The organism is Mycobacterium kyorinense (assembly GCF_001672775.1).
GTDB lineage: Bacteria > Actinomycetota > Actinomycetes > Mycobacteriales > Mycobacteriaceae > Mycobacterium > Mycobacterium kyorinense_A.
This window is the reverse complement of record NZ_LZKJ01000036.1, coordinates 1-54,247: the sequence shown is the minus strand read 5'-3', so window position 1 is coordinate 54,247 and position 54,247 is coordinate 1. Positions and strand designations below refer to the sequence as shown.

Sequence of the window (54,247 nt, the reverse complement as noted above, 5' to 3'; positions counted from 1 at the left end):
AGGACATCCTGCAAGACATCGGCGCGATCTCCGCGATGCAGTCGGACGCCCAGGCCATGGGACGGCTCGGCGAGACGGTGCTGCGTACCTGGCAGACGGCGCACGCGATGAAACAGCTGCGCGGCCAGCTGTCGCCAAATGAACTGGCCGACAATGAGCGAGCACGCCGCTACGTCGCCAAGACCACCATCTGTCCGGCGCTGATCCACGGCCTCGACGACGAGATCGGCTCGATCGCGCCGGGCAAACTGGCGGACTTCGTGTTGTGGACACCGGCGCTGTTCGGCGTCAAGCCGACTGTGGTGTTCAAGGGCGGAATGGCAGCGATGGCACTGCTCGGCGACCCGAGCGCATCGGTGCCCACACCCCAGCCGGTATTGCCGCGGCTGGGGTACAACGCCCATACCCGCGCCGCGGCGGCCACCAGTGTCGCGTTCGTCGCGCCGGCCGCCCTGGAGGACGGGCTGGCCGATCGGCTGAATATCGACCGAAAGCTGGTGCCGGTCAAGAACATGCGCGGCCTGTCCAAAGCGGACCTACCGCTCAACGATGCGCTGCCGACCATCGAGGTCAACCCCAACACATTCGAGGTCCGCATCGACGGTCAACCCGCCAACCACCCGCCGCTCACCGAACTTCCGATGACCCAGCGCTACTTCCTCTATTGATCATGCCGACGAGTCCCGCGGCGCTGTTGCTACTGGCCGACGGCCGGTTCCCATCCGGGGGATACGCGCATTCCGGTGGTGTAGAACCAAGCATCATGGCCGGACGCGTCCACGACATTTCGAGCCTGGAAGCGTTTCTACGCGGCCGCGCCGCGACGTCAGGTGTCGTGGCTGCCGCCTTCGCCGCCGCGGCTTGTGGGACCGCCGACCCCGGCCGCCTGCACGCCCTGGGTCTCGAACTGGATGCCCGCCTACCCTCGCCGGCAGTGCGCGCCGTTTCTCGTGCCCTCGGCCGGCAACTGGCCCGAGCTGCGGCTCGAGTCCGACCGCATTCCCGGCTGGCCGAACTCGACGACGATGCGCATCAGCCGATCGTGCTCGGCGTCGCCGCATCGGTTTTCGATCTGTCACCGCGCGACGCCGCGTTATGGGCGTTGCACGAGAACGTGGTGGGCCCGGCTACCGCCGCAGTACGGCTGCTGAGCCTCGACCCGTTCCACGTGCACGCGATATTGGCGAACCTCACCGGGCTGCTCGACGAATTGGCCGATCATGCAACCCGATACGTCGATGCTCCGGTGGCGGAGTTGCCGGCCGCCAACGCGCCGCTGCTCGATATCGCCGCCGAGCATCATGCCCGGGAGGCGGTGCGGCTGTTTGCTTCTTGACCGGCGTCACCGTAGTGGCATGGTTGCTCAGGCTTGTCTGGCTACCGCACGCAATGCGAACGGTAGCTTCGTCTCCCAATTGTGTTGCGAGGCGCCGTTGAATCTGCGGCTTACCATGCCGAAGGCTCGGGAGCAGTGTGCGAGCGAAAACCCCGATGCGGTTTACGTCTGTATCGCCGCCGGTGCTGCCGGGCCCGTCGGCGGCGATCAACTTACCTTCAGCGTTGACGTGGGCGCAGACAGTGCTCTGGTCCTGGCAGATATCTCGTCGACGGTGCTGCTGCCCGGACCGCACAACGAACAATCAACGATGGCCATCGATATCCGTGTCGCCGATGGCGCGACGCTGATCTGGCTGCCCGAGCCGATCATCGCCGCCGATGGGTGTTATCACCGCCACGACGTGCGCGTCGAACTCGACGCGGACGCTCGGCTGCTGATGCGCGAGGAGTTGCTGCTCGGCCGGCACGGTGAACGAACAGGCAATGTCCGCCAAAGCATTCGCGTGCGACGCAACGGTGCGCCGCTCTACCACCAGCAATTGGGCGTCGGCCCGCGCTCGGACGGCTGGGATACGCCCGCGGTGGTCGGTGCGTATCGAACTCTCGGCTCGATGCTCGTCGTGGATCCCGCGTGGCGCGACGAACGTCCGCAGGGCGGTCCCCTCGGGGATACCCTCGCTGTCCTGCCGCTCGCGGGGCCGGCCGTGGTGGTCACGGCGCTGGCAGCCGACACCCTGGAACTGCGGCGAGGACTCAACCAGGCGCTATCCCGGCTGATCTCTTGGGCTCAGCCGGGCTGACCGATGTCATGACAGAAGGAGGCCATTGTGGTTGATACAGAACACAAGACGCGGTCGTTGCGGCTCGGCGTAGCGGGACCGGTGGGGACCGGCAAGAGCTCCATCATTGCCACGTTGTGCCGCAACATGGCCACGGAGTTCAACACCGGGGTCATCACCAACGACATCTACACCGATGAGGATGCGCGGTTCCTGCGCGCTGCTGGAGTGCTGCCCGCCGAGCGGATTCGCGCCGTGGAGACCGGAGCCTGCCCACATACCGCGATCCGCGACGACATCACGATGAACCTCATCGCGATCGAGGACCTGGAAAAAGATTATGCGCCATTGGATCTCGTGTTGATCGAGAGCGGCGGCGACAATCTCACCGCCACCTTCTCGCCGGGACTTGTCGATGCACAGATCTTTGTCCTCGACGTCGCCGGAGGTGGAGACGTCGCGCGCAAAGGCGGCCCGGGCATTGCCCGCGCCGATCTGCTGGTGATCAACAAGACCGATCTGGCGCCGCACGTCGACGTCGACGTCGATCGGATGGTCGCTGACGCCATGGCCGCCCGTGCCGGGTCACCGGTGCTCGCGCTCTCCAAAACACGCCAGGACACCATCGACGAGCTGTGCGCGTGGGTGCGCACAATTCACGCTGCCCACAGCAGCGGCAGCCACACCCCTATCGATCCCGGTGCGATGGCGCGCCATGTTCATACCGCCGGTGAGTAGCTCACGGCGGCGATGATGGCACTATGCCCGACGACGAACTGGACGAGCTTTACGCGGCCGAACCGAACCGCTTCACTGCACTGCGCAGCACGCTGAGCGCAGCAGCCAAGCGCCGCGGCGACACGGCGGTGGCCAAGCAGATCTCCGCTGCGCGCAAACCCACCACAGCGGCGTGGGTGGTCAACCGACTTACCTTGCAGCACAAGGAATCCAAGCAGCGCCTCGCTGAGCTCGGCGACCGTTTGCGTGCCGCGCATTCGACTATGGATGGTGATCTCATCCGCCGTCTGTCGATGGAGCAGCATCGACTCGTCAACGAACTGACCCGGGCCGCCTTCGCCGGGGCTGGGTTGACGAATCCGTCGGCCACCGTGCGTGACGACGTCTCGAGCACACTGCAGGCCGCCGTCGCCGACCCCGATGTCACAGCGCGACTCGGCCGGCTGGCCAAGGCGGAGCGCTGGTCGGGTTTCGGCGTCCTCGGTGAGGCCGCGCCGGAGCCCGCCCGGAAAACCTCCGGAACTGCACACCGTCAACTCGAGAAGCTGCAACAGGCTTGGGCAGCTGCCAAGCAAGCTAAAACGGACGCCGACCGCGAGTTGACTGCACGAGAAGAAGAGCTGTCAGCGGCCCGCCGGCGCCTGCGTGAAAGCGAACGCGACGTCAAGTCCGCCGAAAAAGCGTACGACACAGCCAAACAAGCCAGCCACGACGCCGCGGAATTGGTGAAGAAAGCCAGATCCCGTCTCAGCAGACAGGCCTAGGTGGCACGCTGCCCGACGCCGGTGGCCAGTTCTTTTTCGCGTAGTCTGCCGCCGGCGGAGGGGTGCAGTGGCGGCGTCGCCATCCCGCCGCCTTCCCGCAGCCCGCCGAGGAATTCGCGAATCGCGTCGCAGGATGTGCGGGACGGATTCCAGCCGAGTTCGCTGTGCGCGCGCGTGATATCCATGATCGGCACGCGCAGCGCGAGATCGAGCAGCGTCGGGCTGGCCGGCACCAGGTGCAGTTTCCAGGCGGCGGCGACTGCCGCCCGGATCGGCCACACGGGCAGTTTGATTGGTCGCGCCCCGAGCAGCTCACCCAGCGTGCGGGCATCCAGCACCGGGTCGGCCGCGATGTTGAACGCACCGCGCACCGGCCGAACGATGGCAAGGCGCAACGCCTCTGCGGCGTCGAGCGAGTGTAGAGCCTGCAAGCGCAAGCCCGGCAGATCCGGGACAACCGGCAGCAGCGACGGCCGGGTCAGCGTGGTGGGCAGCAACGGACCGGCGAACAACCGGCGCTGCTCAGACGCCGCCTCGCGCTTGAAGATGAAACCCGGCCGAAGCCGGACCACCCGGATGGCGGAATGTTGACGCTCGAAGGTGTCGAGCACGCGTTCCAGATATGCCTTCTCCCGTCCATAGGCCGCGGTCGGGAGCCCATGCGTGGGCCAGGATTCGTCGACAGCGTGGTTCTGCGGTCCGGGGGAGTAGGCCCCGACCGAGGACGCGTAGATCAGTGCTCCGACACCGGCGCGGGCAGCGGCGTCGAAAACCCGCATGCTGCCGAGGACGTTGTTGCGCCAGGTGGCGAGCTCATCGTGGGTGGGTTGGAAGATCCAGGCCAACTGCACCACGGCATCGGCGCCCTGGAAGTGCGTCTCGAGCTCATCGGACGAAGCGTCGGCTTGAACCCATGTCGTCTTGGCCGGCTGCCATTCCGGCCGGCGACGCGCAATTCCCACAACCGCATCGATCTGCTCGTCGGCAGTGAGGACTTCGACCAGGCTGGTGCCGATATTGCCGGTCGCGCCGACGATTACCACTCGCATGATCGGTGGGGTACCCCGCCGGATCGACCGAAAACCCGCCGCCGGCCGGCCGAAGTCAGCGGATGGTCAACCCGGTCAGCGCCCGGCCGATGACGAGCCGTTGAATCTCGCTGGTGCCTTCAAAGATGGTGAAGATCTTGGCATCCCGGTGCATGCGCTCGACGGGATAGTCACGCGTATAGCCGTTACCGCCGAGAATCTGGATTGCCTCGTCGGTGACATACACCGCGGTTTCGCTGGCGAACAGTTTGGCCATCGAGCCTTCGGCCGAGGTGAACTGCTGATCGTTCCGTTGCATCCAGCCGGCCCGCCAGACCAGCAGCCGGGAGGCATCGATGCGGCTCTTCATGTCCGCCAGCTTGAACGCGATGGCCTGGAATTCGGCGATCTTGCGCCCGAACTGCTCGCGTTGACACGAGTAATCCAGCGCGTATTCGTAAGCAGCGCGGGCAATGCCCAGCGCCATCGCCCCGACCACCGGACGGGTACGTTCGAACGTCATCATCGCCGCCTGGCTGGATGTCCGTTCGCCCGCCCGGATTCTGGCGAGCCGACGCTCGAAACGCTCTCTGCCACCCAGGATCAGTTCGCCGGGGAGGCGAACGTCGTCGAGCACCACTTCGGCGGTGTGCGAGGCGCGGATACCGTGCTTTTTGAACTTCTGTCCCTGCGTCAGGCCTTTGGTTCCAGGCGGCACGATGAACGTCGCCTGCCCGCGAGTGCCCAGGTCCGGATCCACCGACGCCACCACCACATGCACGTTGGCGATGCCGCCGTTGGTGGCCCACGTCTTGGTCCCGTTCAGCACCCATTCGTCGGCGGCCTCGTCGTATTTGGCTCGGGTGCGCACCGCTCCGACGTCCGAACCGGCGCCGGGTTCAGATGAGCAGAAGGCTGCGAGTTTCGGGTCGTCCGGGGTGCCGAACATCTGCGGAAGCCACTCGCCGAGTTGCGCCGGGGTGCCGTTGGCCGCCAACGCGGCCGCAGCAAGTCCCGTGGCCAGGATGGACAGCGCTATCCCGGCGTCGCCCCAAAACATTTCTTCGAAGACGACCGGCAGGCCCAGCCCGCTGGGTTCGCCTGCCATCTGGGCGAACAGGTCGGGCGTGTACAGCCCGACCTTGGCCGCCTCTTGAATGATCGGCCAGGGCGTTGCTTCACGCTCATCCCATTCGGCTGCCGCGGGCCGGATGACGGACTCGGCGAACTCATGCACCCAGTCGCGGACGTGGGCGACTTCCTCGGGCAACGTCAATGAGAACGCGTCCATCAATGCTCCTGTCAGCCGTGCCTGTGCGGCGCCGTCATGAGCACAGTAAACACTTGTATACTGATCTTCAAATCCGCAGGTGGCCGCCGGCCGCGATGCGGGCTGCGACGTCAGCTGCGATGTCCAAGGTGGCGCGGTCGTCGGCTGCCGAGTAGCGGTCGGCGACCGGGTCGTACGTTGCGCCGGCGATCGAGCCGTGATCGGCGCGGAGCTCAACCAACTCCACCGGCCACCCGTTCTGTTCGAGCGCCGAGGCGAAATCCCGGCTCCAATCGACCGGAACGGCATCGTCGGCTACGCCGTGGAGCAGCGTGAACGGCGTGCGATGTTCGGCATCGTGCAGCCCGGCGGTCGGGAGCTTCCCCGATATCGGATCCGGGGCCAGGAACGCTCCGGCCAGGCACACGGTGTGAGCGAAGCCAAAACCGTACCGGCGTGCCTGCGTCGTCAGCCCCGCCGCTGCCGCGCCGCCCAACGACCAGCCCACAAGCACCAGCTCGTCGGGGTTCTCGGCGTGCTCACGCGCGAAATCCACCGACCGCAGCAGATCGGCGCGGCCGCCGTCGTCAGCGTGGGAATTCCAGTCGGGCGCGACCACCGCCATGCCGTGGCCGGCCACCAGTTCTGCGAGCGGCCGCACGGCGGTGCGGGCGTCGCTCTGCTGACCGTGCCACAGCAGCACGGTTCGGGATGACGGCGCGCCGACAAGGTCAACCAGCCGACCGGGGGCGTATTCGACGGTTTGCATACCGCAAGTGTGCCCGCGTGGCCCGGTGATCAGGGCGTGGGCGACTGCTCGTTTCGATGCTGCTCGACGATCCCGTTGAGGATGCCCAACTGCAACTTGGCTTCCACCGGCGACTTGCCCGGATCCACCGTTGCCGAGTCGTTCTTCTGCCACGGCTGACAGCCGTCGGTCTTGAAGGATTTGTCGGTCGGCTGAATCTCCACGACCTGCGGTTTCTTGGTCATCGCGTTGTCGAGGATTTCTTTGCCCTCGACGCCGCCGACCCGCTTCCAGTAGCAGGTGGTCTTTTCGGTCGGGCCGGCCGACGTATAAATGCCCGGCACGATGTCGGTTCCGACCGCATAAGTGCCGTCGCGGTCGATGATCGTCTTGGGCTGTCCAGACGCTTGCGGTGCAGGTGCGGTCTGCTTCGGACCGGGCGCGGTCTGCCCGGGACCCGGCGCCGGCCCTGGCGTGTGCGGGGCCGGGGGATCGGCGCTGGCAACTCCGGAGGAAACGCCCAAGCCGGCAAGAAGCAGCGTCGCCGCTGCGATTGCGAGTGGCTTCGACCTCATGAGAAGCAGCATACGGGTAACCCGCGTACCGGGTAGTTAGGCCGACTTAGTCAATAGCGGCATCAGCATCCGGCGGCGCGCCGAGATCGCGTCGGCGAAGTAGTGCAGCGCCTCAGGCACCGAACCGACGATGGGGAACATGTCCTCGTCGCCGGTGACCGCCAGCAGTCGGCTGACTGCGGGGCTGGCGACCAGCGCCCACTCCACTCCCGCGGCGCGGCAGTCGTCGTCGATGCGGTACAGGAGGCGAATACCCTGCGCGGCCAGGCAGTCGACGCCACTCATGTCCAACACGATGGGCTGGTCAGGCAGGACGAAGTGCCTGCTGTACTCGCTGACCCGGTCGATGTTCAGCGCATCGATTGCCCCGCTGATCGTGACCACGGTCGCCAGGTGGCGCCACTGTGCCCTGATGTGGGCACCGTCGCAGTCGAAGGTGGGGGTGGTGGGTCGCGCAGTGGAATACGACGCTGTGGTGTCGATCGATTCGGTCACGTCGGCCTCATTTCTCGATCACGTTGCTGACATTGCGGGTCGGGATTTACCTCAACCTGCTCACGACGCTAATTCGCTACTCTAAGGTCACCGGGAGCGGCGTTTAATACTTTGCTAAGAAACAACTTTGGGGCGGATATCCAGCGCATCAGCGACGACCGAAGACAGCTGGCGCAGCCGCAGCCTTCGCGAGGACGATGTCTGGTTCGTCAATGCACCCGCCGGCCAGCCGTCGCCGGCGAGCTGAGCGTTACACCTTCCGCAATTCGAAAATGGGGATGACGCGCTCGGTCTTGGATTGGTAGCCGCCGAAGCCTGGTGCGGTCGTCACCACATGCCGAAACGCGGCTTCGCGTTCGTCGCGGGGCATCTCGCGGGCCTCGACGTCATAGGACTCGGTGCCGATCTCGATATGCGCCCGCGGGTGAGCGCGCAGGTTGTGCACCCACGCGGGGTCGACGTCGGCTCCGGCATAGGAACCGACAACGCTGAGCTTGCCGTCGATGCGGAAGTACATCACCGGATTGATCCGGGTCTTGCCCGACTTTGCGCCCGTCGTGTGCAGCAGGAGCAGCGTCGCACCCTCGAACGGTCCACCGACCTTGCCGTCGTTGGCGCGAAATTCGTCGATGATCGCCGGGTTCATCGAAACATCAGGACGGTCAGCCATGAATGCCGCTCTCCTCCAGTCGCTTTCGGGTAAAGCAACGCACGACACCCCGCGACCCTGTTGGGCCGCGGGGTGTCGATGCGCCGTTGTGGATGTTGATCAAACGAGGTCGAACCGATCCTGGTTCATCACCTTGACCCACGCCGCGACGAAGTCCTCCACGAACTTGCCTTGGTTGTCGTCCTGGGCATAAACCTCGGCCAGCCCGCGCAGCACCGAATTGGAGCCGAACACCAAGTCGTTGGCGGTAGCCGTCCACTTGAGCTGCCCCGTCGACCGGTCGACGACCTCGTAGACGTTTTCCGCCGATTCCGAGGCCTTCCACTGGTTACCCATGTCGACCAAGTTGACGAAGAAGTCGTTGGTCAACGTGCCGGGTCGATCGGTGAACACGCCGTGCTTGCTGCCGCCATGGTTGGCACCCAGCGCACGTAGCCCACCGACGAGCACCGTCATCTCCGGAGCGGTCACGCCCAGCAGGTAGGCCCGCTCGACCAGCAACTGCTCCAACGGTGCCTTCTCGCCGGGACGGACGTAGTTGCGGAACCCGTCGGCGCGCGGTTCGAGCACCGCGAAGGATTCCACGTCGGTGCTCTCCTGCGACGCGTCGGTTCGCCCCGGCGCGAAATGCACCGAGATCTCATAGCCGGCGTCCTTGGCGGCCTTCTCCACTGCCGCAGAACCGGCCAACACGATCAGGTCGGCAAGCGAGATTTTCTTGCCGCCCGACGCCGAGGCGTTGAAGTCCTGCTGGATCTGCTCGAGAGCCGGCAGCACCTTCTCCAACTCCGAGGGTTCGTTGACCTCCCAGTTCTTCTGCGGTTCCAGGCGCAGCCGGGCTCCGTTGGCGCCACCCCGCTTGTCGGTTCTGCGGAAACTGCTCGCCGCAGACCAGGCCGTCTTGACCAGCTGGGGAACGGACAGCCCGGACTCCAGCACCTTGCTCTTCAGCGCGGCGACGTCCTTGTCATCGACCAGCTTGTGGTCCACCTCCGGAACCGGGTCCTGCCACAGCTGCGGCTCGGCAATCCAGGGCCCGAGGTAACGCGTGATCGGACCCATGTCGCGGTGCAGCAGCTTATACCACGCTTTGGCGAATGCCTCGGCCAACTCCTCGGGGTGGTCGAGCCAGCGTCGGGTGATGTCGGCGTAGATCGGCGACTCCCGCATCGAGAGGTCGGTGACCAGCATCGTCGGGGCGCGTCCCTTACCGCCGAACGGATCGGGGATCGTGCCCGCACCGGCGCCGTCCTTGGCCGTGAACTGCCACGCGCCGGCGGGGCTCTTGGTCAGCTCCCACTCGTAGCCGTACAAGGTCTCCAGATAACTGTTGTCCCACTTGGTCGGGGTCGGCGTCCAGACGACCTCGAGGCCGCTGGTGATGGCGTCCTTGCCCGACCCGCTGGCATACGAGCTCTTCCACCCCAATCCCTGTTGTTCGATCGGGGCGCCTTCCGGTTCGGGACCGACCAGATCGGCGTCGCCGGCGCCGTGGGTCTTACCGAAGGTATGGCCGCCGACGATCAGCGCGGCGGTTTCCTCGTCGTTCATCGCCATCCGGCCGAACGTCTCGCGGATGTCGATCGCCGCGGCAACCGGATCCGGCTTGCCCTCCGGGCCTTCGGGGTTGACGTAGATGAGACCCATGGTCGTCGCGCCGTAAGGCTCGGCGAGATCGCGCTTACCGGAGTAGCGCTTGTCGGTGCCCATCCACTCGTCTTCTTCGCCCCAGAGCATTTCCTCGGGCTCCCAGACGTCCTCGCGGCCGAAACCGAAGCCGAAGGTCTTGAACCCCATCGATTCCATGGCCACGTTTCCGGCGAAGACGATCAGGTCCGCCCAGGAGATCTTGTTGCCGTACTTCTTCTTGATCGGCCACAGCAACCGGCGGGCCTTGTCCAGGCTCGCGTTGTCCGGCCAGCTGTTGAGCGGGGCGAAGCGCTGCATACCCTGGCCGCCGCCGCCGCGGCCGTCGTGAATGCGGTAGGTGCCCGCGGAGTGCCAGCTCATCCGGATGAACAGTCCGCCGTAGTGGCCGTAGTCAGCCGGCCACCAGTCCTGCGACGTGGTCATCATCGAGATCATGTCGGCTTTGAGCGCCTCGACGTCGAGCTTGGCGAACTCCTCGGCGTAGTTGAAGTCCTCGCCGAGCGGGTTGGCCTGGGGTGAGTGCGGATGCAGCCGCGAGACGTCGACCTGGTCGGGCCACCAGTCCCGGTTCGTCAGTGGGGCATGCGCCTTCGGTTTGGGCGAAGGAATTGCCGGGTTTTCGCTCTCGCTGGTGCTGGCCGTCTTGGTGTCGGCGTGCGGCGGGCGGCTTTCAGATGTATCGGATGACACAATTTTCCTTCCAGGTGGTGGTGAATCGGGCTGCGATCACGGCTGTGATCCTTCAATCTGCAGTCGAGCAGTTCGGGCATTGACCCCAATAGATGACTTCGGCCTCGTCGAGCACGAATCCGTTGTCGTCGGACGGGGCCAAACAGGGTGCCTCGCCGACTGCGCAGTCGACGTCGGCGATGGCCCCACATGACCGGCAGACCACGTGGTGGTGGTTGTCAGCGACCCGAGACTCGTAGCGGGCGACGAAACCCGACGGCTGGATGCGCCGCACCAGACCGACAGTGGTCAGCGCGTGCAACACGTCGTAGACGGCTTGCCGGGAAACGGTGGGCAGCCCGGAGCGCACGGCCGAGAAAATTGTGTCGGTGTCGGCGTGCGGGTGTGCGTGCACCGCCTCCAGCACCGCGACGCGAGGACGTGTCACGCGCAGATCGGCGTTCCGCAGTTGCTCCGCGAACTCGGCCGTCGAGGACACGCAAGCACTATGACCCCTTTTTCTGGAATGAGTCAATAGTTTGGTTGGCTGTGTCGCGCGGCAGTTTTCCGCGGCCACACGGCCTTGCCGACAGGCCAATGGGGTGCTTGCACTGGTACCCTCCGAACGCTGCCGCGTGAAGGCGGCCCGCACGGCCAATCGACGCAGTGGCGCGAACGAAACAGCAGAGGCTTCCCGGAAAGAGTGTTGTGCGCAGCGGAGACATCAAGGCCCTCACCGGTCTTCGCATCATCGCCGCCGTCTGGGTAGTGCTGTTCCATTTCCGGCCGCTGTTGCGCGATGCGGCACCTGGCTTCAGCGATGCCATGGCGCCGGTCCTGAACTGCGGCGCTCAGGGCGTCGACCTGTTCTTCATCCTGAGCGGCTTCGTGTTGACCTGGAACTATCTCGACCGGATGGGCTGGTCGTGGTCCACCCGCGCCACCCTCAACTTCCTGTGGCTGCGACTGGCCCGGGTGTGGCCGGTCTACCTGGTCACCTTGCATCTGGCCGCGGCGTGGCTGATCTTCACGCTGCACGTCGGCCATGTGCCGTCGGAGGCAGTGAGCCAACTCACCGCGGTCAGCTATGTGCGTCAAGTCCTGCTGGTGCAGCTGTGGTTCCAGCCGTTCTTCGACGGCTCGAGCTGGGACGGCCCGGCATGGTCGATCAGCGCTGAGTGGCTGGCCTATCTAATGTTCGGCGCGTTGATACTGGTGATCTTCCGGATGGCGCATGCGACCAGAGCGCGGAACCTGATCTGGTTGGCGTTCGGCGCGTCGCTGCCGCCGGTGCTGCTGTTGTTGGCCAGCGGCCAGTTCTATACGCCGTGGAGCTGGCTGCCCCGGATCGTCATGCAATTCACGGCGGGCGCGCTGGTTGCCGCCGCGGTGATCAGGTTGCGTCCGACCGATCGTGCGCGACGCGGAGCCGGCTACGTTTCCGGATTGCTGATCGCAGCCATCGTCGGCCTGTTGTACCTGCTCGACGCCCATCCGGTGCCCGGGGTCATCGACAGCGGCGGGCTGGTCGACATTCTGTTCGTGCCGCTGGTGATGACGCTGGCGATGGGCGCCGGCAGCCTGCCGCGGCTGCTGTCCGTCCGGGCGATGGTCTACGGCGGCCAAATCTCGTTTTGCCTGTACATGGTGCACGAACTGGTGCACACGGCCTGGATATGGGCCACCCAGCAGTTTGAGCTCACCCTCTACGGCTTTGGCGGAAAACTGACCGTGATCGGTCTGCTCGTGCTGGCCACCGGCATCGCCGTGGTGCTGTTCCACTTCGTGGAGGAGCCGGCCCGGCAGTGGATGCGCCGAATGATCGACGTGGGGGAGCCCAGCGCCGGAACGCGAGTCGACCTACGGGCCGACCCGGCGAAGGCGCGACTCCAACCGGTCGGCGGCCCGGTGGAAGAGCACAACGCCCCGCTTTCGGTACGCGCGGGCTAGGAGTCATTGCTGCTGGATCCCCAACGGTTGCGCGGCCACCCGGGCCGCAATTCTTTGCGTTTGCTCGTACGATGCCGCTTAGACGGCATTTGTGAACAGTGGAGGTGGCAGTGGGTCGTCTGACCTCGATGGTCGTCGCACTCGCATTCGCGTTCGGCATTCTCAGTGCACAGGGCGCGCCGCCGCGCTACCAGACAAGCAGCATCGGTTCGCCGGTGAATCACGTTGCGGTGATCGGCGACTCCTACACCAACGGAACCGACGAGGGCGGCCTCGGCTCCAAGGCGTGGACGGCTCGCACCTGGCTGACGCTCGGCCGCCAGGGTCTGCAGGTGGCTCCCGACGTGGCATCCGAAGGCCGGGCCGGCTACGGCGTGCCGGGCGACCATGGCAGCCTTTTTCGGGATCTCACTGCCCGGGCCGTCCACCCCAACGATGTGCTGGTGGTGTTCTTCGGTTCCCGCAATGACCAGGGGGTCAACTCCGAGTTGTTGGCCCAATTGACCCGCGACGCTTTCGATATGGCCCGCCATATCGCACCGGCGGCGAAACTTCTGGTGATCGGGCCGCCGTGGCCGACGACGGACCCGCCCGACGGGGTTCTGGAAGTGCGCGATGTGGTGGCCGGCCAGGCGCGAGCCGTCGGGGCGACGTTCGTGGACCCGATCAACGACCGTTGGTTCGTCGACCGACCCGATCTGATCGGCGCCGACGGCGTACACCCCACCGACGCCGGGCACGCCTACATGGCGGAGAAGATTGCGCCGTTGATCCGCGCCCAGTTGCCCAAGCGGAATTGATCTGCGGTCACCCGCGGGATGCGGTGCGAAATCTGTCTCGGTAGGCCTTCGGTGACACGCCGAGGTGGGTAACGAAAGCTCGCCGCAGCGTTTCAGTGCTGCCAAAGCCCGCCAGGTGCGCGGCGTCGGTGATGCTGCGGCCGGCGTCGAGTGCGCCGCGGGCGGCATCGATGCGAACCATTTCGACGTAGCGGGCCGGCGTCGTGCCCAGTTCGGCCTGAAACAGTCTGGTCAATTGCCTAGTGCTCAAGGATGCCCGCGCTGCAAGGGCTTTCATGCTGTGGTCGGCGGCCGGGTTGGCTGCGATCGCATCGGTGACGGGCCGCAACGCCGACTGCGGCGGTGGGTCTGCTTCGACCAACACCGAGAATTGCGATTGGCCGCCCGCACGTTTGAGGTAGACGACCAACCACCGCGCCACGTCACGGACCAGCTCGGTGCCGTAATCCAATTCGACTAAGGCCAGCGCAAGGTCGATACCCGAGGAGATGCCGGCCGAGGTGAAGACGTCACCGTCGCGGACGAAAATCGCGTCTGGCTCAACGGTGACATCAGGAAAGGCCCGGGCCAGCAACCGGGTGTCTCGCCAGTGCGTGGTGGCGCGCCGCCCACTGAGCAGGCCGGCCTGGGCCAAGATGAAAGACCCGGTGCAGATGGACGCCAGTCGCCGGGTCCGGCTCGACATTGCTCTGACGGCGTCGACGAGCGCGGGATCGACGGCCCGCCTGGGCAAGTCGTCACTGCCAGCGACCATGACGGTGTCAGCGGAATCGATCGACAACACGCTGTCCGTGACCCCCAACCGGGTCCCGATTGAGGTCGTCACGTCGCGCCCATCCACCGACGCGATCTTGAGGCGGTAGTTACCGCCGAACCGGTTGGCTTCGGCAAAGACCTCAGCCGCTCCCGCGACATCCAACAACGTCACCTCGTCGAAAACGACGATCACCACAAGTCGTTGTCTGGTAGCGGTGTCGCTCACAAAGCGATTCTGTCGCATTTTGAGTGAAAGATGGCTCGCGTGGTCTTCTTGACCCCTTTGCCGACAGTTGCTCTGGTATAGCGTCAGGCTGTACGGATACCGACAGACGTTGCGAAGCAGGCGGCACGGTGGAGCTAATCGGCCGACGGGCCGAGTGTGCGGTTCTCGACGAGCTCATCGAGGCAGTTTGTGCGGGCGAAAGCCGGACCCTGGTCATTTGCGGTGAACCGGGAATCGGAAAATCCGCACTGCTGGAGTACGTGGCAAATCACGCATCGAAATGCCGCGTGATGCGCGCGGCCGGCGCGCAGTCCGAGATGGAACTGCCCTTCGCTGCACTGCACCAGTTGTGCGCGCCGCTGCTGGAACACTCGGAGCAACTTCCTCCGCCACAACGCGAGGCGCTGCGGACCGCCTTCGGCATGACCGCAGGGCCCCCGCCGGATGCTTTCCTGATCGGGTTGGCCGTTTTGAGTCTGTTATCTGAGGTCGCAGACCAGCAGCCGCTGGTCTGCGTGATCGATGATGAGCAATGGCTCGATCACGCCTCGGCGCAGGTGCTTACCTTCGTCGCGCGGCGCCTGTTAGCGGAGTCCGTCGGAGTGGTTTTCGCGGCGCGCATGCCCGGCCGCGATCTCGCCAATTTGCCGCAGCTGGCGATCCAGGGCCTGCCTGACGCCGAGGCGTGCGCGCTGCTGGACACAGTGCTCACCGGACCACTGGACGCGCGGGTGCGGGATCAGATCGTCGCAGAGACACGCGGCAATCCATTGGCATTGGTTGAGCTTCCGCGAGGACTCACTACGCAACAGCTAGCTGGCGGCTTCGGGCTGCCCAGCGCGGTACGGCTGTCCAGCAGCATCGAAGAAAGTTTCCGACAGCGCATCAGCGCCATGCCCGACCAGACGCGCATTCTCCTGCTGCTGGCAGCATCCCAGCCGACCGGTGATGCAGTGGTGATTTGGTCGGCAGCGACTCGGCTTGGGATCGGTGCAGACGCCGCGGCGCCCGCGATTGACGCGGGCCTGGCGGAATTCGGCTCCCGAGTACGGTTCCGCCATCCCCTCGCACGCTCGGCCGCCTACCATTCAGCGTCACTAGAGCAACGCCAACAGACCCACCGAGCCATCGCGGAAGTCCTAGATCCGCTGTCGGATCCCGACCGGCGCGCCTGGCATCGGGCCCATGCCGCCGCCGGGCCCGACGAGGACGTCGCCGCCGAGCTTGTGCACTCCGCCGGTCGAGCGCAAGCGCGCGGCGGAATTGCTGCCGCAGCGGCTTTTCTCGAGCGCGCCACCGCATTAACGGTCGATCCCGTGCGACGAGCCCAACGCGCCCTCGACGCTGCGGCGGCCAAGGCACAAGCCGGCGTGTTCGACGCGGCGCTAGATCTCATCGCCATAGCCGAAGCTGGACCGTTAACTGATTTTCAGCATGCTCGCGTCGATTTGGTGCGCGCGCATCTGGCCTTCGTGACCAACCGCGGCAGTGATGCTCCACCGCTGCTGCTGAAGGCGGCCCAACGGCTCGAACCAGTCGATACCGCGCTGTCGCGGGCAACCTACCTAGAGGCGCTCTCGGCGGCGATGTTCGCCGCCCGGTTGGCCGTCGCTGGCGGAGTCCACGAAATAGCACGCCGCGCAGGGGATTCGCCACGGTCTGCTGACCCGCGCCTGCCCGACCTACTCCTTGATGGCCTTGCGGCGCACTTCACCGACGGATACGCGGCGGGTCTGGCGATTCTGCGCCGTGCTGTCAGCATCGCAGAGAGCGGAACGGCTACGGGTCACGACCTGCGCTGTTTGTGGTTGGCCGGAATCGCCGCCTTGCACATATGGAATGACGAAAGCTGGGATGCGCTCTCGGCAAGTCATGTCGAGGGTGCCCGCGCTACTGGTGCGCTAACCGAGCTGCCGCTTGCTCTTGGTTCTCGAGCAGTCATGCTGCTATGTGCCGGGAAACTGAGTGCCGCCGAATCGCTGATTCAGGAGGCCGAGACGGTGACAGAGGCGACCGGCGACAGCGTGGCGCCCCATGGCGCACTGGGTCTCGCGGCATTTCGTGGCCGACCCGCTGAGGCGTCGGCCTTGATCGAAGCCACCACCAGAGACGTCATGCGCCGTGGTGAAGGCGTTGGGCTGACTATTGGTGAGTGGGCGACCGCAGTGCTCAACAACGGCATTGGCAACTACGCGGCCGCCATGGCCGCGGCCAAGAACGCCGCCGCGCATCCGGCGGATATCGGGGTATCGGCATGGGCGGCCGTTGAACTCATTGAAGCCGCCGTGCGCAGCGACATGACGGACACTGCGGTCGACGCCTTTCGCTGGCTCACTGAGATGACTAGTGCCAGCGGCACAGACTGGGCGCTTGGCGTCGAAGCGCGTTCACACGCATTGCTCAGCGACGGCCGAAACGCCGAGCACCTGTACCGCAAGGCAATTGAGCGGCTCGGGCGCACCCGGATGCGCGCCGAACTCGCCCGTGCCCATCTGCTTTACGGCGAATGGCTGCGTCGGGAGCGCCGTCGTACCGACGCGCGGGCACAGCTGCGCATCGCCCACGAAATGCTGGCCGCTATGGGGATGGAGGCCTTCGCCGAACGGGCCAGGCGCGAGCTTCAGGCAACCGGGGAGACCGCCCGCAAACGCGCCGCCGACATGATTAGCGAACAACTGACCGCGCAGGAAAGCCAGGTGGCGCGGTTGGCTCGCGACGGGCTTTCGAACCCGGAGATCGGTGCGCGGCTTTTCATCAGCCCACGAACGGTCCAGTACCACCTTCGAAAGGTGTTCGTGAAGCTCGACATCAGCTCCCGCAGCCAGCTTGATCGAGCCCTTCCAACAGACCGCTCCCCACAGCCTGACTAGCCACTGGCGGATGCGACCACGGATCACATCGCGGCAAGCTTGTGATGAAGGGCAACGAGACAGGGAGATCCATTCGTGCGCGCCAAGGTCGTCCTGGTCACCGGAGCATCGACCGGGTTCGGTCGACTCAGCGCCGAAGCGCTCGCTATCGCCGGCCACACCGTCTACGCATCGATGCGGGATACCACTGGGCGCAATGCATCTCACGTCGAGGCGGTGAGCTACTTCGCCATGGACAACGGCGTCGACCTACGAGTCGTGGAAATGGACGTACAGTCACAGTCTTCAGTGGACGCGGCAGTCGGGAAGGTCTTCGATGCCAACGGCCGTATCGACGTCGTGGTGCACAATGCTGGGCGCATGGTTTTCGGGCCGGCTGAAGCCTTTCTGCCCGAGCAACTGGCCGAACTCTACGACGTGAATGTGGTGGGCACGCAGCGGGTCAACCGTGCGGTGCTTCCCCACATGCGACTTCAGAAACAAGGGCTGATGGTGTGGATCTCGAGTAGTAGCTGCGGCGGCGGTACGCCGCCGTATCTCGCACCGTACTTTGCATCCAAGGCGGCGATGGATGCGCTGGCAGTCACATACGCGTGGGAACTAGTCCGCTGGGGCATCGAGACCTCTATCGTCGTTCCGGGCGCCTTCACCGCCGGTACAAACCACTTTGCGCATGCCGGCACGCCGGCCGACCAAGCGGTGGCCGACCAATACGAGGAAGGGCCGTATGCCGGGCTGGGTTCGCAGGTCCGGGAGGCCTACAACGCCATCGTGCCACCGGATGCTGACGCTTCCACGGTTGCCGACGCTGTCGTCACCGTCGTCGACGCCGCGTTCGGCTGCCGCCCTCTACGGGTTCACGTGGACCCAAGCGGCGATGGCGCTGACGTCGGCTTTGCAGTGCTCGATCGACTGAAGGCTGAGATGCTGTATCGGGTCGGCTTGCACGACCTGTTGAAACCGTCGCGGTTTGTCTAACCGGCCCGGTGACCCTTCGATCAAGAACTTCACCGATGGGTGCCGTCGGCTATGCGCACAACTATGTGCCAGGCAAAAGGACATCGGCAGGAACTGCGGACCGGTCAGCCGTTGCAGGCCGCTGCGATCCGACGCCACTGTTCACGAGGGAAGGCCAATGGGTCGGCCGTAAGCACCTGAACGCTGACGTGATCGGCGCCCGCCGACTGATGTTCGGCGACCCTGCGCATAACGGCCTCCTCGTCTCCCCACACAATGATGCCGTCAAAAAGCCGATCGCTCACCCGAACCAAGTCATCCACCGAGAACCCACTGCGGCGCAGCAGATTATTAGCGTAAGTTGGCAACGCCGCCAAATACGCCCGTAGCCAATGTGTTCCAATGGCACGAGCCTCGTCGGCGTCGTCACACAGGATCACGGTCTGCACCGGTAACAACAACGGAGCCTCACCTAATGCAGCGCGGGCAATGGCGGTGTGATCCGGTGTCACCAGGTAGGGCTGCGCACCGCGGGCGCGGTTCGCGGCCAGCGCCAGCATTTTCGGGCTCTGCGCGGCCAGCAGCCGCCGGTCGGCGGGCACCGGCTTGTCGGCCGCATCCAAACTATCTAGGAACGCCACGGTCGCTGGCAGTGGCTTGCCGTATAGGCCCGGCCGGTTGGCGTCGATTAGCCGGGCGTGGCCGCCGCCGATACCGAGCAGGAAGCGGTCGCCATGGGCGGCGGTGAGCTCGGCGTAGGACGCAGCGACCTCGCTCGGTGAGTGCATCCAGAGGATCCGGATGCCCGCCGCGATCACCGTCCGCCTGGTTGCGCCAAGCAGGCCGTGCGCCGCATCAAACACCGGTCCGCCGGCGTCGGGGATCCACAGCGCCGCAAATCCAAGCTCCTCCAATTCCGCTGCCGCCTCGGCGGCTTCCGCCGGGTCGCCGTAGCGCAGCTGCGCACTCGATACTCCGATACCGGCAAGTTCCAACTGAAGTATTCCTTTCTTGCTGTGCATGATGATCGATGCTGTCGCAGACGTACTAGCTGCAGTTCCTGCCTCTGGCACGCTGAATCATGTTTGACTGCCCGCTTTTTGCCAAGACCACAACCTGTTTGGTGCGGACACGATCGGCAACAGGCAAACGTGGGAGAGGCAAAACAGCAGGGACTAAACCAAACCAGTAGGCACCGGCCAGGCAAGCTCTGCCAGCAGGTCAGAGCTGAGTCCCGGCGGAAGATCTGCAGTTGCATCCGACGAAGTCGTACCGACATATGCCAGCGGCGTGCTGGAATCCATGACGCTGGATTTGCAGCCCGGCTGCGCGGTCTGCAGTGAATCAAGACCCACATTCCGGTTGAGGGTGACCAGCACATCCTGCAGCACCGACTGCAGCAGAACCACGTTCACAGCCAGCTTCACCAGCTGGTGCAGCAGTGCGGCCTGCACCTCGCGAAAGGCACCTGCAGTGCCGCCCGAGGAGAGATCTCCGAACGCCGGTTGAAGGGCCAAACGAACGTTCGCCAAGCCAGCAGCGCGGCTAGAAACGGAGCTTCGGAACGTCATGCTGATCACGAGCACATAACCGAGAGGGTTAGCGATGATCTGTGCATCGATAGGCAGAGGGTCAGGTAGCACACCTTGACCACGGTTCTTCCGATTGCCGAATGTGTTGGTAGCTGAGGCCGGGTAAACGAACCGGTCACCGAGGCCAACCAGACTTCCGACCAGTGAATTATCTCGCCCATCGACGCCGCGTGAGCCAGTGCCCGACACGAGGTCGCCGCTGCCCTCGCCCACCTCGTTTTCGAGTCCGGCGGATGTGTCGATCACGGTGTCGGATGCAGCACCCAGGTGCGCTGCGCGCCCCTGGAACTTCGACACGTCAGACGCTACCGGCATGGCGACGACGGCGGCTACGACGAGCAACGCGATGCCAGAAGTCATGCATCCGCGTAGGCGGGTAGCGATTCTCAGTCCACCGCATTCCGGAATACCGACGGTTCTAGAACCATGGGCTAACTGCACAGCACCTCCTCGTTTATCGATGGGGCCTGATGGCGTCCGCAAGGAGCCAAAATGGCACCGGTCGACGTGTACCGCGATGTGGCGGCACGCACGTGTCTGTGACAGGTGTGGCGTACACCCCGGGCGCACCGATTGCTGCGGCAACGGCAACCCGTGTCAGGCCAAGGCCGCCCGTGGCGCAATTTGTGGGAAAGCCGGCTCAATTCACCGGGACCAATAGCTCTCCGCTCCGCACACTGGCTAAAGGCAGCCCACCGAGGAGATGAGATTATGGCTACTCAGTCGATCGAAACTATTGCCGGCATCGCCATACCCGACAGCCTGCTGGTACGCGAGGCCACCGACTTCATTCGTGATGCCGAAGACGACTTGCTATTCGACCATTCCCGGCGGGTATTTCTGTTCGGCGCACTACAGGGCAGCCGCCGCGGACTGCAACCGGACCTGGAGTTGCTCTATGTCGCAGCGATGTTCCACGACCTGGGCCTCACCCAGCGCTACCACGCCTCCAACCTGCGCTTCGAGGTTGATGGTGCCAATGCGGCACGAGACTTTCTGCTCCGCCACGGCGTCGATGACGCAGACGCTCGCAAGGTATGGCTGAGCATCGCCTTGCATACCACCCCAGGAGTGCCGCAATTCTTAGAACCCGAAATCGCTTTGGTCCATGCCGGCGTCGAGACCGACGTGGTCGGCATCGGCCGCGACGATCTCTCCTCAGAAGCTCTCGCAGCCGTCACAGCTGCTCATCCACGTCCGGATTTCAAGCACCGTATCCTGGCGGCCTTCGCCGACGGGATGAAGCACCGCCCGCGCACCACTTTCGGCACCATGAACGCTGACGTACTCCAACACTACGATCCCACATTTGTCCGCGACGACCTCGTACAAGCCGTCCTCAACAGCAGCTGGCCCGAATAACGTGCAGCGTCAACTTACTCACTGGTCGGATGACGCGGATATACGATTCAGAGTCCTCAGTGCTGTTGTCGCAGAACATTTCGGCTACCGGAGCAAGCCGATTTCAACAGCGGTCACAGCCAGCAGTGTTGTGATTACGGCGTGAATGAGCAACAGCCGTAGCGGCGAAGCTTCCCTTAGAGCTTGAATTTCGTCCACCTGCGCGCGATCACCGGTGACGTAGCGGGGTGCCGCACATGACTTCTCGGGGGCCGGTACAGGGATCGTGCCGGTACAGGACCTTGCGATGTCGCAACGTGTAGGTGTTAGGTGATTCACGATCCTTACCTGTCGTCATCTTGCTAGTGAGGCATTGGGCTAGTACCACAGGACGTTTGTGCCTGCGTCTTGTGGCACAGAGTGGCCCTCAACCGTGTCTATCGTGACCAAGTGGGCAAAGACGTGTCTCTGGCCCAAATTTCGTGCACGAGGGTTGCATCAGATGTTGACGACGCCTTTCGCACGCACCCGGCCTTTATGGCCGACAAGCGAAATGAAAACAAGACTGGCGAACCATGCCCCTCGCGAGAGACACAATGCTGGTGTGAATGACATCGTTGCGAGACCGCGGGTGGTGGTGATGGTCGTCTTCGAGGGGGTGACGCTTCTGGATGCCGCCGGCCCGGCCGAGGTCTTCGCCGCGGCGAACCGGTTCGGCGCGGATTATCGACTCAAGGTCGCAGCTGTGGGCGGGCGAGATGTCACAACCTCAATCGGAACCAAGTTGGGTGTCACCGACGATATTTCAGCCATTGAATCAGCCGACACCATTATTGTCGCCGGCGGCGACAAACTGGTCGGACGGCAACTCGATGCGACGCTTGTGGAGGCGCTTGGATCGTTGTCGGCGCGGTCGCGGCGTTTGGCTTCCGTCTGCACAGGTTCGTTCGCCTTGGCACAGGCCGGCTTGTTGAGCGGTCGGCGCGCTACCACGCACTGGCGATATACACGGCTACTTGCTCGGGAATTCCCGGATACATGCGTCGAACCGGATGCGATCTTTGTTCGTGATGGCGAGATCTTCACCTCGGCCGGGGTCTCGGCCGGCATTGACCTAGCGTTGGCCTTGGTGGAAATGGATCATGGCGCGGAGTTGGTTCGCGAGGTGGCACGGTCGTTGGTTGTCTATCTCAAACGCGCGGGGGGACAGTCCCAGTTTTCTGTCTTGGTGGAGGCTGATCCGCCGGCCCAATCGGTGCTGCGTTCGGTTACGGCGGCGATCGCGGCGAACCCAAACGCCGACCACAGCGTGAAAAGCCTTGCGGCAAAGGCGTCCTTGAGTACGCGGCAACTGGCCCGGCTGTTTCAATCTGAACTTGCCACAACCCCGGCCCGATATGTTGAGATGGTCCGTATCGATATCGCAAGAGCCCAACTCGAGTCGGGATGTACAGTGGCTCGCACGGCGCAGTTGGCCGGCTTCGGCAGTGCCGAAACGCTCAGGCGAGTCTTTGTCAACCGCCTCGGCGTCTCTCCCAAGGCCTATCAAGGCAGATTCCGCACTACTGCCCGCAATGGAGAAGACACTTTACCCGCGCGTTGCGCCGGCACGACCGCCGATCACGACGGGCAGAACTGATATTGGTTGCGCTCCCGATGTCGCTAATTGTGGGAAAAACGTCCCTACATCAGTGGTCCCATTCCGCGGGGGCGCGGACACTGGTTCCGTGACTTCGCGACGCGACGACGGATCATGCGGCACAGCCGCGCTCATTCAGTGCCGGGCCAATACAACTTCGTCATCGGCCAGGCGGATAGGATGTTGATGAACGCGGGCGCTATCCTCACACCCGATAACATCGAGCGCCGCCTGGGTTTCGCGCCACAACAGCGGATCACGTCTCCTGACAAAGCTATGTCGGCGGCCATTTGGCGTTTTCAACACAAGTCCTCGTACGAATTGTCTGGCTGCATGAACGAGAGCACTAACGTGATCTCGATGCCGGTCAGCGGGCATCACCATCACACCTACTTCGCCAACGGACGGCGGAAGTGGAGCGGGCGACATCCGGCGTTTCACATGAACATCGTGGTCGCCGGGGAGCAGCCGCGAGGGGTATTCACCTCAGAGCAGCCCTTCACGTACTTGCACATGTACTTGCCGCACACCATGATTGAGCGACTCGCCGTGGAGAGCGGTGCGGCCGAGAAAGGTTGCACGGTCGCTCTGGTTGATCCGATGTGTTCGCGGGATCCGTTCGTCGAGGCCACCTGCCGGCAGATCCTTCGCGAGATGACACAACGCGACGGGTGTTCTACCATGATGTTCGAATCACTCTGCCAGCAACTTGCTGTTCGCCTAATACGGCGGCATTCATCCTTGTCGGGCTCCACAGCTTTCGCTGAGAAATCCGGCCCAGGCTATCGCGATTGGCGCCTGCGGCGCGCGATCGAGTACCTCGAGGCACACCTATCGGGCGACGTCGGCTTGACCGAGCTGGCCCAGGTAGTGGGTTTATCGACAGCTCGGCTCACAGTTCTTTTTCGCGAAGGCACGGGCGAGCCGCCGCATCGCTGGCTGATGAACCGCCGCTTGGCACGCGCGCTCGAACTGTTGAGGAACCCGTCTCTGAGCATTACCGAAATCGCGCATCAATGTGGCTTCGCAAGTTCTCAACACCTGGCCACCGTCACCCGCCGACAGCTCGCCACTACGCCGACGGCCTATCGTCAACAGCTACTCGACCACCATTGATTGGTGCAATCCTGCGCTAGGCGAGCAGTGGCCGCGCCATGCCGTCACGGCATGCGGGTCGTGGATACCGAACCACGGCAATAACCACGGCAATGAGTCCCGTCGCGTCGGATGTTGTGGGAAAAGCGACTCAAATGGCTCTAGGCGGATAACCGTTGATCCCCGCAGACTGATTGAAGGTTGCGTACACGAAGGCCTAACGCGGCCATCGTCTGCAGCGCCGCAGAAGCCCATGACCGAATGTCGAGGAAGGTAGTGGATGTCGATTGCCCCGCTCAGGGACACCGGCTCGCCTTCGCGAGGAGATGATGGTGCCTGAACTTCGTGATGCCGCAGTAGTTCTCGGGGCAAGTATTAGTGGGCTATTGGTCGCCCGGGTGCTTGCAGACTTCTACGGCACGGTGACGGTGGTCGAGCGGGATATTCTCCCGGACGGACCGGTAAACCGGCGCGGCGTGGCACAAGGCGGCCTGCCCCACCTTCCGGCAGCCCGCGGGATGCAGATCATGGGGGAGCTGTTTCCCGGTTTCGTCGACGAATTGGTCGCCGGTGGCGCACGGGTGTGGAACGACGGTGACCTGTCACGGTTTTGGGTATCGTTCGGCGGCCACCGGTTCTTGCGATCTGGCACGATTCCCGACCCCGATTCGATAGTCAGCTACTACGTCAGCCGGCCGTTTATCGAGTGGAGCCTGCGTCGCCGGGTGAATGCCATTTCCAACGTGGAGCTCGTGCAGGGTCACGATGCGGTGCGATTGACGTCGGCCCAGAAACGCGACCGCGTGACCGGTGTTGTGGTGGCACGCCGCGACTCTGGCGTCGAAACCGCCCTGGCGGCCGACCTTGTCGTAGACGCATCTGGGCGTGGCTCGCGGGCACCTGTGTTTCTCGACGACCTGGGCTATCCTCGTCCGCGCGAAGACCAACTCACGGTGCACGTCAGCTACGCCGGTCTGCCGGTCCATCTACCGCCGGACACATTGCGCGAGTTCCTCGCCTTCAGCGGCCCTGAGCCCAGCCGTCCTGTGTGCTTCGCGATGTTTGCCGGCGAGAACGACACCTACAGGCTCGCGGTCCAAACGGTAGCGGGACAAAAGCCGCCCGCCGACCGCATCGGGCTGCTGGACTGCCTGGCCGACATGGCGCCCCGGCACGTGCTGGACGCCGCGCGCCGTGCCGAGCCACTCGCAGACATGACCCACTATCGATTTCCATCAAACCGGTGGCGCCGCTACGACCAGTTGGCGCGAACACCCGACGGCCTGATCGTGGTGGGCGATGCGTTCTGTAACTTCAATCCACTCTACGGACAGGGCATGTCGGTGGCCGCTATCGAAGCGCTCATCCTCCGCCAGTGCCTGCAGCAAGGTGACGGTAACCTACCGCGGCGGTTTTTCCGCGCGTCTGCCAAAGAGATCCGGGTGGCCTGGCAGGCGGCGGTCGGATCAGACCTGGCTTTGCCACAAATAGCGGGGAAGCGTCCACTATCTATCCGGATCATCAACGCGTATCTGGACCGGGTGCTGGCCGCCGCCGAAACAGATCCGGCAGTGGTCCAGCAATTCCTGCGGGCGATGAACCTCGTTGATCCTCCCTCTCACTTGTTGCGCCCGTCGACAATGCTGCGGGTAGTCAAGACGTCACGAAAGCGAGGAGTAACCCAGAGGGTGATGTCACCCATGGCGGCCCGAGATACCACCGCGTCCGGCAATCCTGGGCAAGGGGGCGCCATAGCGGGTTACCGGGCAAGTGATGCCTGAAGCCTTGCATTGGCCAACCCTCGTCCGTAACAGCGAAAACCTCGATCGCCAGAGATTCCGCATCACGTTCCCGTACATGATCCTCGCCGTGGCCAAAATCCGCACCCAAAATGAAAGCGATTAGCCGTGTTCAAGGTCGGGCTGTCAGAACATCTATTACACACCCGGTACTCACCGACCGCATTGGTGAGCGCAAGCTATCTCACTGCGGTGGGCAGCCGGGTGGACTCGTTTTGGCTGCCTGACCATCTCAGCTCACTGTTTCCGCGATCGGTGATGACGCCACAGTATGTCGGGGCTGCACGACTGGCCCCCAAAATCGACGCACGTCTGGAACCATGGACGTTACTGGGGCATCTGGCCACCCGAAACCGGCTGGGGCGGCGAAGACTTGGGATTGGTGTCACCGATGCAAGCCGCCGCAATCCGGCGGTTACCGCACAGGCGGCCGCCACACTGCATCTTCTCACCCGCGGACGAGCCATCCTCGGAATCGGAACAGGCGCGCGCACAAGCAACGAACCCTACGGCGTGGAGTGGTCGAAGCCGGTGGCGCGCTTCGAAGAAGCTCTAGCCACCATTCGCGCGCTCTGGAATTCCGGCGGCCAACTCGTCACCCGTGAGTCGCCGTTCTTCCCGTTGCGCGATGCCGTGTTCGACCTACCGCCCTACCGCGGCAAGTGGCCGGACATTTGGATCGCCTCCCACGGACCGCGCATGCTGCGGGCCACTGGGCGCTATGGCGACGGGTGGTTTCCCGCAGCCATGGCGATGCGACCCAAGGACTACACCGCCGGCCTGGAAAAGGTTCGGGCCGCAGCTTCAGATGCTGGACGCGACCCCATGTCCATCACCGGAGCGGGTTTGTTCTTCGTCATGACCGGACGCAGCCGCGGCCAGGTCGACGAGGCGCTTGGTTCGCACGCCATGAAAGCGTTCGCGCTCGACATATCCGCCGAGTTATGGGCCCGCCACGGGGCGCGCCATCCACTCGGTGATGACTTCACTGGTGCACAAGACATCATCCCGCAGACACTCGACGAACACACCGTCCTGTCGTTGACCGCTGACGTGCCGCCGTCACTACTCAAAGAGAGTCTCCTCACGGGCACATCCGGTGACGTCATTGAGCAGGTCGCCGAATGGCGTGACCACGGTGTGCAATATGCGGTGATATTCAACGTCAGCCCCGTGCAACCCAACCTGCGCCATGGTTTGGCCGCAAGCCTTCCGCTCATCAGAATCCTTGGCGGACTACGCAATCTATGAGCCAGACCGGAAGGCGGTCTGCCGCTGGCCGTACAGAAGTTTACATTAGACAGAGCAGGAGAACATACATGGCGACCTTCGGGTTTGCCCCACGCTACGATTTTGTAGTTTGCGGCTCCGGCTCATCGGGATCGGTCGTCGCGGGCCGGATAGCAGAAAACCCCGATGTCAGTGTTCTCCTGCTGGAGGCGGGTGGCACTGACGATGTGCCTGCCGTCCAGGATCCCGCCCAATGGCCGCTGAACTTGGGCAGCGAGCGTGACTGGGGGTTCGTCTCTCGACCGTCCGCTCATGTCAATGGCAGATCGATGTTGCTTTCTATGGGCAAGGTTCTCGGTGGGGGATCCAGCATCAATGTGATGGTATGGGCGCGGGGACACCAGAGCGACTGGGATCATTTTGCCGCAGAGGCGGGTGACCAGTCCTGGGGCTACCACTCGGTGCTCGACATTTATCGCCGGATCGAAGACTGGCATGGGCCGTGCGACCCAAAGTACCGCGGCGTCGGCGGCCCGATTTCCGTCGCTCCCGCACCGGATCCCAATCCGCTGGCCCCAGCCATCGTTGAGGCGGCGCGCACACTGGGGATCCCCAGCTACAACAGTAATAACGGGACGATGATGGATGGGGATGGCGGGGCATCGATCGTCGACCTGACATTGCGCGATGGGTTGCGACAGTCGGTGTTTCGTTCCTATGTCCACCAGCACCTGCACCGGTCCAACGTGACTGTTCTTACCGGCGCAACGGTGACGCGGCTAGCGTTCGAGAAGAATCGGATCGCCGCGGTGGAGTTTTCGTACGATGGAAGGCCCCACAGCGTTGCCGCGGCGTGTGAGGTTGTCGTTTCGCTGGGCGCAGTGAACACGCCGAAGCTACTCATGCAGTCGGGCATCGGTGACGCTGACGAACTACAACGCTTCGGGATTCCCGTCGTTGCCGATCTGCCCGGTGTCGGACGGAACTATCAGAATCATCCGCGGATCGACTGTGTTTGGGAGTGGCGAGAGCCGCTCGAGCCGCGCAACAACGGGGCAGAGGCCACGGTGTTCTGGAAGAGCGACCCAAGCCTCGAAGCGCCTGATCTACAAATTTGCGCAGGGGAATTCCTCCTGTGTAGCAAGGAGAATGCCGAGTCTTACGGGGTACCTGAGCACGGATGGACGATGTGTGCGGGTGTCCTACGGCCCAAGAGCCGTGGTCGGGTTCGTCTAACCGGCCCCAATCCGGGCGACCCGGTGGCGGTCGAGGGAAACATGCTGGCGGACTCCGACGACGTCGAGGTTGCACTTGCATGCGTTGACTTATGCCGCGGAATCGGTAATTCCAAAACGTTGCGGCGCTTCACCAAGCGGGAAGTGATGCCGGGTGATCTCGCACGCGAGGAGCTCATCCGCTTCGTGCGCAACGGCGCGGAAAGCTACTTTCACCCATGCTGCACGGCGAAGATGGGGCGAGACGCGATGTCGGTCGTTGATGGAAGTCTCAGAGTTTATGGGGTAGACGGACTTCGAATCGCAGATGCATCGATAATGCCCCGTATCACCAGCGGCAACACGATGGCTCCCTGCGTAGTCATCGGCGAGCGCGCCGGTGCCATCCTCAAGTCGGAGCATGGGTTCTGACCGCCTCGATAGGCGGTTCGACTTCCACGAATCAACGAGCCGCCGAGGCCAGCGTCGCAAAGGAGCTGACAATGACATCACCCAAAGCCACTCGGGCATTCCTTGGTCATCTCGGTGCCCGCCCAGGAGCCCTGGTGCTGGACGTTTTCGGACCGATCGTTGAGTTCGTGACGCCGGAAAGCGACGAGCATATCTGTGTGATGCGTGCGGTCGTGCCGCCAGGAGTTACAGTGCCGCTGCACAGCCACGGCGACTTTGAGGACTTCTTCATCCTCGCGGGTGGCCACCAAGTTCTTGTCGAGGGCGGGGGCGGTCTGCAATGGCATGATGCCCATGCCGGCGATTACGTCCGCATGGCGGGCGATGCGCCGCATGCTCATCGCAATATCTCCGGCGAACCCGCTGTCGATCTGGTCATCACAACGGCGACCATGGGCAGATTCTTTCGGGAAGTCGGTCGCCCACTTGGCTCCCCGCCGCCGAGTGCTCGTGAAACGGCACATTTCGCCGAGATCGCACGCCGTTTCGGTTATCGACTGGCGACACCAGAGGAAAATGCGGCCGTCGGCATAACGCTACCGGCGTTCACAGCGTGAGCCCGCGCCAGCCCATGGATGTCGCCGAATGCGCAGCTGTGCGGCCACATCCACGACCGCCCTTCAATGGGCCGTCCCACTATAACTATCAAAGGGCTGTTGGACTCACCCCTGCGAGCAGACGACATGCGTGAAGTTGGCGAGGCGGCAATAGTTCTGGGGGCGAGCATAAGTGGGTTGCTCGCGGCCCGGGTGCTCGCAGACTTCTACCGCACAGTGACCGTTGTGGAGCGCGACATACTCATCGACCGACCGACGACCCGGCGAGGAGTGCCGCAAGGCGGTCTGCCTCACATTACACACCCGCGCGCCACCCAGATCATGAGTGAGCTGTTCCCCGGTTTCCTCGACGAGCTGGTGGTCGGCGGCGCGCAGGTGTGGAACGACGGTGACCTGTCACGCCTTTGGATGCGGTACGGCGGACACCGGCTTTTGCGATCTGGCACGATACCCGACCCGAAGTCGGTAGCCGCCTACTACGTCACCCGGCCATTTCTCGAATGGAGTGTGCGTCGACGGGTCCATTCCATGCCCAACGTGGAGATTCTCGGTGGCCACGACGCGGTGCGGTTGGCGTCTAGCGCTGACTCTGAGCGGGTGACCGGTGTTGTGGTGGCGCGGCGCAGGTCTGGAGCGGAGAAGACCTTGGCGGCTGATCTGGTCGTGGACGCCACCGGGCGCGGCTCACGGACACCGGTGTTCCTTGACGCGCTGGGCTATCGTCCTCCACGACAAGACCAACTGATGGTGCGCGTTGCCTACGCCGGCCTGCTGGTTCATGTACCGCCGCGGACCTTGCGCGAGTATTTTGCGTTCGCCGGCGCCGAGTCCAGCCGCCCTATGGGATTCGGGATGGTTGCCGGCGAGAACAACACCTACATGCTCGGCGTCCAGCCCATCGCGGGACAACCACCGCCCAGCGATCGCGACTCCCTGCTCGCCTGCCTGGCTGATATGGCACCTTCGCATGTGCTGACGGCAGCCCGCTGTGCCGAACCGCTCACAGACGTCGCCCACTATCGGTTCCCCTCTAACCGGTGGCGTCGCTACGACAAGTTGGCGCGCACGCCCGATGGCTTGCTCGTTGTCGGTGACGCAATGTGCAGCTTTAATCCTGTCTACGGGCAAGGCATCTCGGTGGCCGCAATCGAAGCAATCGTTTTGCGACACTGCCTGCAGCACGGCGATCGGAACTTGCCGCGGCGATTTTTCCACGCCACCGCTAAAGAGATCCGCGTAGCTTGGCATGCGGCGGTGGGCTCTGATCTGGCCCTGCCCCAAACCCCGGGTAGGCCATCACTTTCCATACGGATCAGCAACGCTTACCTAAATCGGCTGCTGGCCGCCGCCGAAACCGATCCGGCCGCCGTCCAGCAATTCCTGCGGTTGATGGGCATGGTTGATCCTCCCTCGCGGCTGCTACGCCCGTCAACGATAATCCGCGTCATCAACGCATCACAAAAGCAGCCTGACCAAAAAGCGATGCCTGCCGGCGGTTAAAGACGAGCCGCTGCTGAAGCAGCTGCCAGACAAGCGATTTCATGCAAACCCGCCGGTTTGCGGAGATAGGAAACGAAATGCAGCGTAGTGACAACGACACATGGAACCTGGCCACCAGTGTGGGCGCGACGGCAACCATGGTGGCCGCAGCCAGAGCAGCAGCCAGCAGGCAAGCGGATCCAATCATCAATGACCCGTTCGCCGAGCCCCTCGTCCACGCGGCAGGTATCGACCTGTTCACCCGGCTGGCCAGTGGCGAGTTGGAATTCGCCGATATTGAGACCGGTTGGATGATGCATTATTTTGCCGTCCGCGCGCGGTTCTTCGATAGCTTCTTCCCCAGCGCGCTATCCGCCGGTATCCGTCAAGCGGTAATCGTCGGATCTGGATTGGACTCGCGTGCCTACCGTCTGGAATGGCCGGCCGGCAGCATCGTTTACGAAATCGACCAACCCGAGGTGATCGATTTCAAGAACTCGGTCCTGACCCGGATGGGCGCCACACCAGCTACCCAACTACGCACGATTGGCATCGACCTACGCCTGGATTGGCCAACGGCACTGCGACAAGCGGGTTTTGATCCCTCAAGCCCCACCGCGTGGCTGGCCGAGGGATTGCTGATCGGATATCTGCCTTGCGATGCTCAGAATCGCCTGCTACACCAGCTCACTGCACTAAGTGCACCGGGCAGCCGATTCACCGCCGATCACTTGACGGATGACTCAAGCTCCATCGGCTCATATCTGCTGGGCGTTGCTGAGAGCTGGAAGCGGCATGGGTACGTCGTCGACTTCGGCGACCTTACCTATCCCCGCGATCGCAGCGATGTCGAAAAGTACCTTCGCGCGCGCGGCTGGCACACCACAGACTACGGCTTGGGTGATTTGCTAAACGGTGCTGGAGGGTCGGCGAAGATCCCGGACAACATATTGAGCGGGCACGACGCACTCCATTACCTTATCGCCGCCCGAACTAACCGCTGACCCTGAGGATACGGCGCCGGCCACCATGCTGGCCGAGACGACCGACCATCGGCAGATGCGATCAAGGGGCACTTCCCTGCAACCTCATTGGGGAAGAAGAGCAGCGACTGGGTAAGACGTTCGATCAGCTGAATCGGGTCGCCCGCTTCTGTGTGAGCAACGGCGATGCGACCGCACCAACTGCCGGCCACTCGGCTAGCCACCGGCGGATGCGACCCCGGCCGCTTCGCTGCAAGCTCGTACTGAACGGCGAACTAACCCCTGTGCAGGAAAGGAAACTGGGATGAGCATCCGCATTCTGGCCTTATTGGGGAGCCTGCGGATTGCCTCCTACAACCGCCAGCTCGCAGAGGCCGCCATCAAGCTCGCACCTGAGGGAATCGACGTCGACCTCTACGAAGGGCTCGCTGAGGTGCCCTTCTACAACGAAGACCTCGATCAGCCCGCCGTTATCCCGCCCGCTGCCGACGACCTGCGCGTCGCCGTGCGGTCCGCTGATGCGCTGCTGCTGGTCACGCCCGAGTACAACGGCTCCATCCCGGCCGCGCTGAAGAACGCGATTGATTGGGTTTCCCGTCCGCAATACAGGGCGGCGGTCATCGGAAAGCCAGTCGTCGTCGTCGGCACCTCCGGTGGGCGCTACGGCGGGGCATGGGCTCACGAGGACGCCAGGAAAGTAGCCCGCGCCGCCGGAGCGACGGTCCTCGATGAGATAGCCCTGTCGGTGCCCCACGCAGCGACGCGGTTTGCCGACGCTCCTCCCGTCTGCGACGAGGAAATCATCAGCAAGCTGCCCATCATCCTGGCTGCTCTCGCCGGAGCGGCCCAATCCTGTTGCGAGCCCGCACTCTCACGAGAAGTAGGGCTGCCCCGTAGAGCCCCGCAACCACTGAGCGACTGAACAAAGGAAACCTGTCATGCCAACTTCACTCACGACAAACCGCCGCGGCGCCGCCGAGGTCGAATCGTTCCAGGCTCCGGCCAGCTTGTTCGGGGACCTGCAAACGGTGCTGGTCGACTTGATCGAATTACACCTCCAAGGCAAGCAGGCACACTGGAACCTCATCGGAAGGAACTTCCGCGATCTGCATCTTCAGTTGGATGGCATCGTCGATATCGCGCGTGGCGCCAGTGACACGATCGCCGAACGTATGCGCGCACTGGACGCGGTTCCCGACGGACGCTCAGACACAGTCGTTGCCACAACGACCGTTCCAGCCATACCGCCAGGCCTGCACAGCGTCAGCGACACAGTCGACATGATCACCAGCGCAATCTACGCCGTCGTGGGCACCATACGCACTGTGCACGACGACGTCGACGCCGCCGATCCCTCGACCGCTGACCTGCTCCACGCGATCATCGATGATCTAGAGAAAGAAGCGTGGATGCTCAAATCGGAAAATGGCACGGCCTAAGAGCCCGCGCAGCTGCCGTCGTCACCCCGAGATACACCAAATCGGCAGTAGTGCAGCAAAACTGGCATTTCGCTGAAAGGAGGAAGAGGATGCGCTTCGTGGTTGCCATGACCGGAGCGACCGGCGCCGCTCTGGGCATTCGTCTACTGGAAGTTCTTGGGCAGCTGGGGGCCGAAACACACCTCATCCTCAGCGACTGGGCGCGCGCAACGATCAAGATCGAGACCGACACCAGCGTCGACGAGGTCCGCGCTCTGGCTTCGCACGTGTACAGTGCCCGCGATCTTGCGGCAAGCCTCTCCAGTGGGTCGTTCCGCACAGATGGCATGGTCGTCTGTCCGTGCAGCATGAAGACGTTGAGCGCCATCAGGATCGGCTTCAGCGACAACCTGATCACCCGCGCTGCCGATGTGACGCTGAAGGAGCGCCGCAAACTCGTTCTGGTCGCGCGGGAGGCTCCGTTGAGCGAGATCCACCTGGAGAACATGCACTATCTGGCGCGCGCCGGTGCCGTGATCTTCCCGCCGACAGTGGCCTATTACGCGCGGCCGGTCTCGGTCGACGAGGTGACCGACTACGTCGTCGGCCGCGTCATCGATCAACTCGGAATCGAACACTCTCTGATCAAGCGCTGGAAGGAAAATCCGCGCCCGGTCTCAGTGAACGGCGAACTAGCCGCCATCGTGTGAGGAGAACAAAGTGACGACGAGTACCAGCCTGCCGGAAACCACGGACATCACCCTACCGAAAGAGCAGGAGACGGGTCCCGATCAGCGGAGTTGGTTGGCCACACTCGAAGCTGCTGGCCAGTTGCGCCGCATCACCGCTTCGGTTGACTGGGATGAGGAGATCGGGGCAATCACCCGCGCCAACCTTTCCCTGGGCGGGCCAGGGCTACTGTTCGAGAATATCGTTGACCACGAGAACACCTGGTGCACAAAGCTGTTGACGTCAGCACTCGGCAGCCGGCGCCAGGTTCAGTTGATGCTGGGACTGCCCGAAGACACCGGCGATTCGGCTATCGTGCGCCACCTTCGAGAAGCCTTCAAGAAACCCATCCCGCCGTGCGTCGTCGACAGCGGCCCAGTCAAGGAGAACATCCTCCAAGGCGACGATATTAATTTATGGGAGCTTCCGGTCCCCAAGTGGCACGGTGGTGACGGCGGTCGCTACATTGACACGTTCTGCGGAGTGGTCACCGAGGACAAGGTGACGGGACGCGACAACATTGGCCTTTATCGCGGGCAGATCGTTGACCGCGACAAGATCGCCAAGCTACTGGTGCCCACTCAGGGCTGGGGCGTCCATATGGAGGGGTACAAGCCAGAGCCGATGCCGGTCGCCGTCGTCTACGGCTGGCACGATGTCATGCCATTCTGTGCGGGCAGCCCATTCCCAAAGAACATCTGTGAATGGGACATGATGGGGGCCCTTCTCGGCCGCCCGGTCGACCTGGTTGCCTGCGAAACGGTGCCGTTGTACGTTCCGGCCACCGCAGAGATCGTCGTTGAGGGCTTCATCGATCCGGACCCGTCGACCTTCGCCATGGAGGGTCCGTTTGCGGAATACCCGGGTTTTCTTGGCGGCGCGGCACCGGCGCCGGTTCTGCGGGTCACGCGAATCACCCACCGCAACGACCCGGTGCTTCGGGGCACCCTCGAAGGGATACGGCCGGGACTATTCAACGAAGACAGCATCACCAACTTTGCACGCTCGGCGATTACCTGGAATGTGCTCGACGATCTTGGGATCGGCGGCATTACCGATGTGTGGATGACGGAGGTGACCAACGGTCAAAACACTCTCGTGCAAATCCAAAAGCGTTACCGCGGCCACGCGCACCAGATCGCCTCCGCGCTATGGGGCACCGGCGGATCAGTGTGGTTTCACAAGAACGTCATGGTCGTCGAGGAGGATATCGACATCCACGACCCGGTAGCGCTCGACTGGGCCATGTCATACCGGGTCAACGCCGGCCTCGGCGATATCGCGTTCTTTGGTCCGGGTATCGGCTCATCGCTGGATCCGTCGACCCCGCCGGAGTTGAACGACACGAATAAATACGGCACCGGCCAATGGACCCGCGTCCTCATCGACGCCACCCGAAGCTGGGAGATCGAGCCCAGGCCGGAGTGGGGCGGGCGCCGCTTCCCGCCGACCGACAGGCTGGCTCCCGAGTTGGAATCCCGAATCGCCACTCGCTGGGCGGAATACGGGATCGGCATCCCCTACCTCAACGATGAGGAACGCGAAATGCTGACGTTGCAGAAGCTAAGCAAGCGGCTACCCGAGGCTTAGTTCGCTTCGGTAACAGTCGAAAGTCTCTGGCGCCAAGCCGCGTTCGCATCGCCAAACCCGTTGATGCAACAGGCTCCGACCTGCGCCGGAACTCCTGCGTGTTTCCCTAAAACGCGCGTTGAGTCACCTAGCGTTATCAGAGAGGACCGTGCGATGACCGATATCGACGTAAGTGTTGCGCTACCTCCGTCTTTCGAGTCCGCCGAGCACATTGCCACGGCAGAGGAGCTTGGCTACCGCCGGGCCTATCTGTACGACACTCCGTTTGAGGGTGATGACGTTTGGTTGGACTTGCACCGCGCCGCCGCGCTGACCACGACGATCGAACTAGGTCCCGCGGTGCTGATTCCGACGCTGCGCCACCCGTTGGTCAACGCCGCACAGACCGTGTCACTGCATCGACAGGCGCCTGGGCGCATCGTGACCGCCTTCGGCACCGGTTTCTCTAGCCGTGCGGCCATGGGCCAACCACCGATTCGATGGTCGTATATGGAGACGTATATCCGCGCGTACCAAGCCCTGCTGGCCGGAGAGATAGCTGACTGGGAGGGCACAGCCATCAAGCTGATGCTCACCGCGGCGCAAGCGGATGCGCTGCCGCTGCGAATCCCGTTGTTGCTGGCTGCGACCGGACCCAAGGGCGCCGGCGTCGCAAAGCGAGTCGGTGCCGATGGACTGATCTCTATGTTCGAGGTCGTGCCCGGACAGCGGAACTTTGCGCGTGCCATCGTAGCGACCATGGGCACCGTCATCGACGACGGGGAAGACCCAGCTGGTGAACGGGTCCGCTTGGCCGTCGGTGCTCCGTGGGCGGCGGCGTATCACTTCGTCTATACCGCCCAGGGCGCCGACGCTGTCCGCGAGATGCCCGGCGGGGCCGCCTGGCTTGATGTGATCGAGAAGGTTCCCGAATCGCTGCGCCACTTGCACATTCACCAGGGCCACATGGTGGAGATGAACAACGCCGACCTGGCGGCCTGGCGCGCCGGCGGCTACGTCTCCATTCCATCAGTCACCCTGTCCGGGTCCGCCGACACGGTAGGAAAGGCCGCGGCCGCAATGGCCCAAGCGGGTGCCACCGAAATCATGATTGAGCCCTCAGGCCCCGACATCGCACGCGAACTGAAAACGTTCATCTTTGCTGTCCGCGGTTAGCAGGCCCCAGAACGCGACCCGCCTGGCCGCTGCGGCGGGGTTTCGCCGATGCTGAGATTGTGCCCGGCGATGCGTCTAGGTTTGGTGCCGTGGAGCCACCGGCTCTGCCTCAGGACAATGCGAGGCTGATAGGCCGCCAGGCGGAATGCGACGCACTGGACCAGCTTCTCAGCGGGGTGCGCGCCGGTGAAAGCCGGGCATTGGTGATACACGGTGAACCTGGTGTCGGCAAAACCGCGCTATTGGAGTATGTCGGTGGGCGCGCCGCCGGTTGCCGTGTCATCCGTGCTAGCGGCGTCGAGTCGGAGATGGAGCTCGCCTATGCGGCGCTGCACCAGTTGTGCGCGCCGTTGCTGCACCGCCTGGACTACCTACCGCCGCCACAGCGTGACGCTCTCGGCACGGCGTTGGGTCTGAGCACAGGCCCAGTACCGGACCGCTTTCTGATCGGGTTGTCAGTTCTGAGCCTGTTCTCCGACGTCGCTCAAGCCCAGCCGCTCGTGTGCTTGGTCGATGACCTGCAATGGCTCGACCAGGCATCGGCGCAGGTCTTTGGATTTGTTGCCCGCAGGCTGGTCGCCGAGGCGGTGGGTTTCGTCGTGGCGACGCGTGCTCCCAATGCTGACATGAGGGTATTGCCGAGCCTAGCGGTCAAGGGCCTCAAGGAGGTTGAAGCTCGGGCACTTCTCGACATGGTGCTGACCGCACCGCTCGATGAGCGGGTGCGCGATCAGTTGATCGCCGAGACACGGGGCAATCCGCTGGCGTTGCTGGAATTGCCACGAGGTCTGACGGTACATGAACTGGCCGGCGGGTTTGGGTTACCTGGAGCGGCACGGCTTTCTATGGCGATGGAAGAAAGCTTCCGCCGCTGGGTCGAGGCCTTTCCCGATCGGAGCCGCGACCTGCTGCTGCTGGCGGCGGCCGAGCCGCTGGGCGATCCGACGCTGTTGTGGCGAGCGGCCGCGCGACTGGGTATCGATCCCGATGCCGCGACACCGGCGATCGAAGCAGGGTTGGCCGAGTTCGGAACGCGGGTGCGATTCCGCCATCCGCTGGCCCGCTCCGCCGCCTACCGGTCTGCCACACTTCACGCCAGACAGCAGGCCCACCGCGCGCTGGCGGAGGTTACCGACCCCGAATTGGATCCTGACCGACGCGCATGGCACCGCGCCCATGCCGCGCCCGGCCCTGACGACGATGTCGCTGCGGAGTTGGAGCGCTCGGCCGGCCGGGCGCGAGCGCGGGGCGGACTGGCGGCCGCAGCCGCATTCTACGAGCGAGCAACAATGTTGACGCTGGACCCAGCCCTGCGCATGGAGCGGGCGCTGGCCGCCGCATCAGCCAAAGTCGAAGCTGGCGCGTTCGACTCGGCGCTGGATCTGCTTTCCATGGCCGAGCGCGGACGCCTCAACGAATTCCAGCATGCTCGCGCCGACCTCGTCCGAGCCCAGCTCGCGTTCGCCACGAGCCGAGGCGGTGACGCCCCGCTGCTGCTGCTCAGGGCGGCGAGGCGGTTCGAGCCGATCCAGACTGATCGCGCCAGGGAGACCTACTTGGAGGCCATTTCGGCCGCGGCATTCGCGGGCCGCCTCGCCACCGCGGGCGGCGGCGTACTCGAAGTAGCCCGCGCCGCTTCCGCAGCCCCGCAGCCAGCGGGTCGCCCGCGTGCGCTCGACCTCCTCCTGCGCGGATTGGCGGCAAACTTCGTCGAGGCTTACCCGGCGGCGGTGGCAGACCTGCGCGGCGCACTGGCTGCCTTCGGCAGCGGTATGTCGATAGATGAACAGCTGCGTTGGATGTGGCTAATCAACTTGGCGGCGCTGCACCTGTGGGATGACGAGAACTGGGACAGACTCTCGGCGCGCTATCTGCAACTGGCTCGGGACGCCGGCGCCATGAACGAACTCCCGCTTGCACTGAGCACACGCGCCCTGATTCTGATGTTCGTCGGCGACCTGACCGCCGCAAGCGTGTTGGTCGACGAGCAACACACGGTGACGGAAGCCACCGGGGGCAACCTTGCACCCTACGCCGCCATGTACCTCGCATCGTTGCGCGGCGAGAAAGCCGCGACGTCAGCCCTCATCGAGCAGACCGCCCTAGAGGCGCCCCGTCGAGGCGAAGGCATCTCGATAGCCGTCGCCGAATGGACGAGAGCCGTGCTCCACAACGGCTCGGGCAACTACCCGGAGGCAATGGCCGCCGCCGAATGCGCTCTCTACCACCAGGAATATCCAGACGTCCGTTACCCTGGCGTCGCGAACTGGGCGGCGGCCGAATTCATCGAGGCGGCCGTACGCACCGGGATGAGAGAGAAGGCGATCGAAACAACCCGCTGGCTCACAGAGATGACTCGCGCCAGTCAGACCGACTGGGCACTCGGGGCGGAAACGCGCTCGCAGGCGCTGCTGGCCGAGGGGGAGACCGCTGAGCGGCTCTACCAGAAGTCGATCACACATCTCGAGCGCAGCCGCGTGCGCATCGATCTCGCCCGCGCTCATCTGATCTATGGAGAATGGCTGCGGCGGGAGCGCCGGCACAAGGACGCGCGGAAGCAACTGCGCATCGCGCACGGAATGCTCGACGTAATGGGAATGCGTGCATTCGCTGAACGGGCCAGGCGCGAACTTCAGGCCATCGGCGGAACCGTCCGCAAGCGCACAGCCGCCGCGAGCGGCGAACAGCTCACACCGCAGGAAGCCCAGGTCGCCGGATTGGCGCGAGACGGGTTGTCGAACCCCGAAATAGGTGCGCGGCTATTCATCAGCGCGCGAACCGTTCAGTATCATCTGGGCAAGGTGTTCGCCAAGCTCGCCATCAGCTCACGCAACCAGCTTCTCCAAGTTCTTCCGAATGACGATCCACCACCGCTTGTGTGACCATCGCGGGGATCCGCTGAATCGATCTCTGCATCACCCCCCGGCCAGTCCGACTGGCCACTCGGCGGATGCGACCACGCTCAATTCATCGGAAGCTATTGCTACTAAAGAATGACCGCTCGGGCACGGGCGGCGGCCAACAGCAAGAGCGCTGCGATGCGTAACAGTGTTAGCCGGGAGCAGTCAAAGAGCGAAAGTCCGAAGGGAACGCCATGCCCATCTACCAGTGCTACAGCCGAAAGGGACTGCTGACCAAATCGGCGAAAGCTGAAATCGCCGATGAGATCACCACCATCCACACCAACGCCACCGGAGCTCCGGAGTTGTACGTCAATGTTCTGTTCCACGACATTCCCGAAGGCGACTACTTCGTTGCCGGCCAACCGTCAAACCATTCTTTCCTTTCCGGCCTCATCCGCCAAGGGCGTGACCTCGAAACACGTCAGACGATGCTCCGAGACTTCTCGCGGATGTGGACACGTATCACAGGCCAGTCCGAAGCCGATTTTCTCGTTGCGTTGAGCGAAGCTGATCCAGCAAACGCCATGGAAGCCGGACTGGTCTTGCCCGAGCCCGGCCAAGAACAAGAATGGTTCGACGAAAACCGCGCGAGGCTAGCTGAGTTGGGAGTGCAGGCTTGACGCGCGTGGATGTTTGTCGGTCCGGTCAGCAACTCACTGAAGTCGAATCAGAAGCCTCCGAATATCTGCCCGAGTCGGTCGAGCGCCGTCGGATAGTCCGGCTCTGACGGTGTTCCGTAGCCGAGCACGAGACCTTCTGCGCGACAGAGATGTTGGGAATGCCAGAACGGCGCCAACCCGGTAAGGGCAATGCGTTGCTTGCGGGCGGCAGCCAGGACATCGGCCTCCGAGATTCCTCCAGGCAGTGTCACGACCGCATGCAGACCTGCGGCAACGCCATGCACCGGCATCGCAGGCGCATACCGCTCGAGGGTGGCGATCAACGCGTCCCGGCGGTGCTGGTAGCGTCGGCGCATCCGGCGAATGTGCCGGTCGAGCTGCCCCGACTCGATCAACTCCGCGAACGCTAATTGAGCCAGGATGTCGGTGCCGCGATCCGCGCGGCGCTTGGCTTCGATGACCGCGTCGAGCAGCTCGCCGGGAACCGCAAGCCAGCCCAGCCGGACTCCGGGGGCCAGGCTCTTACTCGCGCTGCCGGCATAGATGACCTGCTCGGGAGCGAGTCCCTGCAGCGAGCCGACAGGGTGGCGGTCATAGCGGAACTCCCCGTCGTAGTCGTCTTCGACCACGTAGGCGCCCCGCTGGGCGGCGATCCGGACGAACTCGGCACGCCGGTGCGCGGCCAGGGTCGCGCCTAGCGGGGCCTGATGAGCGGGGGTAAGCACCACCGCCGCAACAGGTTTCGCTGTGAACCCGTCTGGCTGCGCACCGCTGTCGTCGACATCGAGTGCGACGACCTCGATGCCGCTTGCGAGGACTGTCGCCCGGTGGTCGGGGAGGCAGGGATTTTCCAACGCGACGGCCCGGGCTCCTGCGGCGGCCAGCGCGTCGCACACGAGTCGCAGACCCTGCGTGAACCCACTGCATATCACCATGTGCTCGGCAGTCGTCAGTACTCCGCGCACGCGGCCCAGGTAGTCGGCCAGCACCGTGCGCAAACGCAGCGATCCGCGCGGATCGAGCGGACCGAGCTCCGCATGCGGCGTTACTTGGAAGGCTCGTCGCAGCGCACGCAGCCAGTCGGTGCGCGGAAACATGCTCAGGTCGGGGCGCCCCAGCCGGAAATCTGCGTCGATCTGCGTCGGAGCCGATTCCGAAGCCAGCTGCGGCTGGAGACCCGGACCCTGAGCCACCTCGGTAACAGCGCCGGGGCGGCTGCGCAGATATCCCTCGGCCGCCAGCTGTGCATAGGCCTCGACGACCGTGCCGCGCGCAAGACCGAGTTGAGCAGCAAGCGCGCGAGACGACGGCAACCGCTGGGCCGGCGCCAACCGTCCGTCCCGGATGGCCTGCCGCAATGCATGCTCCACTGCCATACGTCGACCACGGACCGGCGGAAGGTCGAGGTGCAGGTCGATCCCGCCCGAGTCACTGGTCCAAGAACTTGGCATCAAACTGGACCTTACAACCGAACCGGTGGTGGCCTTAGCGTCACATGCGTGACCAGCCGCCGTCTTGATCACACAGCGAGTTTGACCGCGCAACTCAATGCTGCCCAGCGCACAGCGGAATCGATGCAGCCACCGAGCCGCCGGCTTCTCGATGACCCGCATTCGCGGCATTTTGTTCGCCATCCGTTGCTGCGGGCGATACTGGCGCACCGGTTATCCGCTGGCGCGGCGGTCCGGATCTTGGACCGGTTGTGGGGTGGGCTGCACGCCCACATCGTGCTGCGGGTGCGTTACACCGACGACGTCTGCGATGCCGCCATGTGCGACGGCATCGACCAGATCGTGCTGCTCGGCGCCGGATTCGACACGACCAGCTTGCGCAAGGCCAGGAACACGGCCGCAATTTTCGAGGTCGATGCGCCGGCGACGCAAAGCGACAAGCGCCCGATCACCGAGCGACACCTGCCATCTGCGGAATGCAGTCAAACCATCTGGGTGCCATGCGATTTCGAAGAGGACCGCCTCCAGAAGCAGCTGATCACTTACGGTTTCGACTCCGCCCGACCAAGTGTTATCGTCTGGCTCGGTGTCAGTCCCTACCTGACCGCCGGGGCGATCGACCACGTACTGACCGACCTGGAAACACTATGCGCCCCTGGCAGCAGGCTCGTCGTCGACTACATCGATGCCGGCGTCGTCGACGCAACGACTCCGTGGAAGAGCGCACGCCGGGTGGCCCGAGCAGTCGCGCGGCGCGGAGAGCCGTACCGAAGCGGTTTCACTGAAGCCGGTCTGGAGGCGCTGCTGGCTTCCCATGGCTTTAGTCGTCGCGGACACGAGACGGTCTCCTCGCTTTTGCAGCGCTACGACCCGGCGCATCTGAGCAGGCTGGCCGGCGACGACTGGCTGGCGATCACGACTGCCGAAAAGAACTGATTGGCACGTTGGTTCACGAGATGAGGGACATGACAAGCAAACTCACGACTTCTGCCGCAGATCCTGCCGCCGCCTTCGTGCAGCAATTTCGGGAGGTGTGGGCGGCACCCACCGTCGAACGACTGGATGCCTTGACGCACCCGGATGTCTGCTACATCCAACCCCTGCACCCCGACGTGCACGGTCGTGAGCGGGCCAGCGCCTATTGGCGGCGCATCTTCGCCCTGGTGCCCGATTTACACATCGACGTCGTGAATTGGGCTGCGTCATCGGACGACGTCGTATACGTCGAATTCCGGATAGTCGGAACTCTCGGCGGCAAACCGGTTTCCTGGCCGGGGCTCGACCGATACGACCTCGACGCCACCGGACGAGTGCAACGACGAATTTTGTATTGCGATCCGCTCCCGATGGCGCGGGCGGTGCTGCGGCCCCGAGGATTCATCGCCTTGCTCCGTGCAGGCAGCCGAATGGCCTTCACAGCAACGAGAGCCGCCGTTCGTTCGACACGGCGCGGTGGCAGCCAATGACGCGACCAACGGATGCGCGCGCATTTGTGGAATCGGTGGAACGTGCCACCAACGAACGCCTCAGCGACGCGGTCTACGAGATTTTCGCTCCCAACGCACGCTCGGTGATGATCAGCGACGGTGCGCGCGAGGAATCTGTTGGCGTCGAAGCAATTCACGACTCATGGGCGAGGACATGCGCGGCGTTTCGAGCCCGCCGGTTCAGAGTCGAAAAGCACCTGGTCGCCGCGACCGACGACACCATTGTCAACGAGTGGCGCGGCGGGCCAGGTGGGCGTCGCGACGGTTGCGGCATCGAGATCTGGCGCTTCGACTGCGAAGGCAGAGTTATCGACCAGCGCCTTTACGGCTACCTCAAAGTCAGGTCCGCAGTACATCCGATACAGGCTTTGCAACTGTTGTTGGGTTCGCCCGGCATGGCCCTGGCGTTCGGGTGGGCCAGGCTGCGCCGGCGCTAATCTGTCAGCCGGACGAATTGCCTTGGGCGGTATAGGCTGCTCGGACGCGTCTGCAGCCGCTGGCGAAACAGGTTTTGCCGTTACGCATCCGGGGTACAGACACGCGAGCTTTTGAATGGCAGTGCGCGGCTAGATGAAAGTGAGGGTCTGATGAAATCCCAACCTAGAATCGCGATCGCACTCGTCGGCGGTGCGGCCATGCTCTCGTTCGCGGTCGGATGTGGCGGGGGCGAAAAAGGTGGGCCGACGACGACCACCACGACCACCACGACAACTACGACCAGCGTCGCCCCGGCGCCGGCCCCCGGTGAGCCCGGCGGGGGCGGCGGACCCGGCGGCGGCGGTGGCGGCGTCCCTGGTGGTCCCACCGGTGGGGGTGGACCCGGCGGCGGTGGCGGCGGTATCCCCGGCGGGCCTAGCGGCGGCGGCGGACCCGGCGGCGGCGGTGGCGGTATCCCGGGCGGGCCTAGCGGCGGCGGCGGACCCGGCGGCGGTTGGGGCCAAATCCCGGGTGGGCCTAGCGGCGGCGGCGGCCCCGGTGGGGGCGGCGGCTGTGTGCCCGGTGTGGGCTGCGGCGGGTGGCCGTGATCGCACGCCGACGCTAGGTAGCTTGCGTCGCCCCCCCCGGCCGGTGAGGTTTGGTCCCCTAAACGGGGCGCCCGGTCTAAGGTTCTCCGCAACTCGATCGCAAGGGGACCGCAATGGCCAAGCTGAGGTTCGGATACTTCATCGCACCGTTTCACCGCGCCGGCACCAACCCGACCCTGGCACTACAGCGCGACCTGGAGTTCGTCGAGCATCTTGACGCCCTCGGCTTTGACGAAGTGTGGCTCGGCGAGCATCACTCGGCCGGCAGCGAAATCATCAGCTCGCCGGAGATTTTCATCGCCGCCGCCGCGCAACGGGCGAAGCGGATCCGGTTCGGCACCGGGGTGATCTCGCTGGCCTATCACAACCCGCTGTGGGTTGCCGATCGGCTGATGCTGCTGGATCACCTCACGCACGGCCGGGTGATCGGCGGGATGGGGCCGGGCTCGCTGCCCACCGATTCGGCGATGATCGGCCTCAACCCGACCGACACCCGCGAGCTGTTGGAGACCAATCTCGACATCGTCGTCCGTCTGCTGGCGGGGGAGACGGTGACCGCGAAAACCGCCACCCACGAGTTGTTCGATGCCCGGTTGCAGCTGGCGCCGTACTCCGACGGCGGGATCCCACTGGCCGTCGCCGCGGTCGCCTCGCCGACCGGCGCACGGCTGGCCGGCAAGCACGGCATTGGCCTGCTGTCGATCGGCGCGACGCTGACGATCGAAGGCTTCGACGCGCTCGCCTATCACTGGGGCATCGTCGAAGAGCGCGCCGCGGCCTTCGGCACCCGCGTCGACCGCACCAACTGGAGCCTCGTCGGGCCGATGCATATCGCCGAGACCGACGAACAAGCCCGCGCCGACGTGAAATTCGGCATCGAGCCGTGGTTCCACTATTTCCAAAAAGTGGCGGCCTTCCCGCAGATGACGATGCCCGGGGATCGGCTCGACGAGATGATCGACATCATCAACGACAACGGAGCCGGAGTGATCGGCACCCCCGAGCGAGCCCGCGCGCAGGTGCAGCGACTGTGGGATCAGTCCGGCGGCTTCGGCTGCATGCTGCAGATGGGCCACGAGTGGGCGAACCCCGCGGCGACCAAGCGGTCCGCCGAGTTGTTCGCCGCCGAGGTGATGCCACACTTCCAGGGCCAGGCCCAACCGACACTTGACGCCGCTGCACGCGCCACCGAAGTACGAGACGACCTCGCGCAGACCCAACTTCAGGCCATCGACCACATGACCAAGAAGTACCAGGACGAAATCGGTTCGGACTAACCGACTTTCAGCTCCGCTAGCGCCGCGAGATTGCGTCCAGGGTTGTGGCTTTCGAGAATTTACGACCCTGGGTGCAATCTCGCGGGTTACCTAGTGCCTAGTCGTCTTTGCTGATCAGCCGCTGCAACGCCTCGTGATCGGAGGCGAGAAGCTCCTCGATGCGCGGACGGTTCACTTCGGCGACGATGATCTCACCGACTTCTTGATGGACGTCGCTGAAGATGCCGTGCGACTTCATCTTCTCGGTCTGATACAGGTTGTCCTCAGTGGGGCTGACATAGTGCACCCAGTCGGCTTTGAAGCGGTGCACCAGCCAGAGGTGAATCAAGGTCATCAGGCGCTTCTGCCGCAACTTCTCTTCGAAGGTGTTCTGGTCGCGGACGGTGAGGATGGTCGTTTCATGACGGTCTTGGAACTGGCCGAAGATCACGTTGGCGAGCTTGTCCTCGGCGTCGCCGCCATCGCGATAGATGATCAGCTCGAGCAACTCCGAGCCGGCGCGTTGCGGCCGTAGCTGCACGCGCAGCTTCTCACCGAGCTGGTAATGCTCGCTCCACATCGTCAGCCACTCCTCGAGCAGCTTGCGCGGCACCTCTGTCTGCACGAGGTGCTGGTGCTGCGTGGAACCCTTGCCCATCGCCTTGGTGGTGGCGGTGCGTCCGGAGGAAGCCAGCAGCGCGGCATCGCTGCGCGGCCCGCCGACCAGGGTTTGCGGCGTCCGATAAGGGGATTCGACCAGGCGCAGCTGCCGCTGGAGACGAGCGAGCGCCAACATGCCGTCCTGTTGCAAGGCGGTGGCGAACTCTTCGGCGGCCAGGCCGTCGATCTGGTGGCCGCCGTAAGTGATGAAGTTGAAGACGAAGCCCATTTTGCCGAGTTCCTCGGGGAAGGCCTGCATCTCCTCGTCAGTCATGCCGGTGGTGTCCCAGTTGAACGAGGGAGAGAGGTTGTAGGCCAACATCTGGTCGGGGAATTCGGCATGGATCGCCTCGGCGAACTGGCGGGCGTCGGCGAGATCTGCGGTCTTGGTCTCCATCCAGAGCAGATCGGCGAACGGTGCCGCCGCCAGTGACTTGGCGATCGCGTAGGGAATGCCGCCGCGGACCTGGTAGTAGCCTTCGGGCGTCTTGGCCAGCTCGCAGTCCCATTTGGCGTCGGCGCCCAACTCCTTGGCCTTGGCCCGGGCGGTGTACAGCGACGCACGCTCGGCGAACTCGCGCCACTCCGCGGCGCTCATGTCGCGCGGTTCGTCCTCACTCTCGCCGAATTCGAGCACCTCGGCCACCGCCTCGCCGTAGGTCATCAGTCCGGCGGCGTCTTCCCAGGCATCGACGAACCGCGCCTCGACCTTGTCGTAGAGCGCGTCGATCGATTGGTCGCCGTCGTCCCGCCAGGACGCGGCCGCCTCGCCGATCAGGTCGAAGATGCCGTAGCGCTCCAGCCAGGCATCGGCGACGGCATACTCGCCGTCGGGCAGCGAGTAGAGCAAATGACCGTTGATCGCCGTGACGCCCAACTCGTAGAACCGCCGCATCATCGCCAGGAAGCACGATTTGTACGACGGAATCTTCAAGTTCGTGGCACCGAGTAGGAACGGCTGGTCGCGCTCGTCAGCCCGGCTGTCGATCAGGTTGCCGGCTTCGGCATCTGTGCGAGCCACGATGATCCCCGGCACGCCCATCACGTCAAGCTGGAAGCGTGCGCTGTTGAGCCGCTTGATCTGTTCGTCAGAAGGAACCAAAACCTTGCCGCCCTGATGGCCGCACTTCTTGGTGCCGGGACGTTGGTCTTCGATGTGGTATCCGGGCACCCCGGCCTCGACGAAGCGGCGAATTAGGTTGCGCACGTGTGGATCTCCGCCGTGGCCGGTGTCGGCGTCGGCGATGATGAATGGCCGGAAGTCGACGGCCCGCGAGGACGCACGTTCTTCCTCGCTCATCCGTTGACGCAGGTACTGCTGATTGCGGTCGGCGGTCAGCAGGGCGCGCACCAGCCCGGCGGCCTCTTCGGGAACCTGGCTCAGGGGATAACTGGCCAGATCCGGCCCGGGGTCTTCGGCCGTGGACCCCTTCGCCGATGTCGCCCACCCACCGAGGTAGATCCCCTCGATGCCCATCCGCTTCATGGTCACCGCTTGCCCCGGCGAGTAGGGGCCGAAGGTGGTGATGCTCTTGTGTTCGGCGAATAACTCGCGCAGGCGCTGGTAAAACGCCGTGGCCGCCTCTCGTGCCACGATGTAGTCGGCGGGGATCGTGCCGCGCTGCTCGACGACCTGACGGGCCGTGTAGAGCCGAATGATTCCCTCGAACCGCGGACTGTCGAAGTATCGCTGCGTAGCGGCGATGTCCTGCTCGAACGGTGAGCGGGTCTCGGTGTCCGTCTCGATTGTGGTGGCCATGGTTTTTACGCTCCTGTCCAGCGCGATTCCCCCCGACGATTGAAGTCTATCCCGGGTGGATTGTGGTGCGATTGTTTCGGTGAGACCCGTCTGTGTGCCTGGGTCATGGCGGTCGCGACGGGATCGGCTCCACTGCTTCTTGGGGCCCAAACCGCTTGGCAGACAAGTGGATACCCCTCGTAATGCCGCTCGAGCGATCTCGGGTGCGCAGCGCCCCACTGGTCCGCGTGAGATGGTCCGATGTCGTTCATTCCTGCTCGCAATACCCCGCCGTCAGTGCAGCAAAACGACGAAATTCTGGGTTGCTGATCGTGGTTCGGGTGCCGCGGCGGCCACCGCCTTCGGTAGGTTCACAGCGTGCCCGACCTCACCAACCGCCAGATCCTGCTGCGTCGCCGCCCGAGCGGGCTGGTACAGCCCAGCGACACAGAATTGGTCACCACGCCGGCGCCCGAACCCGCCGACGGTGAGGCGCTGGTCCGCAACACCTACGTCGGAATCGACGCGGCGGTGCGGACCTGGCTCAACGACCAGCCGGGCTACCTGCCGCCGGTGCAGCTCGGGGAGGTGATCCGGGCAGCCGGGATCGGCGAGGTGGTGGCGTCACGCTGCGACGCATACGCGGTCGGCGATGTGGTCACCACGCTGTCGGGCTTCCAGGAATACGTCATCATCCGAGACGACGTGTTCACCACACCTGTTCCCGGCCCGGCGGTCGACCAGTTGGCGGTGATGTCGGTCTACGGCCCCACCGGCGCCACCGCCTACTTCGGGATGACCGACATCGGCCGGCCCCAGCCGGGAGAGACAGTGGTGGTCTCGGCCGCGGCGGGCGCCACCGGCTCGGTGGCCGGCCAGATCGCCAAAATCGCCGGTGCTCGCGTGGTGGGCATCGCGGGCGGCCCGGTGAAGTGCCGCGCGGTAGTCGAGGATTTCGGATTCGACGCGTGTATCGACTATAAGGACGGCGAGTTGCCGGCCGCACTCAAAAAGCACTGTCCCCAGGGCGTGAACGTCTACTTCGACAACGTCGGCGGTTGGATCCTCGATGCCGTGCTGGGCCGGCTGGCCCACAAGGCGCGGGTCGTGTTGTGCGGCGTCATCTCCAGCTACCTGACGGGCGAGCATCCTGGTCCAGCCAACTACGTGAACCTGCTGGCGAAAACTGCCCGCATGCAAGGATTCAACGCTCTCGACATGTGGGGCCGCTTCGACGACGCGTTCGCTGACCTTCGCCGCTGGGAGCAGGAGGGACGGCTCGCGCACCGCGAGACGGTGTGCCACGGCATCGAGTCGTGCGTCGACGCGCTCAACGGTCTGTTCACCGGGGCCAACATCGGCAAGATGCTGGTGAAGATCAGCGAGCCGACTGCGCCCTAGCTGTCGCTCTCGCCGGAAATCCACACGTGGAGGCGGGGATTGACAGTGTTGCGGCGCGGACCGTCTCGTACGAACGAAATCGGCGACTCGAGTCCGGCGAGTTTGACGCTGATCGCCTCTGGATTTGACGAGATCGCCATTATCGTCCCGATGTCGTACCTGTGTTCATCGTCCCACCTGATCGCCGCGGGACGCCCGAGATGATGCACCGACAAGTCCTCGGGCGCGACCTCCACGGGCCGCGACGAGGAGGCCAGCGGTTCGGCGTTCAGTTGTTCGGCGGGCGGCGAATGTTCGGCAGCCTCTGACCATGCGCGGTCGTCGCCAAAGTACTCGACATCGTCGCTGCTTCGCTCAATTCGATTCAGGGCGGACTTCGCCCGCTGCGGGCCGTCGGAATCTTCGACCCAGAGTTTCCAACCGGGCGGGGGAGATGGCCAGGAAGGGTCCGGCGACCAGTCGGGTGCCGGTACCCAACCCTCAGGCGGCTTGGGCCAGTTCGGCGGAGGGTTGTAGCGCATAAACAGTCACCGCCCCACAGTTGCTTCGTCTTCGACCAACCATATCCGGCGCGCCCGAGGAGGACGCTCATGGCTGGTCATACACTGACCCCTCGTGGGCATTCTGTATGGGTTTGCGCCGTGGATCGTCTTTTGGGTGCTTGTCGGCAACGTGCCGTTCGGTACGTCCGTACTAGTTGGATTGGCCGTCGCGCTCGTCGCTGCCCTGGTCGGGTGGGGACGACGGATGCCGGTGCGCACGTTCGAAATCGGAACTGTCGTCATCTTTCTGGTGTTAGCGGTGGTGACGTTCACCTGCGGTCAGCCGTTCCTGGAGCGATGGATTCAGCCGCTGAGCTGCGCCGGGATCTTCCTGGTGGCGCTTGTTGGTGTGCTCGTCGGCAAGCCCTTCGTGCGTGAGCTGGCCGAAATCGACCAGCCCGCCGATGCGGTCAAGAGCGAGCCGTTCGGTCGCCTCACCAGGCTGCTGACGTGGATTTGGATCGCGGTTTTCGCCGCCATGACCGTGTCGGCGTTGATTCCGCCGATTGTTGACCGCGACGCCACGCTTTTCGACGCGAAGACCCCTGCGACGTTCCTCTGCTACTGGGTGATCCCCTTCGCGCTGTTGGCCCTGGGGGCGCTGACGGCGAGAATCCTGTCCGACCGATTGGGTACCGAGGTCGACAACGCGCCTCGTAAAACCACCTTCGTCGCCTACGACGAAGCCACCATCGATGAGCTGTACTACCTGGCCCAACAGCACGCCAACCGCGAAGTCGGTTCCGGTAAGGAGGCCTACGACGTCAAGGTCGGCGGCCTGGGCACCCCCCTGGTGGGAGACGACTCTCGCAAGTCGTGGCCTGCCACATACAAGGTTCGCGAGGGGCGCCATTAGACAGAAGCGCGCCAAAGTGGCGGATGTGTCGACCGATCCGACTGTTTTCCCGACTTGTCCTCGGGCAACGAACCCGTTGCGGACCAACCCGGTTAGAGTCATCCCTCATGACGGTCTCGTCAAACCTCTGGGGTGACGAATGGGATAGTCCGCCGCAACGCCACGTCGCGCGGCACCGAATGCTCAGCCGGCGACAAGCGCGACGAATGAGCCGCAGCTTCGCCGGTGTCGGAGTTGGGATCCCGGCGACGCGTCTGCTGGAAATCGCGGCGGGTGCGCCGTTGGCCTCTGACGAGTACGTCGATGTGAATTTCGCGCTGGCCGCAACGGAGATCGAGCGCCAGCAGCGCCACGCCAAGGTCGCCCGCGGCCGGCGCAGCGCTGTTCAGTGGCTCATCGTCGCGGGCCTGGTGCTCGCCTCGATGAACCTGCTCATGTGCATGGCATACGTCTTCATCAGTCTGGTCCTCCATGAGTCGGCGTTGTGAAGCGCCGACCGGTCCTCACAGCTAGCGGGGTTGACGGCTCGGGCTCCTAGGCTGGGGGCGTGGGGCTGCTACAGATCGAGGACTGCCTGGACGCCCAGGGCGGCATTGTGTTGCCGCCGGACATCACGCTGATCTCACTGATCGACCGCAATATCGCCAATGTTGGCGACTCGGTGGCATATCGCTACCTGGACTATGCCGGCGCCGCCGATGGGCATGCCGTCGAACTGACCTGGTCTCAATTCGGCGTCCGACTGCAAGCCATCAGTGCGCGCCTGCAACACGTGGCCGCGTGCGGTGATCGGGTGGCGATCCTGGCACCGCAGGGCATCGACTATGTCGCCGGGTTCTTCGCCGCGGTCAAAGCGGGCAGCATTGCGGTGCCGTTGTTCGCGCCGGAATTGCCCGGCCATGCCGAACGGCTCGAGACAGCGTTGCGTGATTCACAACCCGCTGTGGTCCTCACGACGGCGGCGGTGATCGAACCCGTCCAGACGTTTCTGCACAAGCTCTCGCATCTTCGACGGCCCGAAGTTGTCGTCATCGACGAGATCCCCGACTCCGCGGGGCAGACGTTCGTGGATGTCGAACTGGGCCTCGACGACATCTCGCATCTGCAGTACACGTCCGGTTCGACGCGGCCCCCGGTCGGCGTGGAAATCACCCACCGCGCAGTCGGCACCAACCTGCTGCAGATGATCCTGTCGATCGACCTGCTTGATCGAAACACCCACGGCGTCAGCTGGTTACCGCTCTACCACGACATGGGTCTGTCGATGATCGGCTTCCCGGCGGTGTATGGCGGGCACTCCACCTTGATGTCACCCGCTGCTTTCGTCCGGCGGCCGCAACGGTGGATTCACGCGTTGGCCGCTGAGTCACGGCACGGGCGGGTGGTCACCGCCGCGCCGAACTTTGCCTACGAGTGGACCGCGCAGCGCGGTCTGCCGGCGCCGGGTGAACACGTCGATTTGAGCAACGTCGTGATGATCATCGGGTCGGAGCCGGTCAGTATCAATGCGATAACCACATTTCGCGACGCGTTCGCGCCCTACGGGTTGCCACCTACGGCGATCAAGCCCTCCTACGGCATGGCAGAGGCAACCTTGTTCGTCTCGACTATCGACCCCACTGCCCAGGCGGCAGTTGCCTACTTCGACCGCGAGCAACTGGGCGCCGGCCATGCGGCGCGTGTGCTGGCGGACGCCCCGAACGCCGTCGCACACGTGTCGTGCGGTCGGGTCGCTCGCAGCCAGTGGGCCGTGATCGTTGACCGCGACACCGACGAAGAGCTTCCTGACGGTCAGGTCGGCGAAATCTGGTTGCAGGGCGACAACATTGGTCGCGGCTACTGGGGGCGGCCGAACGACACTCGGCAGGCGTTTGGCGCCAAACTGCAGTTGCGGCTCAAAAACAATAGCCACGCCGACGGCTCGCCCATCGAAGGCACCTGGCTGCGGACCGGCGACCTGGGCATGTATCTCGACGGGCAGCTCTATGTCACCGGCAGAATTGTGGACCTGGTGACCATTGACGGCCGCAACCACTACCCGCAAGACATCGAGGCCACCACCGCGGAGTCGTCGCCGATGGTGCGGCGTGGCTATGTCGCAGCATTTACCGCGCCGGCCAACGAATTGCCGGGGTCCGATACCGGCGACACCAACCCACGCCTGGTGATCATCGCCGAACGCGCAACCGGAACCAGCCGCGCTGATCCGCAGCCGGCTGTCGAGGCGATCAGGGCGGCGGTATCAGACCATCATGGGCTGTCCGCCGCCGATGTGCGCTTACTTCCAGCGGGTGCCATCCCGCGCACGACCAGCGGCAAGCTGGCTCGACGAGCCTGCCGGGCTGAATACCTCAGCGGCGCATGGGGTGTGCACTAGAGCCTTTGCCCGTACCGTCGGACAGGTGCGGTGGATCGTCGACGCCATGAACGTGATCGGGAGTCGCCCGGACGGCTGGTGGAAGGACCGTCCCCGGGCGATGACCCGGCTCGTGGAGTTGCTCGAGCACTGGGCATCGACGGAAGGCCACCAGGTGACCGTGGTCTTCGAGCGGCCGACCACACCGCCGATTCGCTCATCGGTGATCGAGGTAACCCACGCACCCAAAGCAGCCGCGAATTCCGGTGACGACGAGATCGTCCGACTGGTCCGAGCCAATGGTCAACCGCACGAAATCAATGTCGTGACATCAGACATCGCGCTGGCCGATCGCGTCCATAGCTCAGGGGCATCTGTCTTCCCGGCCGCGAGTTTCCGCAGACTCATTGACCCACCCGAATCGGGGCCGTGATGCGAAATGGTTGGACGGACAGGCTGTGGGCCGAGGCGGCCGGTACCTATGCGGCGATCCTGGAGCACCCGTTCCTGACCGGCCTTACCGACGGCCGCCTTGACCCGGACATCTTTGCCCACTACGTCGCCCAGGACGCGCACTACCTGCACGACTTCGCCCGCACGCTGACCATCGTTGGCAGCAAGGCGCCCACATACGATCGTGTCGGCATGTTCGCGCGGCACGCCGCGGGCATCGTCGAGGTCGAGCTCGCCCTGCACGAATCGCTGTTGCCCGAGCTGGGCGTCCGGAACCTCGACGCCATGCCGGTCGCACCGACGACCCGCGCCTACACCAGCTATCTATTGGCCACCGCCTACGGCGGCACCTTCGCCGAGGGGTTCGCCGCAGTGCTGCCGTGCTACTGGATCTATGCCGAGGTAGGGGGCGAGTTGGTCAAGCGCGGCTCACCGGATCCGCGCTATCAGCGCTGGATCGACACTTATGCCGACGACGAGTATCGGACCACCGTCGCCGAAGTGCTCGCGCTGGCCGACGACGTCGGCCAGGCCCTGTGCGCTACCGAAGAAGCCTGCGCCCGGGCACATTTCGCCACGACCGCCCGCTACGAGTGGATGTTCTGGGACGCCGCCTGGCGGCGCGAGGTGTGGCCTGTCTGATGCCGCCGGTACGTCTCAAGACGATCACAGCTATATACCGATGCGAACGTTGATCTGGCGCAGCGGCAGCAGCGGCACAAATCATGGCACACGGTGCAAGAGCGACGTGCGCGCGTAGCTTGCGCCAAGCAGTAACGGTTCAACAGGAGGCAAGCACGGCATGATGACGAACTGGGCTCACCCCCAAATGTCTTCTGATCTGCAGAGCGGCCGGATCCTCGACACGGCACAGGGCATTCTGATCGGTCTTCGCCGGTGCACGTCGGAGACGGCTCTGCACGA

50 protein-coding genes and 1 pseudogene are annotated in these 54,247 nt (G+C 64.1%); 37 read left to right on the top strand and 14 right to left on the bottom strand.

What is annotated here, in order from left to right:
• The 5 genes from A5707_RS02945 to A5707_RS02925 all read left to right on the top strand — a co-directional run.
• Nucleotides 1–668 (top strand): amidohydrolase family protein (locus A5707_RS02945; protein WP_156657506.1); only part of this gene is annotated, 668 nt, incomplete at its 5' end.
• 2 nt (nt 669–670) lie between these two features.
• Nucleotides 671–1,336, top strand: coding sequence for an urease accessory protein UreF (locus A5707_RS02940; protein ID WP_065013027.1), 666 nt, complete (start codon nt 671–673; stop codon nt 1,334–1,336).
• 115 nt (nt 1,337–1,451) lie between these two features.
• Nucleotides 1,452–2,138 (top strand): urease accessory protein UreD, encoded by a 687-nt coding sequence (locus A5707_RS02935; RefSeq protein ID WP_065013026.1) that lies wholly within the window; start codon nt 1,452–1,454, stop codon nt 2,136–2,138.
• A gap of 24 nt (nt 2,139–2,162) precedes the next feature.
• A complete protein-coding gene (ureG, locus tag A5707_RS02930) occupies nt 2,163–2,855 on the top strand; it encodes an urease accessory protein UreG (protein WP_065013025.1) in 693 nt (230 codons plus the stop codon).
• Nucleotides 2,856–2,878: 23 nt separating this feature from the next.
• A complete protein-coding gene (locus A5707_RS02925; RefSeq protein ID WP_065013024.1) occupies nt 2,879–3,619 on the top strand; it encodes a hypothetical protein in 741 nt (246 codons plus the stop codon).
• On the opposite strand, the gene A5707_RS02920 is transcribed toward A5707_RS02925, so the two are convergent.
• From A5707_RS02920 to A5707_RS02885, 8 genes are all read right to left on the bottom strand, one after another.
• On the bottom strand, nt 3,616–4,668 hold the full coding sequence (locus A5707_RS02920) for an NAD-dependent epimerase/dehydratase family protein (protein WP_065013023.1): 1,053 nt from the start codon (nt 4,666–4,668) through the stop codon (nt 3,616–3,618). The two genes, A5707_RS02925 and A5707_RS02920, sit on opposite strands and share 4 nt — an antisense overlap.
• A 55-nt stretch (nt 4,669–4,723) precedes the next feature.
• A complete protein-coding gene (locus A5707_RS02915; RefSeq protein WP_065013022.1) occupies nt 4,724–5,938 on the bottom strand; it encodes an acyl-CoA dehydrogenase family protein in 1,215 nt (404 codons plus the stop codon).
• Nucleotides 5,939–6,005: 67 nt separating this feature from the next.
• On the bottom strand, nt 6,006–6,686 hold the full coding sequence (locus A5707_RS02910; protein WP_065013021.1) for an alpha/beta hydrolase: 681 nt from the start codon (nt 6,684–6,686) through the stop codon (nt 6,006–6,008).
• A gap of 29 nt (nt 6,687–6,715) precedes the next feature.
• Complete coding sequence (locus A5707_RS02905) at nt 6,716–7,240, bottom strand: hypothetical protein (RefSeq protein ID WP_065013034.1); 525 nt, start codon at nt 7,238–7,240, stop codon at nt 6,716–6,718.
• 36 nt (nt 7,241–7,276) lie between these two features.
• Complete coding sequence (locus A5707_RS02900; RefSeq protein ID WP_065013020.1) at nt 7,277–7,735, bottom strand: STAS domain-containing protein; 459 nt, start codon at nt 7,733–7,735, stop codon at nt 7,277–7,279.
• 250 nt (nt 7,736–7,985) lie between these two features.
• Nucleotides 7,986–8,405 carry a nitroreductase family deazaflavin-dependent oxidoreductase gene (locus tag A5707_RS02895; protein ID WP_065013019.1) on the bottom strand — a complete coding sequence of 140 codons (420 nt, stop codon included), beginning with the start codon at nt 8,403–8,405 and terminating at the stop codon, nt 7,986–7,988.
• A 99-nt stretch (nt 8,406–8,504) separates the two neighbouring features.
• Nucleotides 8,505–10,745 carry a catalase/peroxidase HPI gene (gene katG / locus A5707_RS02890; protein WP_065013018.1) on the bottom strand — a complete coding sequence of 747 codons (2,241 nt, stop codon included), beginning with the start codon at nt 10,743–10,745 and terminating at the stop codon, nt 8,505–8,507.
• A gap of 52 nt (nt 10,746–10,797) precedes the next feature.
• A complete protein-coding gene (locus tag A5707_RS02885) occupies nt 10,798–11,223 on the bottom strand; it encodes a Fur family transcriptional regulator (RefSeq protein WP_065013017.1) in 426 nt (141 codons plus the stop codon).
• A gap of 209 nt (nt 11,224–11,432) precedes the next feature.
• Between A5707_RS02885 and A5707_RS02880 the strand changes: the two genes are divergently transcribed.
• Nucleotides 11,433–12,674, top strand: coding sequence for an acyltransferase family protein (locus A5707_RS02880; protein WP_082969213.1), 1,242 nt, complete (start codon nt 11,433–11,435; stop codon nt 12,672–12,674).
• Nucleotides 12,675–12,784: 110 nt separating this feature from the next.
• Nucleotides 12,785–13,474 carry an Rv0518 family GDSL lipase gene (locus A5707_RS02875; RefSeq protein WP_065013033.1) on the top strand — a complete coding sequence of 230 codons (690 nt, stop codon included), beginning with the start codon at nt 12,785–12,787 and terminating at the stop codon, nt 13,472–13,474.
• A gap of 7 nt (nt 13,475–13,481) precedes the next feature.
• On the opposite strand, the gene A5707_RS02870 is transcribed toward A5707_RS02875, so the two are convergent.
• Nucleotides 13,482–14,474, bottom strand: a complete 993-nt coding sequence (locus A5707_RS02870; protein WP_065013015.1) for a GlxA family transcriptional regulator — start codon at nt 14,472–14,474, stop codon at nt 13,482–13,484.
• 110 nt (nt 14,475–14,584) lie between these two features.
• Between A5707_RS02870 and A5707_RS02865 the strand changes: the two genes are divergently transcribed.
• Nucleotides 14,585–17,326, top strand: a complete 2,742-nt coding sequence (locus tag A5707_RS02865; RefSeq protein WP_232000605.1) for a helix-turn-helix transcriptional regulator — start codon at nt 14,585–14,587, stop codon at nt 17,324–17,326.
• A gap of 75 nt (nt 17,327–17,401) precedes the next feature.
• Complete coding sequence (locus A5707_RS02860; RefSeq protein WP_065013014.1) at nt 17,402–18,304, top strand: SDR family oxidoreductase; 903 nt, start codon at nt 17,402–17,404, stop codon at nt 18,302–18,304.
• Nucleotides 18,305–18,408: 104 nt separating this feature from the next.
• Here A5707_RS02860 and A5707_RS02855 read toward each other — a convergent pair whose 3' ends face one another.
• The gene (locus A5707_RS02855) at nt 18,409–19,278 is read right to left on the bottom strand and encodes a TIGR03620 family F420-dependent LLM class oxidoreductase (RefSeq protein WP_065013031.1); all 870 of its coding nucleotides are present in this window, start codon (nt 19,276–19,278) and stop codon (nt 18,409–18,411) included.
• A gap of 180 nt (nt 19,279–19,458) precedes the next feature.
• On the bottom strand, nt 19,459–20,235 hold the full coding sequence (locus A5707_RS02850) for a hypothetical protein (RefSeq protein WP_065013013.1): 777 nt from the start codon (nt 20,233–20,235) through the stop codon (nt 19,459–19,461).
• Between the two features lie 351 nt (nt 20,236–20,586).
• On the opposite strand from A5707_RS02850, the gene A5707_RS02845 reads away from it, so the two are divergent.
• From A5707_RS02845 to A5707_RS02770, 16 genes are all read left to right on the top strand, one after another.
• The gene (locus A5707_RS02845) at nt 20,587–21,237 is read left to right on the top strand and encodes an HD domain-containing protein (protein WP_065013012.1); all 651 of its coding nucleotides are present in this window, start codon (nt 20,587–20,589) and stop codon (nt 21,235–21,237) included.
• Between the two features lie 619 nt (nt 21,238–21,856).
• Nucleotides 21,857–22,855, top strand: coding sequence for a GlxA family transcriptional regulator (locus tag A5707_RS02840; RefSeq protein ID WP_232000608.1), 999 nt, complete (start codon nt 21,857–21,859; stop codon nt 22,853–22,855).
• A gap of 114 nt (nt 22,856–22,969) precedes the next feature.
• Nucleotides 22,970–23,971, top strand: coding sequence for an AraC family transcriptional regulator (locus A5707_RS02835; RefSeq protein ID WP_232000604.1), 1,002 nt, complete (start codon nt 22,970–22,972; stop codon nt 23,969–23,971).
• 311 nt (nt 23,972–24,282) lie between these two features.
• A complete protein-coding gene (locus tag A5707_RS02830) occupies nt 24,283–25,731 on the top strand; it encodes an FAD-dependent oxidoreductase (RefSeq protein ID WP_156657502.1) in 1,449 nt (482 codons plus the stop codon).
• A 126-nt stretch (nt 25,732–25,857) separates the two neighbouring features.
• The gene (locus A5707_RS02825; RefSeq protein ID WP_065013010.1) at nt 25,858–27,000 is read left to right on the top strand and encodes an LLM class flavin-dependent oxidoreductase; all 1,143 of its coding nucleotides are present in this window, start codon (nt 25,858–25,860) and stop codon (nt 26,998–27,000) included.
• A 68-nt stretch (nt 27,001–27,068) separates the two neighbouring features.
• Complete coding sequence (locus A5707_RS02820) at nt 27,069–28,625, top strand: GMC family oxidoreductase (RefSeq protein WP_065013009.1); 1,557 nt, start codon at nt 27,069–27,071, stop codon at nt 28,623–28,625.
• 134 nt (nt 28,626–28,759) lie between these two features.
• Nucleotides 28,760–29,221: a cupin domain-containing protein gene (locus A5707_RS23000; RefSeq protein ID WP_232000603.1), complete on the top strand. Its 462-nt coding sequence runs from the start codon at nt 28,760–28,762 to the stop codon at nt 29,219–29,221.
• A 66-nt stretch (nt 29,222–29,287) separates the two neighbouring features.
• Complete coding sequence (locus A5707_RS02810) at nt 29,288–30,721, top strand: FAD-dependent oxidoreductase (protein WP_331713110.1); 1,434 nt, start codon at nt 29,288–29,290, stop codon at nt 30,719–30,721.
• Between the two features lie 77 nt (nt 30,722–30,798).
• Nucleotides 30,799–31,704 (top strand): SAM-dependent methyltransferase, encoded by a 906-nt coding sequence (locus tag A5707_RS02805; RefSeq protein WP_065013029.1) that lies wholly within the window; start codon nt 30,799–30,801, stop codon nt 31,702–31,704.
• A 283-nt stretch (nt 31,705–31,987) separates the two neighbouring features.
• Entirely contained in the window at nt 31,988–32,605 is a 618-nt protein-coding gene (locus A5707_RS02800; protein ID WP_065013006.1) for an NAD(P)H-dependent oxidoreductase, read from the top strand.
• Nucleotides 32,606–32,621: 16 nt separating this feature from the next.
• Nucleotides 32,622–33,122: a Dps family protein gene (locus A5707_RS02795; RefSeq protein ID WP_065013005.1), complete on the top strand. Its 501-nt coding sequence runs from the start codon at nt 32,622–32,624 to the stop codon at nt 33,120–33,122.
• An 89-nt stretch (nt 33,123–33,211) separates the two neighbouring features.
• Nucleotides 33,212–33,811 (top strand): UbiX family flavin prenyltransferase, encoded by a 600-nt coding sequence (locus A5707_RS02790; RefSeq protein ID WP_065013004.1) that lies wholly within the window; start codon nt 33,212–33,214, stop codon nt 33,809–33,811.
• 10 nt (nt 33,812–33,821) lie between these two features.
• A complete protein-coding gene (locus A5707_RS02785) occupies nt 33,822–35,420 on the top strand; it encodes a UbiD family decarboxylase (protein WP_065013003.1) in 1,599 nt (532 codons plus the stop codon).
• Between the two features lie 153 nt (nt 35,421–35,573).
• Nucleotides 35,574–36,575, top strand: coding sequence for an LLM class flavin-dependent oxidoreductase (locus A5707_RS02780; protein ID WP_065013002.1), 1,002 nt, complete (start codon nt 35,574–35,576; stop codon nt 36,573–36,575).
• 89 nt (nt 36,576–36,664) lie between these two features.
• Entirely contained in the window at nt 36,665–39,457 is a 2,793-nt protein-coding gene (locus A5707_RS02775; RefSeq protein ID WP_082969210.1) for an ATP-binding protein, read from the top strand.
• A gap of 212 nt (nt 39,458–39,669) precedes the next feature.
• Nucleotides 39,670–40,098 (top strand): tautomerase family protein, encoded by a 429-nt coding sequence (locus A5707_RS02770; protein WP_065013001.1) that lies wholly within the window; start codon nt 39,670–39,672, stop codon nt 40,096–40,098.
• A 47-nt stretch (nt 40,099–40,145) separates the two neighbouring features.
• Here the strand turns inward: A5707_RS02770 and A5707_RS02765 are convergent, their stop codons facing one another.
• On the bottom strand, nt 40,146–41,549 hold the full coding sequence (locus tag A5707_RS02765) for a PLP-dependent aminotransferase family protein (RefSeq protein ID WP_065013000.1): 1,404 nt from the start codon (nt 41,547–41,549) through the stop codon (nt 40,146–40,148).
• Between the two features lie 48 nt (nt 41,550–41,597).
• Here A5707_RS02765 and A5707_RS02760 point away from each other — a divergent pair, with 48 nt between their 5' ends.
• The 5 genes from A5707_RS02760 to A5707_RS02745 all read left to right on the top strand — a co-directional run bounded on the left by A5707_RS02760 (nt 41,598) and on the right by A5707_RS02745 (nt 45,338).
• Nucleotides 41,598–42,485: a class I SAM-dependent methyltransferase gene (locus A5707_RS02760; protein ID WP_065012999.1), complete on the top strand. Its 888-nt coding sequence runs from the start codon at nt 41,598–41,600 to the stop codon at nt 42,483–42,485.
• A gap of 29 nt (nt 42,486–42,514) precedes the next feature.
• A complete protein-coding gene (locus tag A5707_RS02755) occupies nt 42,515–43,015 on the top strand; it encodes a nuclear transport factor 2 family protein (RefSeq protein WP_065012998.1) in 501 nt (166 codons plus the stop codon).
• Nucleotides 43,012–43,473: a nuclear transport factor 2 family protein gene (locus A5707_RS02750; protein ID WP_065012997.1), complete on the top strand. Its 462-nt coding sequence runs from the start codon at nt 43,012–43,014 to the stop codon at nt 43,471–43,473. Before A5707_RS02755 ends, A5707_RS02750 begins: the two co-directional genes overlap by 4 nt.
• A gap of 150 nt (nt 43,474–43,623) precedes the next feature.
• Nucleotides 43,624–44,061 carry a hypothetical protein gene (locus A5707_RS23670; RefSeq protein WP_156657499.1) on the top strand — a complete coding sequence of 146 codons (438 nt, stop codon included), beginning with the start codon at nt 43,624–43,626 and terminating at the stop codon, nt 44,059–44,061.
• 113 nt (nt 44,062–44,174) lie between these two features.
• Nucleotides 44,175–45,338, top strand: a complete 1,164-nt coding sequence (locus tag A5707_RS02745) for an LLM class flavin-dependent oxidoreductase (protein ID WP_065012996.1) — start codon at nt 44,175–44,177, stop codon at nt 45,336–45,338.
• A 97-nt stretch (nt 45,339–45,435) separates the two neighbouring features.
• On the opposite strand, the gene aceA is transcribed toward A5707_RS02745, so the two are convergent.
• The gene (gene aceA / locus A5707_RS24820) at nt 45,436–47,736 is read right to left on the bottom strand and encodes an isocitrate lyase ICL2 (RefSeq protein ID WP_065012995.1); all 2,301 of its coding nucleotides are present in this window, start codon (nt 47,734–47,736) and stop codon (nt 45,436–45,438) included.
• 357 nt (nt 47,737–48,093) lie between these two features.
• Between aceA and A5707_RS02735 the strand changes: the two genes are divergently transcribed.
• Complete coding sequence (locus A5707_RS02735) at nt 48,094–49,116, top strand: NADP-dependent oxidoreductase (protein ID WP_065012994.1); 1,023 nt, start codon at nt 48,094–48,096, stop codon at nt 49,114–49,116.
• Here A5707_RS02735 and A5707_RS24315 read toward each other — a convergent pair.
• Nucleotides 49,113–49,637, bottom strand: a complete 525-nt coding sequence (locus tag A5707_RS24315) for a hypothetical protein (protein ID WP_065012993.1) — start codon at nt 49,635–49,637, stop codon at nt 49,113–49,115. The two genes, A5707_RS02735 and A5707_RS24315, sit on opposite strands and share 4 nt — an antisense overlap.
• 94 nt (nt 49,638–49,731) lie before the next feature.
• Between A5707_RS24315 and A5707_RS02725 the strand changes: the two genes are divergently transcribed.
• From A5707_RS02725 to A5707_RS24310, 6 genes and pseudogenes are all read left to right on the top strand, one after another.
• Nucleotides 49,732–50,514, top strand: a complete 783-nt coding sequence (locus tag A5707_RS02725) for a hypothetical protein (RefSeq protein WP_065012992.1) — start codon at nt 49,732–49,734, stop codon at nt 50,512–50,514.
• Between the two features lie 107 nt (nt 50,515–50,621).
• On the top strand, nt 50,622–51,002 hold the full coding sequence (locus A5707_RS02720; RefSeq protein WP_065012991.1) for a hypothetical protein: 381 nt from the start codon (nt 50,622–50,624) through the stop codon (nt 51,000–51,002).
• 59 nt (nt 51,003–51,061) lie between these two features.
• On the top strand, nt 51,062–52,891 hold the full coding sequence (locus tag A5707_RS02715; RefSeq protein WP_065012990.1) for a fatty acyl-AMP ligase: 1,830 nt from the start codon (nt 51,062–51,064) through the stop codon (nt 52,889–52,891).
• A 25-nt stretch (nt 52,892–52,916) separates the two neighbouring features.
• The gene (locus tag A5707_RS02710) at nt 52,917–53,303 is read left to right on the top strand and encodes an NYN domain-containing protein (RefSeq protein WP_065012989.1); all 387 of its coding nucleotides are present in this window, start codon (nt 52,917–52,919) and stop codon (nt 53,301–53,303) included.
• Nucleotides 53,303–53,965, top strand: a complete 663-nt coding sequence (gene tenA / locus A5707_RS02705; RefSeq protein ID WP_065012988.1) for a thiaminase II — start codon at nt 53,303–53,305, stop codon at nt 53,963–53,965. The genes A5707_RS02710 and tenA overlap by 1 nt, the downstream gene beginning before the upstream one ends.
• 160 nt (nt 53,966–54,125) lie before the next feature.
• Nucleotides 54,126–54,247 (top strand): annotated as a pseudogene (locus tag A5707_RS24310) (antitermination regulator); the annotation flags it as partial.

Bases quoted from the DNA above. Each gene is read 5' to 3' on its own strand.
- A5707_RS02940 (WP_065013027.1), top strand. From the start codon at position 671: ATGCCGACGAGTCCCGCGGCGCTGTTGCTACTGGCCGACGGCCGGTTC.
- A5707_RS02935 (WP_065013026.1), top strand. From the start codon at position 1,452: ATGCCGAAGGCTCGGGAGCAGTGTGCGAGCGAAAACCCCGATGCGGTT.
- A5707_RS02925 (WP_065013024.1), top strand. From the start codon at position 2,879: ATGCCCGACGACGAACTGGACGAGCTTTACGCGGCCGAACCGAACCGC.
- A5707_RS02920 (WP_065013023.1), bottom strand. From the start codon at position 4,668: ATGCGAGTGGTAATCGTCGGCGCGACCGGCAATATCGGCACCAGCCTG.
- A5707_RS02915 (WP_065013022.1), bottom strand. From the start codon at position 5,938: ATGGACGCGTTCTCATTGACGTTGCCCGAGGAAGTCGCCCACGTCCGC.
- A5707_RS02910 (WP_065013021.1), bottom strand. From the start codon at position 6,686: ATGCAAACCGTCGAATACGCCCCCGGTCGGCTGGTTGACCTTGTCGGC.
- A5707_RS02905 (WP_065013034.1), bottom strand. From the start codon at position 7,240: ATGAGGTCGAAGCCACTCGCAATCGCAGCGGCGACGCTGCTTCTTGCC.
- A5707_RS02895 (WP_065013019.1), bottom strand. From the start codon at position 8,405: ATGGCTGACCGTCCTGATGTTTCGATGAACCCGGCGATCATCGACGAA.
- A5707_RS02870 (WP_065013015.1), bottom strand. From the start codon at position 14,474: ATGCGACAGAATCGCTTTGTGAGCGACACCGCTACCAGACAACGACTT.
- A5707_RS02850 (WP_065013013.1), bottom strand. From the start codon at position 20,235: ATGACTTCTGGCATCGCGTTGCTCGTCGTAGCCGCCGTCGTCGCCATG.
- A5707_RS02845 (WP_065013012.1), top strand. From the start codon at position 20,587: ATGGCTACTCAGTCGATCGAAACTATTGCCGGCATCGCCATACCCGAC.
- A5707_RS02840 (WP_232000608.1), top strand. From the start codon at position 21,857: ATGGTCGTCTTCGAGGGGGTGACGCTTCTGGATGCCGCCGGCCCGGCC.
- A5707_RS02835 (WP_232000604.1), top strand. From the start codon at position 22,970: ATGCGGCACAGCCGCGCTCATTCAGTGCCGGGCCAATACAACTTCGTC.
- A5707_RS02820 (WP_065013009.1), top strand. From the start codon at position 27,069: ATGGCGACCTTCGGGTTTGCCCCACGCTACGATTTTGTAGTTTGCGGC.
- A5707_RS02810 (WP_331713110.1), top strand. From the start codon at position 29,288: ATGGGCCGTCCCACTATAACTATCAAAGGGCTGTTGGACTCACCCCTG.
- A5707_RS02805 (WP_065013029.1), top strand. From the start codon at position 30,799: ATGCAGCGTAGTGACAACGACACATGGAACCTGGCCACCAGTGTGGGC.
- A5707_RS02800 (WP_065013006.1), top strand. From the start codon at position 31,988: ATGAGCATCCGCATTCTGGCCTTATTGGGGAGCCTGCGGATTGCCTCC.
- A5707_RS02795 (WP_065013005.1), top strand. From the start codon at position 32,622: ATGCCAACTTCACTCACGACAAACCGCCGCGGCGCCGCCGAGGTCGAA.
- A5707_RS02790 (WP_065013004.1), top strand. From the start codon at position 33,212: ATGCGCTTCGTGGTTGCCATGACCGGAGCGACCGGCGCCGCTCTGGGC.
- A5707_RS02780 (WP_065013002.1), top strand. From the start codon at position 35,574: ATGACCGATATCGACGTAAGTGTTGCGCTACCTCCGTCTTTCGAGTCC.
- A5707_RS02770 (WP_065013001.1), top strand. From the start codon at position 39,670: ATGCCCATCTACCAGTGCTACAGCCGAAAGGGACTGCTGACCAAATCG.
- A5707_RS02765 (WP_065013000.1), bottom strand. From the start codon at position 41,549: ATGCCAAGTTCTTGGACCAGTGACTCGGGCGGGATCGACCTGCACCTC.
- A5707_RS02755 (WP_065012998.1), top strand. From the start codon at position 42,515: ATGACAAGCAAACTCACGACTTCTGCCGCAGATCCTGCCGCCGCCTTC.
- A5707_RS02750 (WP_065012997.1), top strand. From the start codon at position 43,012: ATGACGCGACCAACGGATGCGCGCGCATTTGTGGAATCGGTGGAACGT.
- A5707_RS23670 (WP_156657499.1), top strand. From the start codon at position 43,624: ATGAAATCCCAACCTAGAATCGCGATCGCACTCGTCGGCGGTGCGGCC.
- A5707_RS02745 (WP_065012996.1), top strand. From the start codon at position 44,175: ATGGCCAAGCTGAGGTTCGGATACTTCATCGCACCGTTTCACCGCGCC.
- aceA (WP_065012995.1), bottom strand. From the start codon at position 47,736: ATGGCCACCACAATCGAGACGGACACCGAGACCCGCTCACCGTTCGAG.
- A5707_RS24315 (WP_065012993.1), bottom strand. From the start codon at position 49,637: ATGCGCTACAACCCTCCGCCGAACTGGCCCAAGCCGCCTGAGGGTTGG.
- A5707_RS02720 (WP_065012991.1), top strand. From the start codon at position 50,622: ATGACGGTCTCGTCAAACCTCTGGGGTGACGAATGGGATAGTCCGCCG.
- tenA (WP_065012988.1), top strand. From the start codon at position 53,303: ATGCGAAATGGTTGGACGGACAGGCTGTGGGCCGAGGCGGCCGGTACC.